General features: G+C 71.7%; 51 protein-coding genes (1 of these 51 only partly in view). 38 read left to right on the forward strand and 13 right to left on the reverse strand.

Going from position 1 to position 56,892, the window contains the following annotated elements; translation table 11 throughout:
* The 3 genes from ACGFYN_RS03960 to truA all read left to right on the forward strand — a co-directional run.
* On the forward strand, positions 1 to 504 hold a 504-nt coding region (locus ACGFYN_RS03960; RefSeq protein WP_393864157.1), incomplete at its 5' end, for a DNA-directed RNA polymerase subunit alpha C-terminal domain-containing protein.
* 84 nt (positions 505 to 588) lie between these two features.
* Complete coding sequence (gene rplQ, locus ACGFYN_RS03965) at positions 589 to 1,089, forward strand: 50S ribosomal protein L17 (protein ID WP_393864158.1); 501 nt, start codon at positions 589 to 591, stop codon at positions 1,087 to 1,089.
* Positions 1,090 to 1,177: 88 nt separating this feature from the next.
* Positions 1,178 to 2,032: a tRNA pseudouridine(38-40) synthase TruA gene (truA, locus tag ACGFYN_RS03970; protein WP_393864159.1), complete on the forward strand. Its 855-nt coding sequence runs from the start codon at positions 1,178 to 1,180 to the stop codon at positions 2,030 to 2,032.
* A gap of 25 nt (positions 2,033 to 2,057) precedes the next feature.
* Here truA and ACGFYN_RS03975 read toward each other — a convergent pair whose 3' ends face one another.
* Positions 2,058 to 2,939, reverse strand: coding sequence for a hypothetical protein (locus tag ACGFYN_RS03975; protein ID WP_393864160.1), 882 nt, complete (start codon positions 2,937 to 2,939; stop codon positions 2,058 to 2,060).
* Positions 2,940 to 3,278: 339 nt separating this feature from the next.
* Here ACGFYN_RS03975 and rplM point away from each other — a divergent pair, with 339 nt between their 5' ends.
* The 3 genes from rplM to glmM all read left to right on the forward strand — a co-directional run bounded on the left by rplM (position 3,279) and on the right by glmM (position 5,797).
* Positions 3,279 to 3,722, forward strand: a complete 444-nt coding sequence (rplM, locus tag ACGFYN_RS03980) for a 50S ribosomal protein L13 (RefSeq protein ID WP_393864161.1) — start codon at positions 3,279 to 3,281, stop codon at positions 3,720 to 3,722.
* A 42-nt stretch (positions 3,723 to 3,764) separates the two neighbouring features.
* Positions 3,765 to 4,286, forward strand: a complete 522-nt coding sequence (gene rpsI / locus ACGFYN_RS03985; protein ID WP_393864162.1) for a 30S ribosomal protein S9 — start codon at positions 3,765 to 3,767, stop codon at positions 4,284 to 4,286.
* 152 nt (positions 4,287 to 4,438) lie between these two features.
* Positions 4,439 to 5,797, forward strand: coding sequence for a phosphoglucosamine mutase (glmM, locus tag ACGFYN_RS03990; RefSeq protein WP_393864163.1), 1,359 nt, complete (start codon positions 4,439 to 4,441; stop codon positions 5,795 to 5,797).
* A gap of 41 nt (positions 5,798 to 5,838) precedes the next feature.
* Here glmM and ACGFYN_RS03995 read toward each other — a convergent pair whose 3' ends face one another.
* Both ACGFYN_RS03995 and coaA read right to left on the reverse strand, forming a co-directional pair.
* On the reverse strand, positions 5,839 to 6,768 hold the full coding sequence (locus ACGFYN_RS03995) for a DUF389 domain-containing protein (RefSeq protein WP_393864164.1): 930 nt from the start codon (positions 6,766 to 6,768) through the stop codon (positions 5,839 to 5,841).
* Positions 6,769 to 6,784: 16 nt separating this feature from the next.
* Positions 6,785 to 7,753: a type I pantothenate kinase gene (coaA, locus tag ACGFYN_RS04000; RefSeq protein ID WP_393864165.1), complete on the reverse strand. Its 969-nt coding sequence runs from the start codon at positions 7,751 to 7,753 to the stop codon at positions 6,785 to 6,787.
* Positions 7,754 to 7,916: 163 nt separating this feature from the next.
* On the opposite strand from coaA, the gene glmS reads away from it, so the two are divergent.
* Complete coding sequence (gene glmS, locus ACGFYN_RS04005) at positions 7,917 to 9,764, forward strand: glutamine--fructose-6-phosphate transaminase (isomerizing) (protein ID WP_393864166.1); 1,848 nt, start codon at positions 7,917 to 7,919, stop codon at positions 9,762 to 9,764.
* A 36-nt stretch (positions 9,765 to 9,800) separates the two neighbouring features.
* Entirely contained in the window at positions 9,801 to 10,172 is a 372-nt protein-coding gene (locus ACGFYN_RS04010) for a holo-ACP synthase (RefSeq protein WP_393864167.1), read from the forward strand.
* 28 nt (positions 10,173 to 10,200) lie between these two features.
* Here ACGFYN_RS04010 and ACGFYN_RS04015 read toward each other — a convergent pair whose 3' ends face one another.
* Positions 10,201 to 10,650 (reverse strand): hypothetical protein, encoded by a 450-nt coding sequence (locus tag ACGFYN_RS04015; protein ID WP_393864168.1) that lies wholly within the window; start codon positions 10,648 to 10,650, stop codon positions 10,201 to 10,203.
* A gap of 92 nt (positions 10,651 to 10,742) precedes the next feature.
* Here ACGFYN_RS04015 and ACGFYN_RS04020 point away from each other — a divergent pair, with 92 nt between their 5' ends.
* The 5 genes from ACGFYN_RS04020 to ACGFYN_RS04040 all read left to right on the forward strand — a co-directional run bounded on the left by ACGFYN_RS04020 (position 10,743) and on the right by ACGFYN_RS04040 (position 15,751).
* Positions 10,743 to 12,233, forward strand: coding sequence for an NAD(P)H-hydrate dehydratase (locus tag ACGFYN_RS04020; RefSeq protein WP_393864169.1), 1,491 nt, complete (start codon positions 10,743 to 10,745; stop codon positions 12,231 to 12,233).
* Positions 12,234 to 12,341: 108 nt separating this feature from the next.
* Complete coding sequence (gene alr, locus ACGFYN_RS04025; RefSeq protein WP_393864170.1) at positions 12,342 to 13,511, forward strand: alanine racemase; 1,170 nt, start codon at positions 12,342 to 12,344, stop codon at positions 13,509 to 13,511.
* 163 nt (positions 13,512 to 13,674) lie between these two features.
* Entirely contained in the window at positions 13,675 to 14,916 is a 1,242-nt protein-coding gene (locus ACGFYN_RS04030) for an alpha/beta fold hydrolase (protein ID WP_393864171.1), read from the forward strand.
* Positions 14,882 to 15,394, forward strand: coding sequence for a tRNA (adenosine(37)-N6)-threonylcarbamoyltransferase complex ATPase subunit type 1 TsaE (tsaE, locus tag ACGFYN_RS04035; RefSeq protein ID WP_393864172.1), 513 nt, complete (start codon positions 14,882 to 14,884; stop codon positions 15,392 to 15,394). Before ACGFYN_RS04030 ends, tsaE begins: the two co-directional genes overlap by 35 nt.
* A gap of 183 nt (positions 15,395 to 15,577) precedes the next feature.
* Complete coding sequence (locus tag ACGFYN_RS04040) at positions 15,578 to 15,751, forward strand: hypothetical protein (RefSeq protein WP_393864173.1); 174 nt, start codon at positions 15,578 to 15,580, stop codon at positions 15,749 to 15,751.
* Here the strand turns inward: ACGFYN_RS04040 and ACGFYN_RS04045 are convergent.
* Positions 15,748 to 16,302, reverse strand: coding sequence for a hypothetical protein (locus ACGFYN_RS04045; protein ID WP_393864174.1), 555 nt, complete (start codon positions 16,300 to 16,302; stop codon positions 15,748 to 15,750). The genes ACGFYN_RS04040 and ACGFYN_RS04045 overlap by 4 nt on opposite strands.
* Positions 16,303 to 16,415: 113 nt before the next feature.
* On the opposite strand from ACGFYN_RS04045, the gene tsaB reads away from it, so the two are divergent.
* From tsaB to ACGFYN_RS04065, 4 genes are read left to right on the forward strand one after another with little or no spacing between them, the layout of a single operon-like run.
* Complete coding sequence (gene tsaB / locus ACGFYN_RS04050) at positions 16,416 to 17,072, forward strand: tRNA (adenosine(37)-N6)-threonylcarbamoyltransferase complex dimerization subunit type 1 TsaB (protein ID WP_393864175.1); 657 nt, start codon at positions 16,416 to 16,418, stop codon at positions 17,070 to 17,072.
* Positions 17,069 to 17,578 carry a ribosomal protein S18-alanine N-acetyltransferase gene (gene rimI, locus ACGFYN_RS04055; protein ID WP_393864176.1) on the forward strand — a complete coding sequence of 170 codons (510 nt, stop codon included), beginning with the start codon at positions 17,069 to 17,071 and terminating at the stop codon, positions 17,576 to 17,578. Before tsaB ends, rimI begins: the two co-directional genes overlap by 4 nt.
* Complete coding sequence (gene tsaD / locus ACGFYN_RS04060; RefSeq protein WP_393864177.1) at positions 17,571 to 18,665, forward strand: tRNA (adenosine(37)-N6)-threonylcarbamoyltransferase complex transferase subunit TsaD; 1,095 nt, start codon at positions 17,571 to 17,573, stop codon at positions 18,663 to 18,665. The genes rimI and tsaD overlap by 8 nt, the downstream gene beginning before the upstream one ends.
* A complete protein-coding gene (locus ACGFYN_RS04065; protein WP_393864178.1) occupies positions 18,662 to 18,919 on the forward strand; it encodes a hypothetical protein in 258 nt (85 codons plus the stop codon). Before tsaD ends, ACGFYN_RS04065 begins: the two co-directional genes overlap by 4 nt.
* On the opposite strand, the gene ACGFYN_RS04070 is transcribed toward ACGFYN_RS04065, so the two are convergent.
* Both ACGFYN_RS04070 and ACGFYN_RS04075 read right to left on the reverse strand, forming a co-directional pair.
* A complete protein-coding gene (locus tag ACGFYN_RS04070; RefSeq protein WP_393864179.1) occupies positions 18,870 to 19,394 on the reverse strand; it encodes a hypothetical protein in 525 nt (174 codons plus the stop codon). The two genes, ACGFYN_RS04065 and ACGFYN_RS04070, sit on opposite strands and share 50 nt — an antisense overlap.
* Before the next feature lie 28 nt (positions 19,395 to 19,422).
* Positions 19,423 to 21,726 (reverse strand): glycoside hydrolase family 3 N-terminal domain-containing protein, encoded by a 2,304-nt coding sequence (locus ACGFYN_RS04075; RefSeq protein ID WP_393864180.1) that lies wholly within the window; start codon positions 21,724 to 21,726, stop codon positions 19,423 to 19,425.
* 131 nt (positions 21,727 to 21,857) lie between these two features.
* Here ACGFYN_RS04075 and ACGFYN_RS04080 point away from each other — a divergent pair, with 131 nt between their 5' ends.
* The 5 genes from ACGFYN_RS04080 to ACGFYN_RS04100 all read left to right on the forward strand — a co-directional run bounded on the left by ACGFYN_RS04080 (position 21,858) and on the right by ACGFYN_RS04100 (position 27,354).
* Positions 21,858 to 22,922 carry a LacI family DNA-binding transcriptional regulator gene (locus ACGFYN_RS04080; protein WP_393864181.1) on the forward strand — a complete coding sequence of 355 codons (1,065 nt, stop codon included), beginning with the start codon at positions 21,858 to 21,860 and terminating at the stop codon, positions 22,920 to 22,922.
* Between the two features lie 114 nt (positions 22,923 to 23,036).
* Entirely contained in the window at positions 23,037 to 24,380 is a 1,344-nt protein-coding gene (locus tag ACGFYN_RS04085; RefSeq protein ID WP_393864182.1) for an endo-1,4-beta-xylanase, read from the forward strand.
* 151 nt (positions 24,381 to 24,531) lie between these two features.
* Entirely contained in the window at positions 24,532 to 25,530 is a 999-nt protein-coding gene (locus ACGFYN_RS04090; protein WP_393864841.1) for an LCP family protein, read from the forward strand.
* A 127-nt stretch (positions 25,531 to 25,657) separates the two neighbouring features.
* On the forward strand, positions 25,658 to 26,014 hold the full coding sequence (locus tag ACGFYN_RS04095) for a YciI family protein (protein WP_393864183.1): 357 nt from the start codon (positions 25,658 to 25,660) through the stop codon (positions 26,012 to 26,014).
* Between the two features lie 71 nt (positions 26,015 to 26,085).
* Positions 26,086 to 27,354, forward strand: a complete 1,269-nt coding sequence (locus ACGFYN_RS04100) for an RNA polymerase sigma factor (RefSeq protein ID WP_393864184.1) — start codon at positions 26,086 to 26,088, stop codon at positions 27,352 to 27,354.
* Here ACGFYN_RS04100 and ACGFYN_RS04105 read toward each other — a convergent pair.
* Positions 27,351 to 28,517 (reverse strand): methyltransferase domain-containing protein, encoded by a 1,167-nt coding sequence (locus ACGFYN_RS04105; RefSeq protein WP_393864185.1) that lies wholly within the window; start codon positions 28,515 to 28,517, stop codon positions 27,351 to 27,353. The genes ACGFYN_RS04100 and ACGFYN_RS04105 overlap by 4 nt on opposite strands.
* Before the next feature lie 135 nt (positions 28,518 to 28,652).
* Here ACGFYN_RS04105 and ACGFYN_RS04110 point away from each other — a divergent pair, with 135 nt between their 5' ends.
* From ACGFYN_RS04110 to groL, 4 genes are all read left to right on the forward strand, one after another.
* Complete coding sequence (locus ACGFYN_RS04110) at positions 28,653 to 29,537, forward strand: polysaccharide deacetylase family protein (RefSeq protein ID WP_393864186.1); 885 nt, start codon at positions 28,653 to 28,655, stop codon at positions 29,535 to 29,537.
* Positions 29,534 to 30,349, forward strand: coding sequence for a polysaccharide deacetylase family protein (locus ACGFYN_RS04115; protein WP_393864187.1), 816 nt, complete (start codon positions 29,534 to 29,536; stop codon positions 30,347 to 30,349). Before ACGFYN_RS04110 ends, ACGFYN_RS04115 begins: the two co-directional genes overlap by 4 nt.
* Positions 30,350 to 30,613: 264 nt before the next feature.
* On the forward strand, positions 30,614 to 30,922 hold the full coding sequence (gene groES, locus ACGFYN_RS04120; RefSeq protein WP_266486653.1) for a co-chaperone GroES: 309 nt from the start codon (positions 30,614 to 30,616) through the stop codon (positions 30,920 to 30,922).
* Positions 30,923 to 31,039: 117 nt separating this feature from the next.
* Positions 31,040 to 32,662 carry a chaperonin GroEL gene (gene groL / locus ACGFYN_RS04125; protein ID WP_393864188.1) on the forward strand — a complete coding sequence of 541 codons (1,623 nt, stop codon included), beginning with the start codon at positions 31,040 to 31,042 and terminating at the stop codon, positions 32,660 to 32,662.
* An 83-nt stretch (positions 32,663 to 32,745) separates the two neighbouring features.
* Here the strand turns inward: groL and ACGFYN_RS04130 are convergent, their stop codons facing one another.
* Positions 32,746 to 33,519 carry an SDR family NAD(P)-dependent oxidoreductase gene (locus tag ACGFYN_RS04130; RefSeq protein WP_393864189.1) on the reverse strand — a complete coding sequence of 258 codons (774 nt, stop codon included), beginning with the start codon at positions 33,517 to 33,519 and terminating at the stop codon, positions 32,746 to 32,748.
* Between the two features lie 76 nt (positions 33,520 to 33,595).
* The gene (locus tag ACGFYN_RS04135; protein ID WP_393864190.1) at positions 33,596 to 34,264 is read right to left on the reverse strand and encodes an MOSC domain-containing protein; all 669 of its coding nucleotides are present in this window, start codon (positions 34,262 to 34,264) and stop codon (positions 33,596 to 33,598) included.
* A gap of 82 nt (positions 34,265 to 34,346) precedes the next feature.
* Here ACGFYN_RS04135 and ACGFYN_RS04140 point away from each other — a divergent pair, with 82 nt between their 5' ends.
* Positions 34,347 to 35,252: a LysR family transcriptional regulator gene (locus ACGFYN_RS04140; RefSeq protein ID WP_393864191.1), complete on the forward strand. Its 906-nt coding sequence runs from the start codon at positions 34,347 to 34,349 to the stop codon at positions 35,250 to 35,252.
* Between the two features lie 45 nt (positions 35,253 to 35,297).
* Here ACGFYN_RS04140 and ACGFYN_RS04145 read toward each other — a convergent pair whose 3' ends face one another.
* On the reverse strand, positions 35,298 to 35,621 hold the full coding sequence (locus ACGFYN_RS04145; protein ID WP_393864192.1) for a WhiB family transcriptional regulator: 324 nt from the start codon (positions 35,619 to 35,621) through the stop codon (positions 35,298 to 35,300).
* A gap of 382 nt (positions 35,622 to 36,003) precedes the next feature.
* Between ACGFYN_RS04145 and ACGFYN_RS04150 the strand changes: the two genes are divergently transcribed.
* The 4 genes from ACGFYN_RS04150 to ACGFYN_RS04165 all read left to right on the forward strand — a co-directional run bounded on the left by ACGFYN_RS04150 (position 36,004) and on the right by ACGFYN_RS04165 (position 40,367).
* The gene (locus ACGFYN_RS04150; protein ID WP_003948568.1) at positions 36,004 to 36,615 is read left to right on the forward strand and encodes a response regulator transcription factor; all 612 of its coding nucleotides are present in this window, start codon (positions 36,004 to 36,006) and stop codon (positions 36,613 to 36,615) included.
* Positions 36,616 to 36,880: 265 nt separating this feature from the next.
* Positions 36,881 to 37,468, forward strand: coding sequence for a sigma-70 family RNA polymerase sigma factor (locus ACGFYN_RS04155; RefSeq protein WP_093724548.1), 588 nt, complete (start codon positions 36,881 to 36,883; stop codon positions 37,466 to 37,468).
* A 154-nt stretch (positions 37,469 to 37,622) separates the two neighbouring features.
* Positions 37,623 to 39,125, forward strand: coding sequence for an IMP dehydrogenase (gene guaB / locus ACGFYN_RS04160; protein WP_393864193.1), 1,503 nt, complete (start codon positions 37,623 to 37,625; stop codon positions 39,123 to 39,125).
* A gap of 117 nt (positions 39,126 to 39,242) precedes the next feature.
* Entirely contained in the window at positions 39,243 to 40,367 is a 1,125-nt protein-coding gene (locus ACGFYN_RS04165; RefSeq protein WP_393864194.1) for a GuaB3 family IMP dehydrogenase-related protein, read from the forward strand.
* A gap of 97 nt (positions 40,368 to 40,464) precedes the next feature.
* Here ACGFYN_RS04165 and ACGFYN_RS04170 read toward each other — a convergent pair whose 3' ends face one another.
* Positions 40,465 to 41,673: a nucleotide sugar dehydrogenase gene (locus ACGFYN_RS04170; RefSeq protein ID WP_393864195.1), complete on the reverse strand. Its 1,209-nt coding sequence runs from the start codon at positions 41,671 to 41,673 to the stop codon at positions 40,465 to 40,467.
* A gap of 273 nt (positions 41,674 to 41,946) precedes the next feature.
* Here ACGFYN_RS04170 and ACGFYN_RS04175 point away from each other — a divergent pair, with 273 nt between their 5' ends.
* Positions 41,947 to 43,653, forward strand: coding sequence for a glycerol-3-phosphate dehydrogenase/oxidase (locus ACGFYN_RS04175; RefSeq protein ID WP_393864196.1), 1,707 nt, complete (start codon positions 41,947 to 41,949; stop codon positions 43,651 to 43,653).
* Between the two features lie 95 nt (positions 43,654 to 43,748).
* Here the strand turns inward: ACGFYN_RS04175 and ACGFYN_RS04180 are convergent, their stop codons facing one another.
* The gene (locus ACGFYN_RS04180; RefSeq protein ID WP_393864197.1) at positions 43,749 to 44,792 is read right to left on the reverse strand and encodes a serine hydrolase domain-containing protein; all 1,044 of its coding nucleotides are present in this window, start codon (positions 44,790 to 44,792) and stop codon (positions 43,749 to 43,751) included.
* Positions 44,793 to 44,963: 171 nt separating this feature from the next.
* On the opposite strand from ACGFYN_RS04180, the gene ACGFYN_RS04185 reads away from it, so the two are divergent.
* The 6 genes from ACGFYN_RS04185 to ACGFYN_RS04210 form a co-directional block, all read left to right on the forward strand.
* Positions 44,964 to 47,150, forward strand: a complete 2,187-nt coding sequence (locus tag ACGFYN_RS04185; RefSeq protein WP_393864842.1) for a serine/threonine-protein kinase — start codon at positions 44,964 to 44,966, stop codon at positions 47,148 to 47,150.
* Positions 47,151 to 47,314: 164 nt separating this feature from the next.
* Entirely contained in the window at positions 47,315 to 50,068 is a 2,754-nt protein-coding gene (locus ACGFYN_RS04190; protein WP_393864198.1) for a protein kinase, read from the forward strand.
* Positions 50,069 to 50,230: 162 nt separating this feature from the next.
* On the forward strand, positions 50,231 to 51,901 hold the full coding sequence (locus ACGFYN_RS04195; RefSeq protein ID WP_393864199.1) for a serine/threonine-protein kinase: 1,671 nt from the start codon (positions 50,231 to 50,233) through the stop codon (positions 51,899 to 51,901).
* Positions 51,902 to 52,158: 257 nt separating this feature from the next.
* Positions 52,159 to 53,817, forward strand: a complete 1,659-nt coding sequence (locus tag ACGFYN_RS04200) for a serine/threonine-protein kinase (protein WP_393864200.1) — start codon at positions 52,159 to 52,161, stop codon at positions 53,815 to 53,817.
* A 92-nt stretch (positions 53,818 to 53,909) separates the two neighbouring features.
* A complete protein-coding gene (locus tag ACGFYN_RS04205) occupies positions 53,910 to 55,514 on the forward strand; it encodes a serine/threonine-protein kinase (RefSeq protein WP_393864201.1) in 1,605 nt (534 codons plus the stop codon).
* A gap of 71 nt (positions 55,515 to 55,585) precedes the next feature.
* Positions 55,586 to 56,892, forward strand: the 5' portion of a protein-coding gene (locus ACGFYN_RS04210; RefSeq protein WP_393864202.1) for a serine/threonine-protein kinase. 595 nt of this gene lie beyond the right edge of the window; 1,307 of the gene's 1,902 nt are visible here — the first part of the coding sequence; its start codon is at positions 55,586 to 55,588; its stop codon lies off the right edge, out of view.

Below are 56,892 nucleotides of genomic sequence, written 5' to 3' on the forward strand. Positions count from 1 at the left end.
GTCACGTACAAGGTCGAGGCGACCCGTGTCGAGCAGCGCACCGACTTCGACAAGCTGATCGTCGACGTCGAGACCAAGCAGGCGATGCGTCCGCGTGACGCCATGGCGTCGGCCGGCAAGACGCTGGTCGAGCTGTTCGGTCTCGCCCGCGAGCTGAACATCGACGCCGAGGGCATCGACATGGGCCCGTCCCCCACGGACGCCGCCCTTGCCGCCGACCTGGCGCTGCCGATCGAGGAGCTGGAGCTCACCGTTCGGTCGTACAACTGCCTCAAGCGCGAGGGCATCCATTCCGTGGGTGAGCTCGTGGCTCGTTCTGAGGCCGACCTGCTCGACATCCGCAACTTCGGTGCGAAGTCGATCGACGAGGTCAAGGCGAAGCTGGTCGGCATGGGCCTGGCCCTGAAGGACAGCCCGCCCGGATTCGACCCCACGGCCGCCGCCGACGCCTACGGCGCCGACGACGACGCGGACGCGGGTTTCGTGGAGACCGAGCAGTACTGATCGGTCGTTGCCGATGAGCATCCGCTCATCGGGTTCCTGACCCCGGTACCTCACACGGCCGGGGCAGACACACAGGAGAAAGAAATGCCGAAGCCCACCAAGGGTGCCCGTCTGGGCGGCAGTGCCGCGCACGAGAAGCTGCTCCTCGCGAACCTCGCGAAGGCGCTCTTCGAGCACGGCCGCATCACCACCACCGAGGCGAAGGCCCGCCGCCTGCGCCCGTACGCCGAGCGTCTGGTCACCAAGGCGAAGAAGGGCGACCTTCACAACCGCCGCCAGGTGCTGCAGGTCATCACGGACAAGAGCATCGTCCACACGCTCTTCACCGAGATCGGCCCGCGCTACGAGAACCGTCCGGGTGGCTACACCCGCATCACCAAGATCGGTAACCGCCGTGGCGACAACGCGCCCATGGCTGTCATCGAGCTGGTCGAGGCGCTGACGGTCGCGCAGCAGGCCACCGGCGAGGCCGAGGCCGCCACCAAGCGTGCGGTCAAGGAAGACACCCTCAAGAAGGACGAGGCCGTCGAGGCCAAGTCCGACGAGGTCGCCGAGGACGCCGCCGAGGAGTCCAAGGACGCCTGAGCGTTCGGTGGTGCAGTGAACGGGTCCGCCCCTCGGGGCGGGCCCGTTCCACGTTTTGAAGAGGATGCAGCCCTGAGAGGATCTACGGGTGAGTGACGAAGCGCAGCCCGGTTACGTCCGTGTCCGACTCGACCTCTCCTACGACGGGAGCGAGTTCTCCGGGTGGGCCAAGCAGGCCGGGGGACGGCGGACCGTGCAGGGGGAGATCGAGGACGCGCTGCGGACCGTGACCCGGTCGCGGGAGGCCTGTGAACTGACGGTCGCCGGGCGGACCGACGCCGGGGTGCACGCACGGGGACAGGTCGCGCATGTGGACCTGCCGGAGGCGGTGTGGCGGGAGCATCACGAGAAGCTGCTCAAGCGGCTCGCCGGGCGGCTGCCCAGGGACGTACGGGTGTGGGCCCTGAGGGAGGCGCCGAGCGGCTTCAACGCCCGCTTCTCGGCGGTCTGGCGGCGGTACGCGTACCGGGTCACCGACAACCCCGGCGGAGTCGACCCGCTGCTGCGCGACCACGTCCTGTGGCACGACTGGCCGCTCGACGTCGACGCCATGAACAAGGCCGCCGAACGGCTGCTGGGGGAGCACGACTTCGCGGCCTACTGCAAGAAGCGGGAGGGCGCGACCACCATCCGCACGCTGCAGCGGCTGAGCCTGGTGCGCGGCGACGACGGGATCATCACCGCGACCGTGCGGGCCGACGCCTTCTGCCACAACATGGTGCGCTCGCTGATCGGGGCGCTGCTGTTCGTCGGTGACGGGCACCGCGGCCCGGACTGGCCGGGCAAGGTGCTCGCCGCCGGCGTACGGGATCCGGCCGTTCATGTCGTACGGCCGCACGGGCTGACGCTGGAGGAGGTCGGCTACCCGGCGGACGAGCTGCTCGCCGCGCGCAGCAAGGAGGCGCGCAACAAGCGGTCGCTGCCGGGTGCCGGGTGCTGCTGATCCCCCAGGGGGTGTCGGACAATTCCTAGCCGGCCGCCGCGGCCGACGCCTGGGCCTGGCCGCGCCTGCGGATCTGGCTGAAGGTGAACTCGGCCAGGTCGTCGCCGGCCTTGAACACCTTGGTGTCCGTCTTGGTGACGTCCTTGCCGTTGGTGAAGCCGGTGGTGGTGAAGTAGGCGTAGCGGCCGTAGGAGTTGGTCGTCGTGCGGCAGGTCGCGGAGTTGCAGAAGGGCTTGACGCCCTTGCCGGCGAGCGCCTGCACGAGGCTCTTGTTGTCCGCCTGGCCCTTGGCCTTGGTGGCCTGTGCCTCGGTGTCGAAGACGGCCACGCCGACGGTCACCGCGACGCCGTCCTTGGTGTAGGTCACGCGCAGCAGGCGGGTGCACTTGTTGGCGCCGAGGACCTTCGGGAGGCTGCCCTCGGCGGCCGAGGCGCAGTTCTTGGTGTCGGCCGTCGCGCCCTTCTTGTACACGGTCGAGCCCATGGTCAGCTGCGTGCCCGGGAAGAGGGTCTGCGCGCTGAGCGGGGCCGTGTCCTTGGCCTTGCTGGAGATGAACTCCTTCGGGTCCAGCGGGGGCGGGGCGCTCGTCGGCGCGAAGGACGGGGCCGTCGCGCTGCTGCTCGGGATGGCGCCGCCGGCCGGCACGTTGCTGGGGTTTCCGGACGCCTTGTCGTCGCCGTTCGCCGACACCACGGCCATGGCGACGGCGGTGCCTATCGCGACGGTGGCGATCACGCCGCCGCCGATGAACAGCAGCCGGCGCCGTTTGTTGCGTGTCTCCGACGCCTCCGCGAGCGCCGCCCAGTCCGGAGTCTGGCTGTCCCCGCCGTTGTTCCACGGCTGCTGGGAGTTTGGTTTCCAGGGGTCCCACTGGGACGGGGGTCCCCCCTGCTGCCCATAGCTCATGGGGCGCATCTTAGACGGGGGGCGAGAGGTGCCGGTGTGCCTCCGGCGGGCCGCCCGGGGACCTTTCCGGCACTGCCGTACATTGTGGCCGGACCGGCGGGTCGACGGGTCCGGCCGGGCTCGTTTTGACCCGTCAGGGGCAGCCCGAGTACTCTTGCGGTTTGTTATGCGTATTGGCTTGCTCATTCTCACGCGAGAGGCCCATACGTAGGTTCCCTGGAGCAGTTACCAGTGGGCGGCATACGGGCAGCGTTCCCGGCACTGTCGTCCCCAGCTGCACGATCGCTTCAGTGATGCCATGTGTCACCATCCATCCACTGAAGAAGAAAAGGCTGCGAAGTGCGTACGTACAGCCCTAAGCCTGGCGATGTGACTCGCCAGTGGCACGTCATTGACGCACAGGACATCGTCCTGGGCCGACTCGCCACCACCGCCGCGTCCCTTCTGCGGGGCAAGCACAAGCCGATCTACGCCCCCCACGTCGACACCGGTGACTTCGTCATCATCATCAACGCCGACAAGGTGCACCTGTCCGGCAACAAGCGGACCCAGAAGATGGCGTACCGCCACTCCGGCTACCCGGGTGGTCTGCGCTCCGTCCGTTACGACGAGCTCCTCGCCAAGAACCCCGAGAAGGCCATCGAGAAGGCCGTCAAGGGCATGCTCCCCAAGAACACCCTGGGCCGTCAGATGCTCACCAAGCTGAAGGTCTACTCGGGCGACCAGCACCCGCACGCTGCTCAGCAGCCGGTGCCGTTCGAGATCACCCAGGTCGCGCAGTAAGTCCGGCCACCCCCTAAGACTGAAGAGAAGCTGAGGAGCATCGTGGCCGAGACCACCGTCGAGACGCCCGTCGAGGGCGAAGAGATCGTCGACATCGAGAGCTACACCACCGAGTCCGACGTGCCCGTCGAGGGCGAGTACACGTCGGAGTCCATGGCGTCCCGCTTCGGCGACCCGCAGCCGGCCGCCGGCCTGGGCCGCCGCAAGAACGCCATCGCCCGCGTCCGGATCGTCCCGGGCTCCGGCAAGTGGAAGATCAACGGTCGCACCCTTGAGGACTACTTCCCCAACAAGGTGCACCAGCAGGAAGTCAACGAGCCCTTCAAGGTGCTCGAGCTCGAGGGCCGTTACGACGTCATCGCCCGCATCGCGGGTGGCGGCGTCTCGGGTCAGGCCGGTGCGCTCCGTCTCGGAGTCGCCCGTGCGCTGAACGAGGCCGACGTCGACAACAACCGCGGCCCGCTCAAGAAGGCCGGCTTCCTCAAGCGCGACGACCGTGCGGTCGAGCGCAAGAAGGCCGGTCTGAAGAAGGCCCGCAAGGCTCCGCAGTACAGCAAGCGCTAATCGCGTCCGCTGTCTTCACAACAATCGCCCCGGCCGCACGGATTGTGCTGCCGGGGCGGTTCGTTTACACAACCCCTACCGTCCCCGGACAGTCTCAGGGGATGTACTTGGGAGTGAGCCGCACTCTCTTCAGCAATTCGGAGGACACCACAGTGGGACGACTGTTCGGCACGGACGGCGTGCGTGGCGTCGCCAATGCGGACCTGACGGCGGAGCTGGCGCTCGGCCTCTCCGTGGCCGCGGCGCACGTACTCGCCGAGGCGGGCACCTTCGAGGGCCACCGGCCGAGGGCGGTCGTGGGACGGGATCCGCGCGCGTCCGGGGAGTTCCTGGAGGCCGCCGTGGTCGCGGGCCTCGCCAGCGCGGGCGTGGACGTCCTGCGCGTGGGCGTGCTGCCGACGCCCGCGGTGGCGTACCTCACCGGTGCGCTCGGCGCGGACCTCGGCGTGATGCTCTCCGCGAGCCACAACGCCATGCCCGACAACGGCATCAAGTTCTTCGCCCGCGGCGGCCACAAGCTCGCCGACGATCTCGAGGACCGGATCGAGTCCGTCTTCGAGTCGCACCGGCACGGTGAGCCCTGGCAGCGGCCCACGGGTTCGGGCGTGGGGCGGGTGCGGTCGTACGACGAGGGATTCGACCAGTACGTCGCCCACCTCATCGCCGTGCTGCCGAACCGTCTCGACGGGCTGAGGATCGTCCTCGACGAGGCGCACGGCGCGGCCGCGCGGGTCTCCCCGGAGGCGTTCTCGCGGGCCGGCGCCGAGGTGATCACCATCGGTGCCGAGCCGGACGGGCTCAACATCAACGACGGCTGCGGCTCGACCCATCTGGACAAGCTGAAGGCCGCCGTCGTCGAGCACGACGCGAACTTCGGCATCGCGCACGACGGTGACGCGGACCGGTGCCTCGCCGTGGACCACACCGGTGCGGAGATCGACGGCGACCAGATCCTGGCCGTCCTGGCGCTGGCGATGCGGGAGCATTCCACGCTGCGCTCGGACACGGTGGTCGCGACGGTGATGTCCAACCTGGGCTTCAAGCTGGCGCTGGAGCGCGAGGGGCTCCAGCTGATCCAGACGGCGGTCGGCGACCGGTACGTCCTGGAGGAGATGAAGGAGCACGGGTACGCGCTCGGCGGCGAGCAGTCCGGGCACGTGATCACCCTCGACCACGCGACCACCGGTGACGGCACGCTGACCGGGCTGCTGCTCGCGGCGCGGGTCGCCGAGACCGGTCGCACGCTCCGCGATCTCGCGGGCGTCATGGAGCGGTTGCCGCAGGTGCTGATCAATGTGCCGGACGTGGACAGGTCCCGGGTCGGGAACTCGGCCGACCTCGCCGCCGCCGTCGCCGACGCGGAACGGGAGTTGGGGGCGACCGGACGGGTGCTGCTGCGGCCTTCGGGGACGGAGCCGCTGGTGCGGGTCATGGTGGAAGCGGCTGACATCGATCAGGCGCGGTCTGTTGCGGGGCGGCTCGCCGACGCGGTGAAGTCCGCGCTGGGTTAGGTCTCCGCCGGGCCGGGTTCGGGGTTGGGGGCCCCGCGCCCCTAGGTGCTCTTGCGGTGGCGTTTCCAGAAGTACTTCTGGGCGGCGAGGGTCACGATTCCGGCGAGGACGATCCCGAGCAGGTTCAGCAGGAGCTGGTTCGTCGAGCCGATGGTCTGGGAGGGGTCACCGTAGGCGAGGGCCACGGCGGCGTTGGCGGCGGCCGGAACGGTAGTCACCGAGATGGCGACTCCCACCAGTGCGCCCGACTTGGCGGAGGTCAGCGAGAGCGTGCCCGCGATGCCGGCCAGGACGGCCACGATGAACGAGAAGGCGTCAGGCGCGTACACGAACGCGGTGTTCGGGCGCCTGCCTTCGAGGTCGGACTCGTGGAAGAGCCCGACGGCGTCCATGAACGCGCTGAAGCCGACCGTGACCAGCATCGCCACCGCGAAGCCCACCAGCAGTGCGATCAGCGAGCGCAGCGCGAGCCGTGGATGGCGCTGGACCACCGAAGTGCTGATGCCCGCCAGTGGGCCGAACTCCGGTCCCACCGCCATCGCGCCGACGATCAGGATCGCGTTGTCGAGCACGACACCGCAGGCCGCGATCATCGTGGCGAGCGTGATGAAGGCGACGTAGGTGACCGACAGCGTCGACTCCTCGTGGGTCGCCTCCGTCAGCCCCTCCCACAGCACGGCGTCGGCGCCCTCGCCGGGTGCCTCCTCCTCGGCCTTGTCGGCCCGGCGCGACAGGCTCAGGTCGATGTTCTCGACGGCGATCGAGCCCGTCTCGTCGAGGCCCAAAGCCCTGAGCGCGCCGAGGAGTTCGTCGCCCGCCTCGCGCGCGACGTCGCACAGCACCAGGTCGCCCGCAGGGTCGCGGGCGGCGCCGGGCAGCACGACCAGATGAGCGGTGCCGACCGTCCCCTGAAGCAGACGGACCACGTCGTCGGTAGTGCCGGACGGCGTGATCAGGCGCAGGTGCAGCATGGGGGCAGATTAGCGGTCACAGTTTGCGCAGGCTGAGCCGCTGGACCTTGTGGTCCGGGCCCTTGCGCACGACCAGGGTGGCCCGGCCGCGGGTGGGCGCGATGTTCTCCACCAGATTGGGCTTGTTGATGGTGCGCCACATCGTGCGGGCGTAGTCGAGTGCCTCGTCCTCGGAGACCTGCGTGTACTTGCGGAAGTACGAGGACGGGTTCTGGAAGGCCGTCTCGCGCAGCCTGCGGAAGCGGTTGAGGTACCAGCGCTCGATGTCCTCGGTGCGGGCGTCGACGTAGACGCTGAAGTCGAAGTAGTCGGCGAGACCGACGCGGGTGCGGCCGTCCTTGCCGGGGAGCGCGGGCTGAAGGACGTTCAGGCCCTCGACGATGAGGATGTCGGGGCGGCGCACGGAGAGCTTGCGGTCCGGGACGATGTCGTAGATCAGGTGCGAGTAGACGGGGGCCGTCACCTCGTCCTTGCCGGCCTTGATGTCGGCGACGAAGCGGGTGAGGGCGCGGCGGTCGTAGGACTCGGGGAAGCCCTTGCGCGACATCAGGCCGCGGGACTGGAGCTCCTTGGTGGGGAGCAGGAAGCCGTCCGTGGTCACCAGCTCCACGCGCGGGTGCTCGGGCCAGCGCGAGAGCAGGGCGCGCAGCAGGCGGGCCACCGTGGACTTGCCCACGGCCACCGAGCCGGCGACTCCTATGACGAAGGGCGTGCCGGACTGGGAGGCCTGCTCGCCGAGGAAGGTGTTCAGGGCGCCTCGCAGGCCGTCCGTGGCACCGATGTAGAGGTTGAGCAGCCGGGACAGCGGGAGGTAGATGTCCCGCACCTCGTCGAGGTCGATCACGTCGCCGAGGCCACGCAGCTTCTCGACCTCCTCGGCGGTGAGCGGCAGCGGCGTCTTCTCGCGCAGCGCGCTCCACTCGGCTCGGGTGAGGTCGACGTAGGGAGTCGCCTCCGGCCTGGGCCGGTGGGCGCTCCGGGGCATCGGGGAGACCGGAGAGATCACATTCCATTGTTAACGGAGTTTGAACGGCTCGGCGGGTGGGCTGTGTCACGTTGGCCGGACACTGTCGTACGACGGTGGGAATTTCCGATTTCGGGCACGCAGCGCCTCTTTTCGGCGGCCGGCGGACCGTAGGCTGCCGCGCATGTGCGGAATCGTGGGATACGTGGGGCCGCAGCCTGCGCTCGAGGTCGTCATGGCCGGGCTGAAGCGGCTGGAGTACCGGGGTTACGACTCGGCGGGCGTCTCGGTGCTCGCGGACGGCGGGCTGGCGGCCGCGAAGAGGGCCGGGAAGCTCGTCAACCTGGAGAAGGAGCTGCTGGAGCGGCCGCTGCCGACCGGGGGCACGGGGATCGGGCACACACGATGGGCCACGCACGGGGCGCCCACGGACGTGAACGCGCATCCCCATCTCGACAACGCGGGGCGCGTCGCCGTCGTGCACAACGGGATCATCGAGAACTTCGCGGCGCTGCGGGCCGAACTGGCCGAGCGCGGGCACGAGCTGACCTCCGAGACCGACACCGAGGTGGTGGCGCATCTGCTCGCGGAGGAGTTCTCCGCGACGGCCGATCTCGCGGAGGCGATGCGGCTGGTGTGCCGGCGGCTGGACGGGGCGTTCACGCTGGTCGCCGTGCACGCGGACGAGCCGGGCGTGGTGGTGGGGGCGCGGCGGAACTCGCCGCTGGTGGTGGGGGTCGGGGAGGGTGAGGCCTTCCTCGCCTCGGACGTCGCCGCGTTCATCGCCCACACGCGCTCGGCCCTCGAACTGGGGCAGGACCAGGTCGTCGAGCTGCGGCGGGACGGGGTGACGGTGACCGGCTTCGACGGGCGGCCGACGGACGCCCGGCCGTACCACGTCGACTGGGACGCCTCGGCCGCGGAGAAGGGCGGCTACGACTACTTCATGCTCAAGGAGATCGCCGAGCAGCCCAAGGCGGTCGCCGACACGCTGCTGGGGCGCATCGACGCGGGCGGCTCGCTGACGCTGGACGAGGTGCGGATCCCCGCCGGGGTGCTGCGGGAGGTCGACAAGGTCGTCGTGGTCGCGTGCGGCACGGCCTTCCACGCCGGGATGATCGCCAAGTACGCCATCGAGCACTGGACGCGGATTCCGTGCGAGGTGGAGCTGGCGAGCGAGTTCCGGTACCGGGACCCGATCCTGGGGCCGCGGTCGCTGGTGATCGCGATCTCGCAGTCCGGCGAGACCATGGACACGCTGATGGCCGTGCGGCACGCGCGCGAGCAGGGCTCCCATGTGCTGGCGATCTGCAACACCAACGGCTCGACGATCCCGCGCGAGTCGGACGCCGTGCTCTACACGCACGCCGGGCCGGAGGTCGCCGTCGCCTCGACCAAAGCCTTTTTGACGCAGCTGGTCGCCTGCTACCTCGTCGCGCTGTATCTCGGGCAGGTGCGCGGCACCAAGTGGGGTGACGAGATCGGCGCCGTCATCCGGGACCTGTCGCAGATCTCGGGTGCGGTCGAGCGGGTGCTGGAGACCATGGAGCCGGTGCGGGCGCTGGCGCGGTCCCTCGCCGGCAAGAACACGGTGCTCTTCCTCGGGCGGCACGTCGGGCATCCGGTCGCCCTGGAGGGCGCCCTGAAGCTCAAGGAACTGGCGTACATGCACGCCGAGGGCTTCGCGGCGGGGGAGTTGAAGCACGGGCCGATCGCGCTGATCGAGGCCGACATGCCGGTCGTGGTCGTGGTGCCCTCGCCGCGGGGGCGGTCCGTCCTCCACGACAAGATCGTCTCCAACATCCAGGAGATCCGGGCCCGCGGAGCGCGCACCATCGTCATCGCGGAGGAGGGTGACGAGGCGGTCGCGCCCTACGCCGACCATCTGATCCGGATCCCGGTCACCCCGACCCTTCTCCAGCCTCTCGTGGCCACGGTGCCCCTCCAGGTCTTCGCCTGCGAACTGGCGACGGCGCGGGGCAACGAGGTGGACCAGCCACGGAACCTGGCCAAGTCGGTGACGGTGGAGTGAGGTTGCCCGTGGTGATCACCTCGTAAGGTGCTCGCCATGAGCATCATCGGCGTCGGGATCGACGTGGCGGAGATCGAGCGGTTCGAGGCGTCGCTGAAGCGGACGCCCGGGATGGCGCAACGGCTGTTCGTCGAGGACGAGTTGCTGCTGTCCAGCGGCGAGCGCCGGGGTGTCGCCTCGCTCGCCGCGCGTTTCGCCGCGAAGGAGGCGCTGGCCAAGGCGCTCGGGGCGCCGGCCGGGCTGCACTGGACGGACGCCGAGGTGTACGTCGAGGACAGCGGGCAGCCGCGGCTGCGGGTGAAGGGCACGGTGGCGGCCCGGGCGGCGGAGCTCGGGGTGCGGACCTGGCATGTGTCGCTGAGTCACGACGCCGGGGTCGCCTCGGCCGTGGTGGTCGCCGAGGGGTGATCCCTCGGCCGGGGCGGCCGACGTGCGATCAGGGGCAGATCCAGCAGTACAGACGCCGGCCACGAACTTCCGCCCGGTCCGCGAGGTCCGCGAGGGCGCGCAGGAAACCGGCCAGGTCTGACGGGTCCGGCGGGCTGTGGAAGTCGCCGGACGCCACCCATCCCACGGCCACGTCGTCCAGCAGTCTCCTGTCGAAGGCGGCGAGCGCGTCCCGGAAGCCGTCGGTGAGCGACACGCTGACGGCTTCGCCCTCTCCCACCATGGCGATCAGCGCGCCGTGCCGCGGGTCGGCCTTCACCTCGTCCGCCGGCCGGCCGGTTATCAGCGTCTCGGCCGGCAGCAGGTCGACCATCGGGTCGATGCCCTTCACCACCAGCTCGTCGTACCCCGTCCCGAAGGGCTGCTCGTCCTCGCGCACGATCGCGCGGGCGGCGTCCTCGTCGTCGGCGGCGGCGTAGTAGCCGTACAAGACTCCCATGTGCCGATCATGGCAGCCGCCACTGACAATCGGCCCGGGTCCGGGCCGGGCGGGGGTGCGGCCCGGGCCGGGATCGGGAGAGACTCGACCGCATGCGTACTGCGTACAGCGTGGAGACGGTAAGGACGGCCGAGCGTGCGCTGATGGCGCGGCTTCCCGAGGGGGCGCTGATGCAGCGCGCCGCCGCCGGGCTCGCCGCCGCCTGCGCCGAGTTGCTCGGGCGGGTGTACGGCAGCCGGGTCGTGCTGCTCGTCGGCAGCGGCGACAACGGCGGCGACGCCCTGTACGCCGGAGCCCGCCTCGCCCGGCGCGGAGCGGGGGTCGCCGCCGTGCTGCTCGCACCCGAACGGGCCCATGCCGCGGGGCTCGCGGCACTGCTGCGGGCCGGCGGGCGGGTCGTCGGCGCGGGCACGGATGCGGGCGCGGGCCGGTCCGCAGGTGCCGCCGCCGCGGCCGGCGTCGGTGCCGTGGAGGAGGCGATCCTGCGCGCCGACCTGGTGGTCGACGGCATCGTGGGGATCGGCGGCAAGGGCGGACTGCGGCCCGACGCCGCGCAGTTGGCTGCCTGCGCCGCCGAGTCCCGTGCCGCCGTGGTCGCCGTCGACCTGCCGAGCGGGGTCGACGCCGACACCGGTGAGGTGCGCGGTGAGGCCGTACGGGCCGACCTGACCGTCACGTTCGGGACGCACAAGCCGGGGCTGCTGATCGATCCCGCGCGCGAGTACGCCGGTTCCGTGCGGCTCGTCGACATCGGGCTCGGGGGCGAACTGCCCGACGAGCCCGAGCTGGAGGCGCTGCAGCACGCGGACGTGTCCCGGCTGCTGCCGGTGCCCGCCGCGGAGAGCGACAAGTACCGGCGCGGGGTCGTGGGCATCGCCGCCGGGTCCGCCCGGTATCCCGGCGCCGCCGTGCTCGCCGTGTACGGGGCGCTGCGGGGCGGTGCGGGCGCCGTGCGGTACGTCGGGCCCGCCGGGGACGCGGTGATCTCCCGGTTCCCCGAGACGCTCGTGTCGGACCAGGGGCCCAAGCACGCGGGGCGGGTGCAGGCATGGGTCGTGGGGCCCGGCGCCGGGGACGATGCGTCCGCCGTGGGGGAGGTGCTCTCGTCCGACGTGCCGGTACTCATCGACGCGGACGGCCTGCGGCTCGCCGACGCCGACGCCGTACGGGCCCGTACGGCACCCACCCTGATGACCCCTCACGCCGGGGAGGCCGCCGCCCTGCTGGGCGTCTCCCGGGAGACCGTCGAGGAGGCGCGCCTGACCTGGGCGCGTGAACTCGCCGCGCGGTACGGGGCGACCGTGCTCCTCAAGGGCTCGACCACCCTCGTCGCCGACGCGCGGGGCGGCGCCGTACGGGTGAATGCCACGGGCACGCCCTGGCTGGCGACGGCCGGCAGCGGCGACGTGCTGTCGGGTCTGGCCGGATCGCTGCTGGCGTCCGGGCTCCGCGCACGGGACGCGGGAAGCGCGGCGGCGTATCTGCACGGCCTGGCGGGGCGTTACGCGGCCGACGGCGCACCGGCGGGCGCCCACGACGTGGCGGAGGCGATTCCCGCGGCCTGGCGGGACGTACGGGACTGACGGGGCAGCCGAGCACCGGGTCCGCACGGTGCGTCGCCCCAGCTCACAGCAGTTTCACGGGACCGGTGCCGCAGTGCTGTCCGACCCCTCTGCGACACTGGGGCTGCCATGACTGAGACAGCTGCTGCCCCGACCACGCCCCTGCGCGCCCGCGCAGAGATCGATCTGGCCGCGTTGCGGGCCAACGTGCGGGCCCTGCGCGCCCAGGCGCCGGGCGCCGCTCTCATGGCCGTGGTCAAGTCGGACGCGTACGGCCACGGGGCCGTGCCGTGCGCGCGGGCGGCCGTCGAGGCGGGGGCCGCCTGGCTCGGCACCGCCACGCCCGAGGAGGCCCTCGCGCTGCGGGCCGCCGGGCTGCCCGGACGCATCATGTGCTGGCTGTGGACGCCGGGCGGGCCCTGGCAGGAGGCCGTCGAGGCCGACATCGACGTGTCGGTGAGCGGCATGTGGGCCCTCGACGAGGTCACGGACGCCGCCCGTCGCGCCGGCGCACCCGCGCGCGTGCAGCTCAAGGCCGACACCGGCCTGGGGCGCAACGGCTGCCAGCCGGGCGCGGACTGGGCCGAGTTGGTCGCGGCGGCCCTGCGGGCCGAGGCCGAGGGGCTGATCCGCGTCACCGGGCTCTGGTCGCACTTCGCCTGCGCCGACGAACCCGGCCACCCCTCCATCGCGCACCAGCTCACCACCTTCCGGGAGATGCTGGCGCACGCCGAGGGCCAGGGGGTGCGCCCCGAGGTCCGGCACATCGCCAACTCGCCCGCCACGCTCACCCTTCCCGAGGCCCACTTCGACCTCGTACGGACCGGGATCGCGCTCTACGGCATCTCACCGAGCCCCGAGGTCGGCACCCCTGCGGACTTCGGGCTGCGGCCGGTGATGACGCTGTCGGCGTCCGTCGCGCTCGTGAAGCACGTCCCGGGGGGTCACGGCGTCAGTTACGGGCATCACTACATCACCCCCGGCGAGACCACCCTCGGACTCGTGCCCGTCGGATACGCCGACGGCATCCCTCGGCACGCCTCCGGCTCGGGCCCGGTGCTGGTCGGGGGGAAGTGGCGGACCGTCGCGGGGCGGGTCGCGATGGACCAGTTCGTGGTCGACCTCGGCGGGGACGAGCCCGCGGTCGGCACCGAAGCGGTCCTCTTCGGGCCGGGCGACCGCGGCGAGCCCACCGCCGAGGACTGGGCCCAGGCGGCGGGCACCATCGCCTACGAAATCGTCACACGGATCGGAACGCGCGTTCCGCGCGTCTACGTGAACGAGGAACAAAGCGGGTAACCGGCACAGGGGCCCCGCGGTCCGGCGCAAGCGCAGCACCCGCACGTCCCGCAACACCCGCCGGTCGACCGGCAGCGGTAACGATCGACAGCGGCATCGCACGAACACCATCTGCAACATCCGACCCAACCGGCAACAGCAGTCAGGCGAGAAGGAGCGGTACGTGAGCGAGAGCAGTGCCGAGGCCGTCACGGCCCTCGCCTCCGCCACGGGGGCGGCGGGCAACTGGCGCAGGGCCACCGGCATCGCCGGCGCCGCGATAGGCGTGGTGGCCGCGGGTGCCGCGGCCGGTGTCGCCGTCGAGCGGCTCACCGTCGGCCGCGGCATGCGCAGGAAGGCCCGGCTGGCCCTCGACTCGACGGGACCGTACGGATCGCTGCGCGGCACCCCCGGCAAGGCCACGGCCGACGACGGCACCGAGCTGTACTACGAGGTCGACGATGTCGACCCCGCCGCCGTGCCCGCACTGGGTCCGCGCCGCCGGCGGCTGTTCGGGCGGAAGACGCCCGCGCCCGTCACGGTCGTCTTCAGCCACGGCTACTGCCTCAACCAGGACTCCTGGCACTTCCAGCGCGCGGCCCTGCGGGGCGTCGTACGGACCGTGCACTGGGACCAGCGCAGCCACGGCCGCTCCGGGCGGGGCGTGCAGCAGGTGCAGGACGGTGTGGCGGTCAGCATCGACCAGCTGGGCCGTGATCTGAAGGCCGTCATCGACGCCGCCGTGCCCGAGGGGCCGATCGTGCTCGTCGGGCACTCCATGGGCGGGATGACGGTGATGGCGCTGGCCGACCAGTACCCCGAGCTCGTCCGCGACCGGGTCGTCGCCGTCGCGCTCGTGGGTACGTCGTCCGGGCGACTCGGCGAGGTCAACTTCGGGCTGCCCGTCGCCGGCGTCAACGCGGTGCGCCGCGTCCTGCCCGGGGTGCTGAAGGCGCTGGGGACGCAGGCCGCGCTGGTGGAGAAGGGGCGCCGGGCGACCGCCGACCTGTTCGCCGGGGTCATCAAGCGGTACTCGTTCGCCTCGCGGGACGTCGACCCTGCGGTCGCGCGGTTCGCCGAGCGGATGATCGAGGGCACGCCGATCGACGTGGTCGCCGAGTTCTACCCGGCGTTCACCGACCACGACAAGACCGAGGCGCTGGGGCACTTCGCGGACCTGCCGGTGCTGGTGCTGGCCGGGATCGGCGATCTGGTCACGCCCAGCGAGCACAGCGAGGCCATCGCCGACCTGCTGCCGGACGCCGAACTGGTGCTGGTGCCCGACGCCGGGCATCTGGTCATGCTGGAACACCCGGAAGTGGTCACCGACCGGCTGGCCGACCTTCTCACCCGTGCGGGTGCAGTGCCGGCAGGGGCTACCGTGGGTGGCTATGGAAGCACCAGCAGCACCGCACAACCCGGTTGAGACCGAGCTGACCGTCACCGCCCCCGAGCAGATGCGGGACCTGGGCCGCCGCTTGGCCAAACTGCTGCGCGCCGGCGACCTCGTGATGCTCAACGGCGAGCTCGGTGCGGGCAAGACGACGCTCACCCGCGGGCTCGGCGAGGGGCTCGGCGTCCGGGGCGCGGTGACCTCGCCGACCTTCGTGATCGCCCGGGTGCATCCGTCGCTGGGTGACGGACCGCCGCTCGTGCACGCCGACGCGTACCGCCTGTCGGGCGGGCTCGACGAGATGGAGGACCTCGACCTCGACGTCTCCCTGACCGACTCGGTGATCGTCGTGGAGTGGGGCGAGGGCAAGGTCGAGGAGCTGACCGAGGACCGGCTGAACGTCGTCATCCACCGGGCCGTGGGGGACACCACGGACGAGGTCCGGCACGTGACGGTGACCGGGCTCGGCGCGCGCTGGTCGGCGACCGACCTGAGCGTCCTGTCCGCCTGAGCCACCGGCCGCCCGAACGGTCCTGTCCGCCGGAAAGCTGCTGACAGCCGCACATTTCCGTGAACGTTCCGACAAGACGTCGGCAAGCTGTTGCATTAATTGTCCTGTGCGTGGTCACATGGTACCCAGTTCGTAGTTAGGTCTACCTAACTACGCCCGCCCCCGGGTCTTCAGGAGGCGTCCATGCCGGCCACCGAGAGCAGCGAGCAGCAGCAGAAGCCCTACGCCGTCGCAGCCGGCGTCTCCATGCGCGATCTGCTGGCGTCGTGCGCCGCGGCGAGCACGATCTCGACCCCACCGCGGCTGCCGGACCCGGAACCGGCCGAGTCACCGGCCCGGCATCGGGAAGCCGCTTAGGGGATCACGGCGACCTGCGCGCCGATCGTCGCGAACTCCCACATCGCGGCGCCGTCCTCGCGGGCCTCGCGGACACCGCCCGTGCGCACGCCGGGGTCGGTCTCCTCCGAGGTTCTGCCGACCGCCGCGCTGAATCCGATGGCCACCCCGTCGACGTCGGCGAAGCGCACGACGTGCTCGATGGGGACGCCGTCGGTGCCGACGACCGAGTTCGAGCGGGAGGTGACCCGGTAGACGCCGGGTGCCGGGTCGACGCTGCCGGGGGTGACCGCGAAGCTGCGCGTGACCTCGTTGCGCCCGCCCACCAGCCAGACGCGGTTGCCGCCCGTCGAGTACACGACGCGTTCGCCCACGCCGGAACCGGCCGGCGGGACGTCGGGGCTCACCCTGCCGTGGGGCGCCTTGGCGACGATCGCCGACGGCGAGGTGCTCGCGGCCGGCTTGGCGAGGGCGGCCGGGACGGTCGCCTGGGCCTGGTAGCCGAGGAGGCCGACCGCCGCGAGGGCGGCTGCGGTGAGCCCGAACACGAATCCGGAGCTGCTGCTTGGCACCGTCGCCCACCTGACCCATCACGTCGTACCTCGTACTTGCGGCGACCGTAGCAGCCTTCACCCGCCCGACCGGGGCGGCGATACCGGAGGCGCAGGAGCCGTAGGCTGTTTGCGTGCTCTTGCTCGCTCTGGATACCGCAACCCCCGCCGTGACCGTCGCCCTGCACGACGGCTCGGACGTCATCGCCTCCTCCAGTCAGGTGGACGCACGCCGGCACGGCGAGCTGCTGCTGCCGGCCGTCGACCGGGTGCTCGCCGAGGCAGGCCTCAGGCTCGACGCCGTCACCGGCATCGTCGTGGGCATCGGTCCCGGCCCCTACACCGGGCTGCGCGTCGGACTGATGACCGCGGACACCTTCGGGCTCGCGCTCGGTGTCCCCGTGCACGGCGTGTGCACGCTCGACGGCCTGGCGTACGCGGCCGACATCGGCGAAGGCCCGTTCGTCGTGGCGACCGACGCCCGGCGCAAGGAGGTCTACTGGGCGCGCTACGCCGACTCCCGTAAGCGCCTGACCGACCCGGCCGTCGACCGGCCCGCGGACATCGCCGACCAGGTCGCCGGAGTGCCCGCCGTCGGCGCGGGCGCGCTGCTGTACCCCGACACCTTCCCCGAGGCGCGCGAGCCGGAGCACGTCTCGGCCGCGTCGCTGGCGAGCCTGGCCGCCGAGCGGCTGGAGCGGGGCGAGGAACTGCCCGCGCCCCGGCCGCTGTACCTGCGCCGGCCGGATGCCCAGGTCCCCAAGAACTACAAGGTGGTCACCCCCAAGTGACCGAACCCGTGACCTCTCGACTGCGCGAGATGCGCTGGTGGGACATCGACCGCGTGCTCGAGCTGGAGAAGGACCTCTTCCCCGAGGACGCCTGGTCCCGGGGCATGTTCTGGTCCGAACTGGCCCACGCGCGCGGGTCGGAGGCGACCCGCCGCTACCTCGTCGCCGAGGACGGCGAAGGCCGGATGGTCGGGTACGCGGGCCTCGCCTCCTCCGGCGACCTCGCCGACATCCAGACCATCGCGGTCGCCCGCGACCAGTGGGGCACGGGGCTCGGCGGGCTGCTGCTGACCGAGCTGCTGAGGGCCGCCACCGCCTTCGAGTGCGCCGAAGTGATGCTGGAGTGCCGGATCGACAACATCCGGGCCCAGAAGCTGTACGAGCGCTTCGGCTTCGAGGCCATCGGGTTCCGGCGCGGCTACTACCAGCCCGGCAACGTGGACGCCCTGGTCATGCGACTGACCGACCCTGCAACCTCCGTACAAGGAACCGAGATCAATGGCTGACCAACGCGACGAGCCGCTCGTACTCGGCATCGAGACCTCCTGCGACGAGACCGGCGTCGGCATCGTCCGCGGCACCACCCTGCTGGCCGACGCCGTCGCCTCCAGCGTCGACGAGCACGCCCGCTTCGGCGGGGTCGTCCCGGAGGTCGCCTCCCGCGCCCACCTCGAGGCGATGGTGCCGACGATCAAGCGCGCGCTGAAGGACGCGGGAGTGAGCGCCCGCGACCTGGACGGCATCGCCGTCACCGCGGGTCCGGGGCTGGCCGGCGCCCTTCTGGTCGGAGTCTCGGCGGCGAAGGCGTACGCCTACGCCCTCGGCAAGCCCCTCTACGGCGTCAACCACCTGGCGTCACACATCTGTGTGGACCAGCTGGAGCACGGGGCGCTGCCCGAGCCCACGATGGCGCTGCTGGTCTCCGGCGGGCACAGCTCCCTGCTGCTGTCGACGGACATCACCTCGGACGTACGGCCCCTGGGCTCGACCATCGACGACGCGGCCGGCGAGGCCTTCGACAAGATCGCGCGCGTGCTGGACCTCGGCTTCCCCGGCGGCCCGGTCATCGACCGGTACGCGCGCGAGGGCGACCCGGCGTCGATCGCGTTCCCGCGCGGTCTGACCGGCCCGCGCGATGCGGCGTACGACTTCTCCTTCTCGGGTCTGAAGACGTCCGTGGCCCGCTGGATCGAGGCCAGGCGGGCGGCGGGGGAGGAGGTGCCGGTGCGTGACGTGGCGGCGTCCTTCCAGGAGGCGGTCGTCGACGTGCTGACCCGCAAGGCCGTAAGGGCCTGCAAGGACGAGGGCGTCGACCACCTGATGATCGGCGGCGGCGTGGCCGCCAACTCCCGGCTGCGGGTACTCGCGCAGGAGCGCTGCGAGGCCGCCGGGATCCGGCTGCGGGTGCCGCGCCCCAAGCTGTGCACCGACAACGGCGCGATGGTGGCGGCGCTCGGCGCGGAGATGGTGGCCCGCAACCGGGCGGCGTCGAGCTGGGACCTGTCGGCGGACTCCTCGCTGCCGGTGACCAGTCCGCATGTGCCCGGGCACGACCACGTGCACGAGGTCAGCAAGGAGAACCTCTACTCGTGACGGTCGCGTTGATGTGGGAGGCGCGGGCGGCCGAGGGCCGGGGCGAGGAGCTGCTGGCCTGGGCGCGCGGGCAGGAGCTGCCGGGCGCGCCGCTGCGCCGGGAGACCTTCCGCGCCCCGCAGGACCGCGTCCTCGTCATCACCTGGTGGGACGCGTCCTACGACGCCGAGCTGCCCGAACTTCCCGAACCGGACGGCGACTTGGTCACCCGGACGGTGCATCGGTGGCGGTTCGAGTCGACGGGGGCGCAGTGACGGGGGAGTAGGAGAGCCGGTTCGGATCGGCCGGGTCGTGGCCCAGCCACAGAAGCCGGCCGTTCCTGCGCTCCCAGCGGGCGCCCACCGCGGCCTTGACGATCCAGTCCAGGGACATCGCCAGCGCAACCAGCAGCACCGACGGCAGCCCCAGCAGGCCGATGGCCACGCTCGGCAGCAGGAACAGCGAGAACCGGAGCGCCTTGCGGAGCGTGTGGTCGGGCCGGTCCGGACCGTCGCTCGGCAGCGGTTCGGCGGCCTCGAACTCCCTTATGTCTCCCAGCCACTTGACCCGGGAGGACCGCAAGCGCGCCGAGAGCGCGAGGAACGCGAGCGCGGCGAGGGTCACCCACAGCACCGTCCACGCCCGCACCGACGCGCCGCCCTCGACGGAGACCCCCACCGCGACACCGGCCGCGGCGGAGGTCAACAGGGCGACGGCAGCCATCAGTTCGTGGTACACGTACCGGATCATCGCAACCCCCGTCGCTCCGGTGCGGGGCTCACCCCACCGCCGACACCTCCGTCTCGCAGCGCAGCCGCCGGTCGGTGCCGAGGACCCTCACCGGTCCCGTGAGGTGCAGTCGTGCCGTGTGCCGTACGTCCGCGCTGGATGCCGCCAACCGTAGTTCCAGGGCGCCGGGTTCGACCACCCGCGCGCCGGAACGGTCCGTGAAGGCGGACAGGTCGGCGTGGAAGCGGAAGGTGACCTCGGCCGCTTCGCCGGGGTCCAGCTCCAGCCGCCGGTAGCCGATCAGGCGGACGTCCGGGCGGGTCACCGAGGCCACCGGGTCGTGCAGATACAGCTGCACCACCTCGGCGCCCGCGCGCACACCCGTGTTGCGGACGGTGACCGCGACGTCGTAGGAGCCGTCCGTGCCGATCTCGGCCTGCGCCGGCTGCGACTCCCAGGCGAAGCTCGTGTACGAGTGGCCGTGGCCGAAGGCGTACAGCGGGGTCGGGTCGAGGTTGCTGACCTCGCCCGCGAGGCCCAGCGGGGGCTGGAGGTACGTCCACGGCTGGCCTCCCGGGTCCCGCGGGACGCTCACCGGCAGACGGCCGGAGGGATTCACCCGGCCGGACAGCACGCCCGCGACCGCGGGGCCGCCCTCCTCCCCGGGGAAGAACGCCTGCACCACGGCGGCCAGCCGGCCCTGCCAGCGGCCCAGCGCGTACGGGCGGCCGGTCAGCAGGACCAGGACCACGGGCACGCCGGTGGCGACCAGGGCGTCGAGCAGTTCGGCCTGCACGCCGGGGAGCCGCAGATCACTCACGTCGCAGCCCTCGCCCGAGGTGCCCCGCCCGAACAGGCCCGCCCGGTCGCCCAGGACGGCCACGCAGACGTCCGCCTCGGCGGTCCGCGCGATCGCCTCCTCGAAGCCCGACGTGTCCGGGTCCGAGGTGTCGCAGCCCTCCGCGAACGTGACCTTGGCGTCCGGGAGTTCGGCGCGCAGCGCCTCCAGGACGGTCGGGATCTCCACACCCATCTCCACGTCGGGGTGGTGCGGCAGCACATGGGACGGGAAGGAGTAGCAGCCGAGCATCGCCAGCGCGTCGGCCGCCCGCGGGCCGACCACCGCGATACGGGTGTCGGGCGAGAGGGGCAGGGCCCCGCCCGGGTTGTCCAGGAGCACCACCGACTCCTCGGCCAGCCGGCGGGCCAGTGCCCGGTTCGCGGCCGAGTCGAGGGCGATGGCGGAGGTGGGCTCGGGGTCCCAGTCCGCGTCCAGCAGGCCCAGTTCGCACTTCTGGATCAGGACCCGGCGGGCCGCGCGGTCGACCAGCGACTCGGGCACCGCGCCCGCCCGCACCGCCTCCAGCAGCGGTTTGCCGTAGCAGTTGAGGGTCGGCAGCTCGACGTCGATGCCGGCCGCCAGCGCCGCGTGCGCGGCCTCGGCGGGGGAGCTCGCCACCCGGTGCAGGCTCTGCAGGAAGCCGATGCCGAAGTAGTCGGAGACGACCGTGCCGGTGAACCCCCACTGCTCCCGCAGGAGTTCGGTCAGCAGGCCGGGGTCCGCCGAGGCCGGGATGCCGTCCGTGTCGTTGTACGCGGCCATGACCGAGCGGGGGCCGCCCTCGCGCAGCGCCATCTCGAAGGGCGGCAGCGTCACGTCCGCGAGCTCCCGGACGCCGGCCCGGACGGGGGCGAGGTTGCGGGCGCCCGCCGAGGAGGCGTACCCGGCGAAGTGCTTGAGCGTGGCGACGACCCCGGCGGACTCCAGGCCCCGCACGTAGGCCGCGCCGATCGTGCCGACCAGGTACGGGTCCTCGCCGATGGTCTCCTCGACCCGCCCCCAGCGCGGATCGCGTACGACGTCCAGGACCGGGGCGAGGCCCTGGTGGACGCCCGCGGAGCGGAGGTCGGCGCCGATGCGGCGGGCCATGTCCTTGACGAGGGCCGGGTCGAAGGAGGCGCCCCAGGCGAGCGGCACCGGATACGCGGTGGCGCCCCAGGCCGTGAAGCCGGCCAGGCACTCCTCGTGGGCGACGGCCGGGATGCCGAACCGGCCGGCCGCGACGATACGGCGCTGGGCGCGGGCCAGGGCCTGCGCGCCCAGCGCCGGATCCACGGGCGCGGTGCCGTAGGAGCGGGTGAGCTGGCCAAGGCCGTGCGTGATCAGCTCGTCCCAGTCGTAGTCGGAGGTCATCTCCGACTGGAGCGGGGCGACTCCGTCGCCGTCCGTGGCGGCGCCCACCCAGACGCCGTAGAGCTGGGCGGTCTTCTCCTCCAGGGTCATCCGGGAGAGGAGGTCGTCGACGCGGGCGGCGGCGGGCAGGGCGGGGTCACGCCAGGGCGCGATGGTCATGAAACTCCTGCTCTTGGTCGAGTTGGGGCGAGCCCTCTCACGAATGTTTCGATACTAACCTCGAATGTTCCGGGAACCTAGGGCGGGCAGAAGGGTTCGTCAAGAGGTCGCGCAGGGATACGATCGCCGCCATGACACCTCCGGACCCCGCTGAAACGCGGACGACAACCCCGGCGACAGGGCGCTCCGCGCAGAGCGCGACGCTCGCCGAGATCGCCCGCGAGGCCGGCGTGTCCGCGCCGACTGTTTCGAAGGTCCTCAACGGCCGTGCGGACGTGGCCCCGGGCACCCGCAGCCGCGTCGAGGACCTGCTGCGCGCGCACGGCTACCGGCGCCGCCGTGCCGAGGCGAGCCGCTCGCCCCTGATCGACCTGGTCTTCCACGAGCTGGAGAGCGCGTGGGCGATGGAGGTCATCCGGGGCGTGGAGAACGTCGCCCGGGACGCCGGCCTGAGCGTCGTGCTGAGCGAGAGCGCCGGGCGGCTGACCCCGGGGCGGACCTGGGCCGACCAGGTCGCCGCCCGCCGCCCGCACGGCGTGATCCTCGTGCTGAGCGGGCTCGACGACTCCCAGCGCGCGCTGCTGACGAGCCGCTCCATCCCGTTCGTGGTGATGGACCCGGCCGGCGACCCCGGCGTCGACGTCCCCTCGATCGGTGCGACCAACTGGCAGGGCGGGCTCGCCGCCACCCGGCATCTCGTCGACCTCGGCCACACCCGCATCGGTGCCATCACCGGGCCGTCCCGCATGATGTGCAGCCGCGCCCGCGTCGACGGCTACCGGGCCGCCCTGGAGACCGCGGGCCTCCCGGTCGATCCGGCGCTGATCGTGACCGGCGACTTCCACCACGAGGCCGGCTACCGGCAGGGACTGGAGCTGCTGCGCCGCCCGGACCGGCCCACCGCGGTCTTCGCCCTCAACGACCTTCAGGCGCTGGGTCTTTACGAGGCCGCACGCGAGCTGGGGCTGCGCATCCCGGAGGACCTGAGCGTGGTCGGCTTCGACGACCTGCCGGTCGCCCGCTGGGTGGGGCCGCCGCTGACGACCGTGCGGCAGCCGCTGACGGAGATGGCCGAGGCGGCCGCCAAGCTGGTGCTCGACCTGGGGCGGCGGGACCAGCCGCCGGTGGCCACGCGGGTGGAGCTGGCGACGAGTCTGGTGGTGCGCAGCAGCACGGGGGCACCTCCGGCGCTCTAGGGGTGCGGTGCCGTCCTGAGGGCCGTGGGGCTGTGTTGACGGCTGTGGCGGGACGCCCCACACTGCTCCGAAGCCAATCGGTTGTTCAACCGAAACTTTCGGAGGCATCCCGCAATGAGATCTCTGAGAACGGGCTTATCCCTGGCGGCACTCGTCACCGGCGCCGCGCTGCTGTTCGCGGCGCCCGTGGCACACGCCGCCGACACCCCCCTCCGCGACCTGGCCGACGCCCAGGGCAAGGTCGTCGGCACGGCGGTCACCGGCTCCAAGCTCACCGGGACGTACGGCGACATCGCCGGGGCGCAGTTCAACTCGCTCACCCCCGGCAACGCGATGAAGTGGGGCACGGTCGAGCCGGCCCAGGGCAGCTTCAACTGGAGCGAGGCCGACCAGATCGTCGCCTTCGCCCAGGCCCACCACCAGCAGGTGCGCGGCCACACCCTGGTCTGGCACAGCCAGAACCCGAGCTGGCTGACCAACGGCTCCTGGACGACCGCACAGCTCGGCAGCCTGCTGCGGAACCACATCAGCACCGAGGTCGGCCGCTACAAGGGCGAGATCGCCGCCTGGGACGTGGTCAACGAGCCGTTCGACGAGGACGGCACCTACCGCTCGACGCTCTGGTACGACGGCCTCGGCGCCGGCTACATCGCCGACGCGCTGACCTGGGCGCACGCCGCCGACCCCGACGCCAAGCTGTACATCAACGACTACAACGTCGAGGGCGTCAACGCGAAGTCGACCGCCCTGTACAACCTGGTCAAGGACCTCAGGAGCCGGGGCGTCCCGATCGACGGGGTCGGCCTCCAGGCGCACCTGATCCTCGGCCAGGTGCCGTCGTCGCTGCAGCAGAACATCCAGCGCTTCGCCGACCTCGGCGTGGATGTGGCGATCACCGAGCTGGACGTGCGCATGGCGCTCCCCTCGGACGCCACGAAGCTCGCCCAGCAGGCCGCCGACTACCGGTCGGTGGTCAACGCCTGTGTGGCGGTGGCCCGTTGCGCCGGTGTCACCGTCTGGGGCTTCACCGACTCCGACTCCTGGGTGCCGAGCACCTTCCCGGGCTACGGGGCGGCGACGCCGTACGACGAGAACTACGCGCCGAAACCGGCGTACTCCGCGATCGCCGCGGCCCTCGGCGGTACGACGACCCCGCCGCCCACAGGTGCCTGCACGGCGGCGTACAGCGTGCCGAGCCAGTGGAACACCGGGTTCACGGGCCAGGTGAGGATCTCCTGCTCCGGGGCGTCGCTCTCGTCCTGGAAGGCGAAGTGGACGTTCGGCGCGGGTCAGCGGATCACCCAGGCCTGGAACGCGACGTGCACGCAGAGCGGTTCGGCGGTCAGCTGCGCCAACGCGTCCTACAACGACGCGGTCCCGGACGGCGGTTCGGTGACGTTCGGCTTCAACGGGTCGTGGAGCGGCAGCAATCCGGTGCCGGCCGTGACGCTGGGCTGATCCGGGGATGAGAAACGTGAGATTCTCCGAAGAAATACGCCTCGCGTTCCCGTCCCTAACAATCCCCTAATAATTCGGACTTACGTTCCTGCCCGTGACGGGACACGACGAGAACGGCGATGCGGGCAGACCCAGGGGCCGGCGGTCGACGGTGCTGAAGGTCGCCGGCCTCACCATGGCGGGCCTGCTGGTGCTGGGCGCGGGTGCGGCGGGCTGGGCGTACTGGCACCTCAACGGCAACATCAAGAGCGTGGACATCGACAACGCACTCGGCGACGACCGCCCGGCGAGGCCGGTGACCACCCCGTCCGCCGATGCCTCCGCCGCGGCCTCCCCGCTCCCGACCGGCTCCCTGAACATCCTGGTCCTGGGCTCGGACTCGCGCAGCGGCAAGGAGAACAAGGCGCTCGGCGGGGGCGACAGCTCCGGCGCCCGTTCCGACACGGCGATGGTGGTGCACATCGACGCGGGCCGCCGGAAGGCCACCGTCGTCAGCATCCCGCGCGACACCCTGGTCACGCGCCCGTCCTGCCCGCTGACATCGGGCGGGTCGACGGCGGTGGCGTACGGCGCGATGTTCAACAGCGCGTACTCGGTGGGCGGGGCGGTGTGCGCGGTCAAGACGGTCGAGTCGATCACGGACGTACGCATGGACCACTACGTCGAGATCGACTTCTCGGGGTTCGCGCGGCTGGTGGACGCGCTGGGCGGCGTCACCGTGACGCTCGACCAGGACATCGACGACGACGACAGCCATCTGCACATCAAGGCGGGCACCCGCAGACTCGACGGCGCACAGGCCCTGGCGCTCGCCCGCACCCGGCACGGCATAGGCGACGGCAGCGACCTGGGCCGCATAGGCCTCCAGCAGAAGCTGGTCAAGGCCCTGCTGGAACAGATCTCCTCGACCAGCCTGTTCACCGATCCCGCGAAGCTCTACACGGTCGCCGAGGCGGTGACCAGCAGCCTGACCACCGACACCGGCCTCGACTCGCTGAGCGAACTCGTCGACCTCGGCCGGAGCCTGAAGGGCCTGTCCGCCGCCGACGTGCGGACGGTGATGATGCCGGTGGTGCCGGCGCCCTCGGACCACAACCGCGTGGTGGCGAAGGAACCGGCGGCGAGCGACCTGTGGGACTCGCTGCGCTGAGCGCCGGTACGGCCTCCCTGGAAAAATCTTCGAAGAAATCCGGTGCGCGTGTCGATCCGGCCGGGTCCCGATCGACGCACGGGTGAGAGGCCGGGAAGGACCGGCCGCACCGATCGAGGAGGCTGTCATGCCGCGATACATGTCGCTCGTCAAGATCGACGAGTCCACCGCGCCCGCCGAGGGCCCGAGCCCCGAGCTCATGCAGCGCATGGGCGAGCTGATCGAGGAGGTCACCAAGGCCGGGGTCATGCTCGACACCGCCGGGCTGACGCCGTCCGCGCAGGGCACCCAGGTGCACTGGGAGGGCGGGCGGATCTCCGTCACCGACGGGCCCTTCACCGAGGCCAAGGAGGTCGTCGGCGGCTACGCGATCATGCAGTGCAAGGACATGGCCGAGGCGCTGGAGTGGACCAAGAAGTTCCTGAAGGTGCACGAGGAGCACTGGACCGTGACGTGCGAGGTCCGGGAGATCGCGGAGGGCTAGGCCCTGTCGTCACATTCCCGCCTGCCGCCTTTCCTTGGCCGTGGGCCGGGAGCGGTGTCGAATGGAGGGCTGTGAGCACACAGCCCTCCGCCGGCGCCGACCCGCGCCACGCCATCGAGACCGTCTTCCGCATCGAGTCGCCCCGCATCATCGCCGGCGTCACGCGCATCGTCCGCGACATCGGCATCGCCGAGGAGCTCGCGCAGGACGCCCTGGTCGCCGCCCTGGAGCAGTGGCCGCGGGACGGTGTGCCGGACAACCCGGGCGCCTGGCTCATGTCCGCCGCGCGGCACCGCGCCGTCGACCTGATCCGGCGCCGGGAGAACTACGCCCGCAAGCTGGCGGAGATCGGCCGCAGCCTGGAGACGGCAGCCCCGGCCGAGGAGCCCGCCGACCCCGAGGACATCGACGACGACCTGCTCCGCCTGGTCTTCACCGCCTGCCACCCGGTCCTGTCGGCCGAGGCCCGCATCGCCCTCACCCTGCGCCTGCTCGGCGGTCTGACGACGGCCGAGATCGCCCGCGCGTTCCTGGTCCCCGAGCCGACCGTCGCCCAGCGCGTCGTCCGCGCGAAGAAGACCCTCGCCACCAGGAACGTCGCCTTCGAGGTGCCCTACGGCCCCGAGCGCGAGGCCCGGCTCGGCTCCGTGCTGGACGTCATCTACCTGATCTTCAACGAGGGTTACGCCGCCACGGCCGGCGACGACTGGCTGCGCCCCGCCCTGTGCGAGGACGCGCTGCGGCTGGCCCGCGTGCTGTCGGGGCTGATGCCCAAGGAGCCCGAAGTGCACGCGCTGGTCTCTCTCCTGGAGTTCCAGGCGTCCCGCACCGCGGCCCGCATCGGCCCGGACGGCGAGCCCGTGCTCCTGAAGGACCAGAACCGGCGCCGCTGGAACCGCATGCTCGTCGCCCGCGGCATCACCGCCCTCCACCACGCCGACGCCACGGCCACCGGCGCCCCCGGCCCGTACGCCCTCCAGGCCGCCATCGCCGCCTGCCACGCGCACGCCTACACCTACGAGGAGACCGACTGGGCGAGCATCGCGACGCTCTACGGCCTGCTCGCCGTCCGCGCGCCCTCCCCGGTCGTCGAACTCAACCGCGCCGTCGCCGTGTCGATGGCGCAGGGACCCGCCGAGGGCCTCGCGATCGCCGACGCCCTCGCCGCCGAACCCGCCCTGCGCGACTACCACTTGCTGCCCAGCGTGCGCGGCGATCTGCTGGCCCGCCTCGGCCGCACGGCCGAGGCGCGCGAGGAGTTCGCACGGGCCGCGGACCTCGCGCGCAACGCACGCGAACGAGAGCTGCTGCGCGGCAGGCTCCGTTCCCTCGACGCCTAGACGGGAGCGCCGATCAGCATGGTCGGCGCGCCGGCGACCCGGGTCAGGAACACGGTGGCCGCCTTCGAACCCCGCGCCTTCGGCAGGGCCTTGCGCCGCAGCTCCTCCGGCTCGACCGCCGACCCGCGCTTCTTCACGGTGAGGACGCCGACCTCACGCTCCCGCAGCAGCGCCTTCAACTTCTTCACGTTGAAGGGGAGTTGGTCGGTGATCCGGTAGGCGGAGGCGAACGAGGTCTCGTGCCGTTCGTCCGAGGTGACGTACGCGATGGTCGGGTCGATCAGCCCGCCGTTCAGCTCCTCGGCGGCCTCGGCGACCAGATGGGCGCGGATGACGGCACCGTCGGGCTCGTACAAGTACCGGCCGACGGGGCGTACTTGGGGGTCCGGCAGTCCCCTGCCGAGCAGCGTGCGCGGTCCCGGCAGCAGCGTGGCGCGCACGGCGCCCGGCCGGGTCCCGAACCACAGCACCGCCTCCTTCACGTCCCCGCCGTCCGAGATCCACTCGGCCTCGGCGTCCCCGGGCACGGCCTCGTGGGGGATGCCGGGCGCCACCTTCAGTGCCGCGTGCGGAGCCTCGCGGGCGGCCTCGACGGCCCACGACAGGGGCGGCGAGTAGGCCTCGGGGTCGAAGATCCGCCCCCGTCCGCCTCGTCGGGCCGGGTCCACGAACACGGCGTCGTAGCCGTCCGTACTCACCTGGGTGACGTCGTCCTCCCGCACCTCGATCAGCTCGCCGAGCCCCAGCGCCTCGGCGTTCGCCCGGGCCACGGCCGCCGTCATCGGGTCGCGGTCCACGGCGAGGACGCGTACACCCGCCCGGGCGAGCGCGATCGCGTCGCCGCCGATCCCGCAGCACAGGTCGGCGACGGACGTCACCCCCAGCGCCCGCAGCCGCTCCGCGCGATACGTGGCGACACTCGCGCGCGTCGACTGCTCCACCCCGTTCGGCGTGAAGAACATCCGCTCCGCGTCCCCGGCGCCGAACTTGGCCGCCGCCCGCTGCCGCAGCCGCGCCTGCCCGATCGCCGCCGACACCAGTTCGGCGGGGTGCGCGCGGCGCAGCCGGGTGGCGACGGCGAGTTCGTCGGCGGGGGCCGTGCCGCGCACCTCGTCGAGGAGGGCGCGGCCTTCGGGGGTGAGAAGAGGTGCGAGGTCGTTCACCGGGTCATTGTGGGCCAGTCGGTGGACGGTCTGCCGCGAGCAGCGGTGTCGGGCCCGTTTCGACGCTCCGGCCTGCGAGGATCCGGCGCCATGCGAGCAGTAGGACAAAATGAAAAGAATCGGACTCACAGCGGCATGTGGGTCCGTGGCGGGATCGCCGCCCTCGCCGCCGCGGCCGTCGCCTCGGGCTGCGCCTCGCCCGGCGGCCGCGAGGTACGTCCGGCCGCCGGGCCGCAGCCGCTCCAGGCGCCCCCCGCGCGCGCTCTCGACTCGTACGCCACGGCCCTGCGCGCGGCGCACGCCGCCCGCGTCGCCGCGGCGAGGCACTGGAGCCTGGCGAGGGTCCCGCTCACGGCTCCGCCGCCGCCCGCCCGAAAGCCGAGGATCACCGCCCGCAAGGGCTTCGAGGTGCAGGACCAGGAGGAACTGGACCTCCCGCCCGTCTTCACGACGATCCCCACGAACCAGAGGGTCGTCTTCCTGACGATCGACGACGGTTCCGAGAAGGACCCGGCGTTCCTGCGGATGATGAGCGATCTGAAGGTCCCGTACACCGCCTTCCTCACCAACAAGGAGATCAAGGACGACTACGGGTACTTCCGGACGATGCAGCGTGAGGGCCACACCGTCAACAACCACACCCTCACCCACCCGTATCTGCCCGGGCTGTCCTACGAGGAGCAGAAGCACGAGATCTGCGGCATGCAGGCCGTCATGAAGAAGCAGTTCGGCCGGGCGCCGACCGTCTTTCGCCCGCCGTTCGGCAACTACGACCGCGACACCCTCGTCGCCGCCAAGTCCTGCGGAATCAAGTACGCGCCGATCTGGGACGAGGAGGTCTACGTCGACCACTGGGAGTACCGCGAGGACGACCAGGACCTGCACCCGGGCGACATCGTGCTCACCCACTTCCGCGGCCGCGACGAGTGGAAGGGCACGATGGTCGACGACATGCGCCGCTTCCTGAACATGGTCACGGCCAAGGGCTACGCCGTGGCCCGCCTGGAGGACTACCTGTGAGGCCGAGGGTCCTGGCGGCCGGCGGGCTGGCCCTCGCCCTGCTCACCGGCTGCGCCCAGTCCGTCGACCCCATCGAGCGGCTGAGCGAGAAGGCGGCCCAGCGGGTACGGCCGCACGAGCCGGCCGGCCCGGCCGAACGGGCGTACCACCGCTGGGGCCTCGCGGCCCCGCTGGCGCCCGCCCCGAGGCCGTCCCGCGCCTCACCGGCCCGGGCCGCGGGCCGGGGCCTGCCCCCGGTCGTGCACCGCGTCCGGACCCGCGGCAAGGTCGTCTTCCTGACCTACGACGACGGGGCCGAGAAGGACCCGCGGTTCGTCGACATGGTCCGCGAACTGCGCCTGCCCGTCAGCGTGTTCCTCACCGACAGCGTCGTCGGGCCGGACTACGGCCACTTCGCCCGGCTCCGGTCGGCCGGCGCGGGCATCCAGAACCACACGCTCGACCACCCCGCCCTGCGCGGCCTGTCCTACGCCCGCCAGCGCGCCGAGATCTGCGGCCAGCAGGACAGGCTCCGCGCCCGCCTCGGCACCCGCCCCCGCCTCTTCCGTCCGCCCTACGGCATCTACGACACCACCACCCGCCGGGCGGCCGCCGACTGCGGCATCTCGGCCCTCGTGCTGTGGCGGGCGTCCATGACCGGCACCGGCGACCTGACGTACACCAAGGGCCCCGGCCACCTGCGCCCCGGCGACATTGTGGCCGTCGACCCGGACGAAGGAACGGGCCTGACCCTGCGCGAGCGAACGCTGCGGCTGCTGCGCCGGGTACAGGAGCGGGGGCTGACGGTGGGCCGCCTGGAGGACTACGTCTGACTTCCAGAGCGCCGGGTGCGCATTTTCAGCGCGTCCGGCGCTTGAGACGAGGCCTTCCAGGCCGCCAATCCCGTCCGACGCGCCGTAGGGATTGGCACTCCGCTTGACCGAGTGCTAACCCCGGTCATAGTCTCGGCCCTGGCACTCCCCCCTGGAGAGTGCCAACAACGCGACGGGCAGGTCCGGCACCCGCGACGACGGATCGACCTGGTCGCCACCTCAGACAGTTAACCCCGTGAGATCTCCGAAGGGGGAGGTCGGATCGTGACGACCGCCAGCTCCAAGGTTGCCATCAAGCCGCTTGAGGACCGCATCGTGGTCCAGCCGCTCGACGCCGAGCAGACCACGGCCTCCGGCCTGGTCATCCCGGACACCGCGAAGGAGAAGCCCCAGGAGGGCGTCGTCCTCGCTGTGGGCCCGGGCCGTTTCGAGAACGGCGAGCGTCTTCCGCTCGACGTCAAGACCGGCGACGTCGTGCTGTACAGCAAGTACGGCGGCACCGAGGTGAAGTACAACGGCGAGGAGTACCTCGTCCTCTCGGCTCGCGACGTGCTCGCGATCGTCGAGAAGTAATTCATCTCGCACACATTGTTCTGAGCTGCGCCCCTGGCCCCCGCGACCTTTAACAAGCCGGGCGCCCGGGGCGCAGCGCATTTTCCACCCCTGAAATCCGAGAGGGCTCCCGCTGTCATGGCGAAGATCCTGAAGTTCGACGAGGACGCCCGTCGCGCCCTCGAGCGCGGCGTCAACAAGCTGGCCGACACGGTCAAGGTGACGATCGGCCCCAAGGGCCGCAACGTCGTCATCGACAAGAAGTTCGGCGCGCCCACCATCACCAACGACGGCGTCACCATCGCCCGTGAGGTCGAGGTCGAGGACCCGTACGAGAACCTCGGCGCGCAGCTGGTGAAGGAGGTGGCGACCAAGACCAACGACATCGCGGGCGACGGCACCACCACCGCCACCGTGCTCGCCCAGGCGCTCGTGCGCGAGGGCCTGCGCAACGTCGCCGCGGGTGCTTCCCCGGCGCTGCTGAAGAAGGGCATCGACGCGGCCGTGGCCGCGGTCTCCGAGGAGCTCCTCGCGACCGCCCGCCCGATCGACGAGAAGTCCGACATCGCCGCCGTGGCCGGACTGTCCGCCCAGGACAGCCAGGTCGGCGAGCTCATCGCCGAGGCGATGGACAAGGTCGGCAAGGACGGTGTCATCACCGTCGAGGAGTCCAACACCTTCGGTCTGGAGCTGGACTTCACCGAGGGCATGGCCTTCGACAAGGGTTACCTGTCGCCGTACTTCGTGACGGACCAGGAGCGCATGGAAGCCGTCCTGGAGGACCCCTACATCCTCATCAACCAGGGCAAGATCGGCTCCATCGCCGACCTGCTGCCGCTGCTGGAGAAGGTCATCCAGGCCGGCTCCTCCAAGCCGCTGCTGATCATCGCCGAGGATGTCGAGGGCGAGGCCCTGTCGACCCTGGTGGTCAACAAGATCCGCGGCACCTTCAACGCCGTCGCGGTGAAGGCCCCCGGCTTCGGCGACCGCCGCAAGGCGATGCTGCAGGACCTGGCGACCCTCACCGGCGCCACCGTCATCTCCGAAGAGGTCGGCCTCAAGCTCGACCAGGTCGGCCTGGACGTGCTCGGCTCCGCCCGCCGCGTGACGGTCACCAAGGATGACACGACCGTCGTCGACGGCGCCGGCGACTCCTCGGACGTCGCGGGCCGCGTCAACCAGATCAAGGCCGAGATCGAGAACACCGACTCCGACTGGGACCGCGAGAAGCTCCAGGAGCGCCTCGCGAAGCTGGCCGGCGGCGTGTGCGTGATCAAGGTCGGCGCCGCCACCGAGGTGGAGCTGAAGGAGAAGAAGCACCGTCTGGAGGACGCCATCTCCGCGACCCGCGCCGCGGTCGAGGAGGGCATCGTCTCCGGTGGTGGCTCCGCGCTCGTCCACGCCGCCAAGGTGCTCGAGGGCTCCCTCGGCAAGAGCGGCGACGAGGCCACCGGTGTCGCCGTCGTCCGCCGCGCGGTCGTCGAGCCGCTGCGCTGGATCGCCGAGAACGCCGGCCTGGAGGGCTACGTCATCACCTCCAAGGTCGCCGAGCTCGAGAAGGGCCAGGGCTTCAACGCCGCCACCGGCGAGTACGGCGACCTGGTCAAGGCCGGCGTCATCGACCCGGTCAAGGTCACCCGCTCCGCCCTGGAGAACGCCGCCTCCATCGCCTCCCTGCTGCTCACGACCGAGACCCTGGTCGTCGAGAAGAAGGAAGAGGAAGAGCCGGCCGCCGCCGCGGGCCACGGCCACGCCCACTGAGGCACGCACCTCTGCGGAAAGCCCCCGTTCCCGGCCCGGGAACGGGGGCTTTCCCGTGGGCCGGAGTCGCCGCCCCGAACCCGCTACTGAGGCCCGTACTTCCGGCCCGTCCTGGACGTGATCCCACCCAGCAACCCCCGAGGCGCCACCTTCACCAACCCCATCAACGTCTTGTAGCGCGGATCCGGGATCGACAGCGACTTTCCCCGCGCCAGATCCCCGAGCGCCGCCGCGACCAGCTTGTCCGCGTCGAGCCACATCCAGTTCGGGATGTTGTCCGTGCCCATGCCCGCCCGCTCGTGGAACTCCGTCCGCACGAACCCGGGGCACAACACCATCAGCCGCACGCCGCTGCCGGCCAGATCGCGCGCGACGCCCTGCGTGAACTGCACGACCCACGACTTGGAGGCGCCGTAGGTGCCCCGCGGCACGAAGGCGGCCACGGACGCGACGTTGACGACGCCGCCGCGGCCGCGCTCCCGCATCGCCTCGGTCGCCGCCGCCGTGAGCCGGAGCACCGCCTCGCAGTGGACCTTGAGCATGGTCAGCTCATCGGCCATCGACACGTCGAGAAAGCGGCCCTTGTTGCCGAAGCCGGCGTTGTTGATCAGCAGGTCGACGGGGTTTCTGCGATCGGACACGCGGGTGGCGACGGCCTCGATGCCGTCGTCCGTGGCGAGGTCCGCCGTGAGGACCTCCGCCTCGATGCCGTGCCGGTCGTGCAGTTCGGTCGCCTGCTCCTGGAGCCGCTTGGTGTCGCGCGCGACGAGAACCAGGTTGTGCCCGTCGGCCGCCAGCCGACGTGCGAACGCGGCACCGATGCCCGCGGTCGATCCCGTAATCAGAGCCGTTGTCATGGACCAAGGGTAGTGACCAGGACCGACAGCCTCCGCCGCGCGGGAGGGCCTACGGCGCAGTGATTCTGACGCTACGTCAGCCGCCGTTCTGCGCCACGTACTTGCGGGCCTGCGCCATCGCCTCCGAGTGCAGCGCCGGTCCGGCCGCGAGCAGGCGCGGCAGCAGCTCACGCTCCGTGGTGACCGCGCGGAACTGCATCGCGGCCGTCACCCCGTGCTCCGGCCGGTGCACGATCTCGACCGGATCGCCGGCCCGGATCTCACCCGCTTCGACGACCCTCAGATAGGCACCGGTCACGCCCTTCCGGGTGAACCTCCTCACCCAGCCCCGCTCGCCCATATGGCCCTGGAACGTACGGCAGGGGATACGCCCCGAGGTCACCTCCAGGACCACCTGCGGGCCGATCCGCCAGCGCTCGCCGATCAGCGCGTGGGACACGTCCAGGCCGTCGGTCGTGAGGTTCTCGCCGAAGCAGCCGTCGGCCAGCGGCCGGCCCAGTTCGCGCTCCCAGTCGTCGAGGTCCTCGCGCGCGTAGGCGTACACCGCCTGTTCGTCCCCGCCGTGGTGGCGGGTGTCGCACACCGCGTCCCCGCCGAGCCCGCTCGCCCCGATCCCCTTGAAGCCGGGCGCCGCCACCCGCACCGGTCCCTCCACCGGCCGCTTGTCGATGCCGGTCAGACCCTGCGGCTGGTCCGTGTACGGCACGGGCAGGGCGCGGCCGACGTTCACAGACAGAAGCTTCATGCCCGAGACGTTAGGCGACGGGGCACCAAAGCGTCGACGCATTATCGGGCGCCGTATCAAAGGGTCTCTTATCCTTGACCCTGTGATCGAAGCCCGTCATCTGCGTGTCCTGCGTGCCGTCGCCGCCACCGGCTCCTTCTCGGCGGCGGGGCGTGAACTCGGCTGCACCCAGCCCGCCGTGAGCCAGCAGATGAAGGCCCTGGAGTCGTCCGTGGGCACCCCGCTGCTGGTGCGCAGCGGGCGCGAGATGCGGCTGACCCAGGCCGGCGAGGCCCTCGTCAGGCACGCCAACGGCATCCTCGCCGGGCTCACCGCCGCCGAGGAGGAGGTCGCGGCCATCGCCGGGCTGCGCGCGGGGCGCGTCCGACTCGTCTCCTTCCCCAGCGGCAGTTCCACGCTCGTCCCCACCGCCCTCGCCGCCCTGCGCGCCGCGCACCCCGGCACCCGCGTCTCGCTCGAGGAGGCGGAACCCCCCGCCTCCGTCGAGCTGCTGCGCGAGGGCGACTGCGACGTGGCACTGGCCTTCCGCTACGAGGGCGCGTCGGGCGTGGAGGAATGGGACGACCTCGTCGTACGGCCGTTGCTGAGCGACCGCCTCGTCGGGCTCGTGCCGGAGCGGCACCGGCTCGCGGGGGCGGGTTCGGTGGCCATCGGCGACCTCGCGCGCGAGCCGTGGATCGCCGGATGCCCGCGCTGCCGTGGGCAGTTGGTGGAGGTGTGCGAGGGCGCCGGCTTCACTCCGCGTATCGACTTCGCCACCGACGACTATCCGGCGGTGGTCGGCCTGGTCGGCGCGGGCCTCGGCGTCGCCGTACTGCCGCAGCTCGCCATCGAGTCCGTACGGCCGCGGCACGCGCGCGTGCTGGAACTCCGGCCGGCGGTGCGCCGGGAGATCGTGGCGCTGACCCTGCCCGACCTGGCCCAGGTGCCGGCGGTCGCGGCCACCCTGGAGCACCTCGCACGCGCGGCCGCCCGCCAGCAAAAATGATGGGCACGCGGCGCGTGCCCATCACGGAGTGGGAGAAACGTTCCTTCAAGTGTTCGATGCGCCGTCCCCACCAGCCGCTACAACCAGCCGGTTTCGCGCGCGTCCCATGAGTTCTTCGCGCTCGTCCTCGGTCAGGCCGCCCCACACGCCGTACGGCTCTCTCACCTGCAGCGCGTGCGCCGCGCACTGCGCGCGCACGGGGCACCTCATACAGACCTCCTTGGCCGAGTTCTCGCGAGCGCTCCGGGCCGCACCGCGCTCACCCTCCGGGTGAAAAAAGAGGGAGCTGTCCACTCCACGGCAGGCAGCCAGAAGCTGCCAGTCCCAAAGGTCCGCGTTCGGTCCGGGAAGGCGGGAGAAATCTGCCATTACGTGACCCCTTGTAGCCGTTCTGAGCGGATACGGTGCCAACGACCGTACATCTACGATCTAAGGAGATGAAAATATGACTCATTGCGAATCTAGCCTCAGACACCACTAGGTGGGAAGAAAAGGGGTCTAAATGGGGCATGGGTTGTGATGAAACATTGAGGGTCCGCGCCGCATGTCTGCACCGTGTCCGCGCCCTCACGTAGAGTGCCGAAGACGGCACGCGGCCCCGTAACTCTTTCGAGTGACCGTCGTTGAGAGGGCGGAGGCGGTTGAAGCAACAAGTGCTCGGGCAGGCGTCCGAGACGGTCGACCGCACAGGTGACGATTTCGTACCAGCCTGGAGGCTCAAGGTGACGCGCATCAGCTGCGGAGGGCGGCCATGACATCCGTCCTCGTCTGCGACGACTCCCCGCTTGCCCGAGAGGCGCTCCGCCGCGCGGTCGCAACCGTGCCCGGTGTCGAGCGCGTGACGACCGCGGCCAACGGCGAGGAAGTCCTCCGCCGCTGGGGCGCGGACCGCTCGGACCTGATTCTGATGGATGTGCGCATGCCCGGCCTGGGCGGCGTCGAGACCGTGCGGCGGCTGCTGTCCGCCGACCCCGGTGCGCGCATCATCATGCTGACCGTCGCGGAGGACCTGGACGGCGTGGCCCTCGCGGTCGCCGCTGGTGCCCGCGGCTATCTGCACAAGGACGCCTCGCGTGCGGAGTTGCGCGCGACCGTCACCCAGGCGCTGGCCGACCCGACCTGGCGGCTGGCCCCGCGCCGGCTGCGCTCGGCCGAGATGGGCGCCGCGCCCACGCTCACCGCGCGTGAGATCCAGGTGCTCGAGGGCATGAGCCACGGCCGGTCCAACGCCGAGATCGGACGCGAGCTGTTCCTCTCCGAGGACACCGTGAAGACGCACGCCCGGCGGCTGTTCAAGAAGCTCGGCGCCTCGGACCGGGCACACGCGGTGGCGCTCGGTTTCCGCTGGGGCCTGGTCCGTTAGGGCCTTGTGTGTGTCATGGCGGGGGTCCGGAAAATCCCCGCCTACCGCACGGTGGGCGGGGCCGGCAAAACGACTCGCCGGGTGCCCGCTGCTCGTTTCGGCGCGGATGCCGCATCCTTGAGGTGTGGAGTCTCTCGGGGACGAGTCGGTCGAGCGGAAGGGGAGGGCGCAAGGGATGAGTTCCGGCGCACCTGCTCATAACGCTTCGGTGCACAACATCGAGCGCGGTGGCACGGACCGTGCAGCCGCAAGGCACCATGGACCGATGCGCGACGACGAGGCGGCCAATGCCGCAGGGGCGATCGGTGCACTCGTCCATCGCGCCGTCGACGGGGACGAACAGGCGACACACGACCTGCTCGCCCATGTCCACCCCCTTGCGCTGCGCTACTGCCGCACGCGTCTGTCCCGTCTGCCGGGCGACGCCCGGCACTTCGTGGAGGACCTCGCGCAGGAGGTCTGCGTCGCCGTCCTGCTCGCGCTGCCGCGCTACAGGGACACCGGCCGCCCCTTCGAGGCGTTCGTCTTCGCCATCGCCGCGCACAAGGTCGCCGACCTTCAGCGGGCGGCGATGCGGCACCCCGGTTCGACGGCGGTGCCGTCGGACGAGATGCCGGAGCGGCCCGACGACTCACTCGGTCCCGAGGAGCGCGCGCTGCTCAGCAGCGACGCCGAATGGGCCAAGAAACTGCTGGCCAACCTCCCCGAGAACCAGCGCGAACTGCTTCTGTTGCGCATCGCGGTGGGCCTCACGGCCGAGGAGACGGGTCAGATGTTGGGAATGTCACCCGGGGCGGTGCGGGTCGCGCAGCACCGTGCGCTGAGCCGGCTCAGGGCGCTCGCGGAGCAGTGACGCCCCCGTGTTGAGCGCCTTGTTCGAACAGGCGGCTCAACGATTCCGTACGAACACACGAAGCCCGAGGTCATGCGGAACCGTGGAATTTGAGAGGCACGCTTCCCGTTAGCATGGACATCCGCACCGATCAAGGCCATTTGGGGAAGGTGTCATGACTGCGAACGTCGACGGAGTGCCCGGTAAATTCGCGACACTAGGGCTGACCTACGACGACGTGCTGCTGCTGCCGGGCGCATCCGAGGTGCTGCCCAACGCGGTCGACACCTCGTCCCGCATCTCCCGCAACGTCCGGGTCAACATCCCGCTGCTCTCCGCGGCGATGGACAAGGTGACCGAGTCCCGCATGGCGATCGCGATGGCCCGCCTGGGCGGCGTCGGCGTGCTGCACCGCAATCTGTCGGTCGAGGACCAGGTCAACCAGGTCGACCTGGTCAAGCGGTCCGAGTCCGGCATGGTCACCGACCCCATCACGGTGCACCCGGAGGCCACGCTGGCGGAGGCGGACGCCCTGTGCGCCAAGTTCCGGATCAGCGGCGTGCCCGTCACCGACCCGGCCGGCAAGCTGCTCGGCATCGTCACCAACCGCGACATGGCCTTCGAGACCGACCGCACCCGTCAGGTGCGCGACGTCATGACGCCGATGCCGCTGGTCACCGGCAAGGTCGGCATCTCCGGCGTCGACGCCATGCAGCTGCTGCGCAAGCACAAGATCGAGAAGCTGCCGCTGGTCGACGCCGAGGGCATCCTCAAGGGCCTGATCACGGTCAAGGACTTCGTCAAGGCCGAGAAGTACCCGAACGCCGCCAAGGACGCGGAGGGCCGGCTGCTCGTCGGTGCCGCCGTGGGCGCCAGCCCCGAGGCCCTGGAGCGGGCCCAGGCGCTGGCCGGGGCGGGCGTGGACTTCCTGGTCGTCGACACCTCGCACGGCCACAACAGCAACGCCCTCAGCTGGATGGCGAAGATCAAGTCGAGCGTCCCGGTCGACGTGATCGGCGGCAACGTCGCCACGCGTGACGGCGCGCAGGCGCTGATCGACGCCGGTGTCGACGGCATCAAGGTGGGCGTGGGCCCCGGTTCGATCTGCACCACGCGCGTGGTCGCCGGCATCGGTGTCCCGCAGGTCACCGCCATCTACGAGGCCTCCCTCGCCGCCCGCCCCGCGGGCATCCCGCTGATCGGCGACGGCGGCCTGCAGTACTCCGGCGACATCGGCAAGGCGCTCGCCGCCGGTGCCGACACCGTCATGCTGGGCAGCCTGCTCGCGGGCTGCGAGGAGTCGCCCGGCGAGCTGCTCTTCATCAACGGCAAGCAGTTCAAGTCCTACCGCGGCATGGGCTCGCTCGGCGCGATGCAGTCCCGCGGCCAGGCGAAGTCGTTCTCGAAGGACCGCTACTTCCAGGCCGAGGTCGCCTCCGACGACAAGCTCGTGCCCGAGGGCGTCGAGGGCCAGGTGCCCTACCGCGGCCCGCTGGCCAACGTCCTGCACCAGCTCGTCGGCGGTCTGCGCCAGACCATGGGCTACGTGGGCGCGGCCACCATCGAGGAGATGGAGTCCAAGGGCCGCTTCGTCCGGATCACCTCGGCGGGCCTCAAGGAGAGCCACCCGCACGACATCCAGATGACGGTCGAGGCGCCGAACTACAGCAGGCAGTGACGCGCACGCGCGCGTAGCGGACGCACGAGGGCGGTCCCGGTACATCCGGGGCCGCCCTTGTCGTACCCGTCGGCGATACTGGAAGACGCTGCAACGCATCAGGGAAAGGCCACAGACGTGACTGAGATCGAGATCGGGCGCGGCAAGCGCGGCCGCCGGGCGTACGCCTTCGACGACATCGCCGTCGTCCCCAGCCGCCGTACGCGGGACCCGAAGGAGGTCTCGATCGCCTGGCAGATCGACGCCTACCGCTTCGAGCTGCCGTTCCTGGCCGCTCCCATGGACTCGGTCGTCTCGCCGGCCACCGCGATCCGCATCGGTGAGCTCGGCGGCCTCGGCGTGCTCAACCTCGAGGGCCTGTGGACGCGGTACGAGGATCCGCAGCCGCTGCTCGACGAGATCGCCGGGCTGCCCGCCGAGGCCGCGACCCGCCGTCTCCAGGAGATCTACACGGCTCCCATCAAGGAGGAGCTGATCGGCCAGCGCATCAAGGAGGTGCGCGACTCCGGCGTGGTCACGGCGGCCGCGCTCTCCCCGCAGCGCACGGCGCAGTTCTCCAAGGCGGTCGTGGACGCCGGCGTGGACATCTTCGTCATCCGCGGCACGACGGTCTCGGCGGAGCACGTCTCCGGCTCGCACGAGCCGCTGAACCTCAAGCAGTTCATCTACGAGCTCGACGTCCCGGTGATCGTCGGCGGCTGCGCCACCTACACCGCGGCCCTGCACCTGATGCGCACCGGCGCGGCGGGCGTGCTCGTCGGCTTCGGCGGCGGCGCGGCGCACACCACGCGCAACGTCCTGGGCATCCAGGTCCCGATGGCCACGGCGGTCGCGGACGTGGCCGCGGCCCGCCGCGACTACATGGACGAGTCCGGCGGCCGGTACGTGCACGTGATCGCCGACGGCGGTGTCGGCTGGTCCGGCGACCTTCCGAAGGCGATCGCCTGCGGCGCCGACTCGGTGATGATGGGTTCTCCGCTGGCCCGCGCGACGGACGCGCCGGGTCGCGGCCACCACTGGGGCATGGAGGCGGTCAACGAGGAACTGCCGCGCGGCAAGAAGGTCGACCTGGGCACCGTCGGCACGATCGAGGAGGTCCTGACGGGCCCCTCGCACACCCCCGACGGCTCCATGAACTTCTTCGGCGCCCTGCGCCGCGCGATGGCCACGACCGGCTACAGCGAGCTCAAGGAGTTCCAGCGGGTCGAGGTCACGGTGGCGGACTCGCAGCACAAGCGGTAGGGCTCCCGGCGTTTGGAGGGCCGGTCACCTCGCGGGGTGACCGGCCTTTTGCCTGCCCAAGGGAGGGCTGGGCGGGGAGCGTTTCGCGGGTGCCTCTCTACAGCCGATGCGCCACCCCGGTGGGCGCGGCGCCGCGTGTGTCCAGCAGGAGCTGTGCCTTCACCGACAGGCCCTGCAGGTCGTACGTCCGGTGCTGCTGGAGCAGGATCGTCAGGTCGGCGTCGGCCGCGGCCTCGTAGAGGGAGTCGGCGCGGGGGACCGGGCGGTCGAGGACGTTCCAGGACGGGACGTGCGGGTCGTGATAGCTGATGGAGGCGCCGAGCTCCATGAGGCGGACGGCGATCTCCCGGGCGGGCGTGCCCTGTTGGTCGGCGAGGTCGGGCTTGTAGGTGACGCCGAGGAGGAGCACGCGGGCGCCGCGCGCCGACTTGCCGTGCTCGTTGAGGAGCGTGGCCGCGCGTCGGACGACGTAACGGGGCATCTGGCTGTTGACCTGCTGGGCGAGTTCGACCATGCGCAGGGTGCGTCCGGCGTGGCCGGTGAGGTCCTGGGGGACGGCGTGGCCGCCGACGCCGGGGCCGGGGCGGAACGCCTCGAAGCCGAACGGCTTGGTCTCCGCGCAGCGGATGACGTCCCACAGGTCGACGCCCAGGCCGTGGCAGAGGACGGCCATCTCGTTGACGAGCGCGATGTTGACGTGCCGGAAGTTGGTCTCCAGGAGCTGCACCGTCTCGGCCTCGCGCAGTCCACGCGCGCGTACCACCTTGTCGGTGAGGCGGCCGTAGAACGCGGCGGCCGACTCGGTGCACGCGGGCGTGAGGCCGCCGATCACCTTGGGGATGTTGGCCGGGGTGAAGTCGCGGTTGCCCGGGTCCACCCGGCTGGGGGAGTAGGCGAGGTGGAAGTCGCGGCCCGCGCGCAGCCCGGAGCCCTCTTCCAGGACCGGGCGCAGGAACTCCTCGGTCGTTCCGGGCGGTACGGGCGACTCCAGGATCACCGTGGTGTGCGGGCGCATGTGCGCGGCCAGTGTGCGCGCGGCCGCTTCCACCAGGCCGAGGTCGAGACCGCCGTCAGCGCCGCGCGGCGTAGGCGCGCAGATGACCGCGGTGCGGACCCGGCCGAGCTCGGCGGGGGTGGTGGCGTGTTTGAAGCCTCCCGAGAACATGCGGCGCAGTTCGGCGGGGCTGAGGGAACCGGGTTCGGGACCGGTCCGGTAGCCGAGTGTGGGGATGCCGGCGGCGACGGCCGCCTGGGCCAGGGGCAGGCCGAACGGGCCGAGTCCGATGACGGCGAGATCTGCGGGCATGGAGTGGGCCGTCCTTCCCAGTAGCCGAAGCGGGACAGGTGCGCAAGCCCTGTGGACAGGACAGGTGAAGCGCAATGTCACACTAGGAGTAAATATGACCGTCTTGCGGTATTGGCCGACCGCGTTTTCCGCAGGTCCCGGGAATGTTGTCCACAGGCTGGGGGTGAGTGGTGGCTGAACTCGGGCAAGACGGTCAGAATTTTGGGCAGGGGGGAATGGAAACGGGCTTCGCCCGACGGGTGCAGCCGGCGCTATCGATAGCGGGAGGCAGCAGTGAGGACAGCGACACTGGGGCCGGCGCAGCGCGCCGAGTCATTGGCGGGAATGGCCGAGCGTGAGCTGGACGTGCTGGTCGTGGGCGGCGGCGTGGTCGGGTCGGGAACCGCCCTCGACGCCGTGACACGCGGCCTGTCCACCGGGCTGGTCGAGGCACGTGACTGGGCTTCGGGCACCTCCAGCAGGTCCAGCAAGCTGATCCACGGCGGGCTGCGCTATCTGGAGATGCTCGACTTCGCGCTCGTACGGGAGGCGCTGAAGGAGCGCGGCCTGCTGCTGGAGCGGCTGGCCCCGCACCTGGTGAAGCCGGTGCCGTTCCTCTACCCGCTGCAGCACCAGGGCTGGGAGCGGCTGTACGCGGGCTCGGGCGTCGCGCTCTACGACGCCATGTCGATGGCCCGCGGACACGGCCGCGGTCTGCCCCTGCACCGTCACCTGACCCGCCGTCACGCCCTGCGCGTGGCTCCGGCCTTGAAGAAGGACGCGCTGGTCGGGGCCCTGCAGTACTACGACGCCCAGATGGACGACGCGCGTTACGTGGCCACACTGGTGCGCACGGCGGCGTCCTACGGCGCGAAGGTCGCCAACCGCGCGCGCGTGACGGGGTTCATCCGCGAGGGCGAACGGGTCGTGGGCGCGCGCGTGCAGGACGTCGAGGCGGGCGGGGAGTACGAGATCCACGCCAAGCAGGTCGTCAACGCGACGGGCGTGTGGACCGACGACACCCAGGCCATGGTGGGCGAGCGCGGGCAGTTCCACGTCCGGGCGTCCAAGGGCATCCACCTGGTCGTGCCGAAGGACCGCATCAGCTCCTCGTCCGGGCTGATCCTGCGCACGGAGAAGTCCGTGCTGTTCGTCATCCCCTGGGGCCGGCACTGGATCGTCGGCACGACGGACACCGGCTGGGACCTCGACAAGGCGCATCCCGCCGCGTCCAGCGCGGACATCGACTACCTCCTTGAACATGTGAACTCGGTCCTCGCGGTGCCGCTGACGCGGGACGACGTACAGGGGGTGTACGCGGGGCTGCGCCCGCTGCTGGCCGGCGAGTCGGACGCCACCAGCAAGCTGTCGCGCGAGCACACCGTGGCGCATCCGGCGCCGGGCCTGGTCGTGGTGGCGGGCGGCAAGTACACGACGTACCGGGTGATGGCCAAGGACGCGGTGGACGAGGCGGTGCACGGCCTCGACATGCGGGTCGCCGAGTGCGTGACGGAGGACGTGCCGCTGCTGGGCGCCGAGGGCTACCGGGCGCTGTGGAACGCCCGGGCGCGGATCGCGGCGCGGACCGGACTGCACGTGGTGCGCGTGGAGCATCTGCTGAATCGGTACGGCGCGATGGCGGAGGAGGTCCTCGACCTGATCGCGACCGACTCGTCCCTCGGTGACCCCCTGCAGGCCGCCGACGACTATCTGCGTGCCGAGGTCGTGTACGCCGCCTCGCACGAGGGCGCCCGGCACCTGGACGACGTGCTGACCCGGCGCACCCGCATCTCCATCGAGACCTTCGACCGGGGGACGCGCAGCGCGCGGGAGGCGGCCGAACTCATGGCGCCGGTGCTCGGCTGGGACAAGGACCAGATCGAGCGCGAGGTCGAGCACTACGAGAAGCGGGTGGAGGCCGAGCGGGAGTCGCAGCGCCAGCCCGACGACCTCACGGCGGACGCGGCGCGGCTGGGGGCGCCGGACATCGTGCCGCTGTAAGTCCCAGGCCCGATCGAGGGCCTGACCTCGTATCACCCGAGGTGTCACCCGAACGAGTGTCAGGAACCGGGATCTTCGTTCGGAACCCGGTCGTTCTACGGAATGCGTGGGCAGAACTCGGCATCGAGCAGCCGTGGTTCGAGACCGGGATCTGCGATCCCCGCCGTGTTCACACGGAAGGTGAGGACACGACGGCCGTCGGCGGTGGCTGCGGTGCGCACGTAGCTGCCGAGGATGCGCCCGTTGTGTCCCCACACCGTGGTGCCGCACGGCAGCTTCACGGGAAACAGGCCCATGCCGTACGAGCCGTGTGCGGTACGGGTGTCGAGCATCTCGCGCAGCCAGCGCGAGGGCAGCAGTTCGCCGTCGAGCAGGGCCGCGTAGAAGCGGTCCAGGTCGGCCAGCGTGGTCACCAGCTCGCCCGCGGCCCCGGCCACCCGCGGGTCGAGTTCGGTGATGTCGGTTCCGCCGGCGGTGTAGGCGCGGCCGTGCGGGAAGGGCAGAGAGGTGCGCGAGCCGGGGAAGGAGGTGCCCGTCAGACCCAGTGGGGCGATGATGCGCCGCTCGGCCTCGGTGGCGTAGGAACGGCCGGTGACCTGCTGGACGACCATGCCGAGCAGGACGTAGTTCGTGTTCGAGTACGAGAAGCGGCCACGGTGGGCCGGGGGGTGGGTGAGAGCGATGCGTACGGCCTGAAGCGCAGTGACGGGGGTGAGGCCCTTGGTGTCCCGGGTGAAGTCGTACAGCCCGCTGGTGTGGGTGAGCAGGGCCCGCAGCGTCAGTGTCCGGCCGTCGTTGCCCGCTTCTCGCACCAGACCGGGCAGGTGCTGCTCGACGGTGTCGGACAGGGAGAGCCGGTGCTGCGCGGCGAGTTGCAGGACGACCGTGGCGACGAAGGTCTTGGTGATGCTGCCGGCGCGGAAGTGGTCGGCGCGGGCGATGCCACGACCCGCCCGGGCGTAGCGGGTGCCGGACTGCTCCTGGGCCAGCAGGGCCGCGGCGGGCGCTCCACCCTGCGTGACCAGCAGCGGAAGGATCGCGTCCGGGCCAGGGGCCCGGGGAGCCGGGAGGCCGCTGGGGACGAGGGCGAGCAGGGTCAGGGACACAGGTATGGCCAGTAGTGTCCGAAGCGGCGCCATCGCGGCTCCTCCCTTGTCGCGGCCCATCATCCAGGCTGGCGGAATGCGCGGTTCAGGGGGGTCTTCAGGGCGCAAATCCCCCGTACGGCACCACGGGCACCCTGGGCACTGGGCACTTGTCGGGTGAGGGACAATGGAGGCTCTGTCAGGGCGGGTTGCATGAGGGGACGCATGTCGGAGGCGGAGCGGGCGGGGTCATCTCGACAGGACACTCGTCAGGACAACCGTGATCGTCTACTCGCCGGGCGCTACCGGCTGGGGAGGGTGCTCGGCCGCGGCGGCATGGGCACGGTGTGGCGGGCCGAGGACGAGACCCTGGGTCGGACGGTCGCCGTCAAGGAGCTTCGGTTCCCGACGAACATCGACGACGACGAGAAGCGCCGGCTGATCACGCGGACGCTGCGCGAGGCGAAGGCGATCGCGCGGATCCGCAACAACAGTGCGGTGACGGTCTTCGACGTGGTCGACGAGGACGACCGGCCGTGGATCGTGATGGAGCTCGTCGAGGGCAAGTCGCTCGCCGAGGTCATCCGGGAGGACGGTCTGCTCGAGCCGAAGCGGGCGGCCGAGGTCGGGCTGGCGGTTCTCGACGTGCTGCGTTCGGCGCACCGCGAGGGCATCCTGCACCGTGACGTGAAGCCGTCCAACGTCCTGCTGGAGTCCGAGACCGACCGGGTCGTGCTCACCGACTTCGGTATCGCCCAGGTCGAGGGCGACCCGTCCATCACCTCGACCGGCATGCTCGTCGGAGCGCCCTCCTACATCTCCCCCGAGCGGGCCCGTGGGCACAAGCCGGGCCCCGCGGCCGACCTGTGGTCGCTCGGCGGACTGCTGTACGCGGCGGTCGAGGGCCTGCCGCCGTACGACAAGGGCTCGGCCATAGCGACTCTGACCGCGGTGATGACGGAGCCGCTGGAGGAGCCGAAGAACGCGGGGCCGCTGAAGGACGTCATCTACGGTCTGCTGACCAAGGACCCGGCCCAGCGGCTCGACGACGCGGGTGCGCGGGCCATGCTCAACGCGGTGATCCACGCACCCGAGCGGAAGGACGAGCCGGAGCCGCCCGCGGACGCGACCAAGGTCGTGCCGTTGCCGATGCAGCCCGACGGGCCCGAGGGCAGGCGGAGTTCGGGCGGTTCCGGTGGCAAGCGGGGCGAGGAGGCGGCGGAGAAGCTGCGCGGGGCGCTGCGTTCCGTGCGCAAGGCCGCCACGGCGGCGGGGGCGGCGGCCGGTTCGGCGGCCGCGGCGCGCGGCAAGTCCGGTGGTGCAGGAGCCGGTTCGGGTTCCGGCGGCGCGTCCGCGGGGGCGGCCGGGTCCACCACTCCCAACGCTCCGACGGCTCCGTTGCCGCCGGTGCCTCCCGCGTCCGCGCCGGCCTCGTCGCCGTCTTCGTCCCCGTCCTCGGCACCGTCGGCTCCGGGACGGACATCGGGTTCCGCGGCCTCTTCCGGGACCCCGGGTACGTCGGCCGCGTCGCGCGGCGCGGACTCCGCGGGCGGGGAGCGTGCGGCGCAAGGTGCGAACACGCCGTCGGGCGGCCGCAGTTCGGGGTGGCCGGTCATGCCGCCGCCTGATCTGCCGCCGCGTCCCGTGCCCAGGGCGCCACTCAGTGACGTGGTGCCGAAGCGGACGCTGGTGATCATCGCGGCCGTGGTCGTGCTGGCCGTGCTCGGGACCGTGCTGGCGCTCACGCTCGGCGGAGGCGACGGCAAGGACACCAACGGCGCGAAGAGCGGCGGCGGGAAGGCCGCGGCGAGTGCGTCCGCCAGTGCCGGCACCAAGGAGGACGTGAGCGGCGGGACCCGTAAGGACAAGGGCGACGACGCCGGGCAGTCCGGCGCGGCCTCGCCGTCGGCCGGCACACCGGGCGACGACCCGACCGCGACCGGCGGCAGCGCGGCTGACGGCTCGTCCGGCGGCGGCGCCGGGGTGGAGTCGACGCACAAGGGGAGCCAGGGCTACTCGATCGGGCTGCCCAAGGGGTGGAGGTACCAGTCCACCGGCGCCGCGGGGGACCGGTACACCGGGCCCGACGGGCAGAAGCTGCTCATCGCATGGACGTCCACGCCCAAGGGCGACCCGGTCGCCGACTGGAAGAACCAGGAGCGCTACATGGTGCGCTCGGGGTACCAGAAGATCCGAATAGAGAAGGTGGACTACCGCGGCTGGAACACGGCCGACTGGGAATTCACCTATATGGACGGCGGGACCAAGTACCGGACCATAGACCGGGGATTCGTCGTCAATGGCCATCTCGGATATGCGCTGATGTACACGGCGAAAGCGGCCAATTGGGGCAGTGAACTCCGTAAGGACACGTGGAAGACGCTCGCGAAGACGTTCGAACCGAAGTCGTGATGTGACCCGCCCCGGGTTTGAGCCCTGAGATCTGGCATCCCCTCTTTGCGGGTTGCCTCCGGCACGTATCGTGAGTGCTTGCGGACCGTACGCATCCGAGTATCGGTTCGGAACGGTGCACAAGGCGAACGGAATTGACCGACCGGGCTGCCGGGGGAGGCAACGTGGACGACTATGCGGGTCGGGTGCTCGCCGACCGCTACCGCCTGCCGCTGCCGCCCGCCGACGAGTACGAACTCACCGACACCCGCGCCTTCGACACCTACAGCGGACAGGAAGTCCTGGTCAGGCAGATTCCGTTGCCGGAGGTCGTCGAGGCCGAGGTGATCGACGCCGACGGACTGCCCGACGGCTTCACGGCCCGTGGCCCGCGCGAGCGAGGTGCCCGGTCCGTGGGGCGAGCCGGGACGCGGCGGCCCGCCGATCCGGCCGTACGGCGTGCGGTGGAGGCCGCTCAGGCGGCGGCGCGGATCCCCGACCATCCACGGCTCGACCAGGTCTTCGACGTGTTCGCCGAGGGCGGTTCGCTGTGGATCGTCAGCGAGTTGGTGGAGGCGCGCCCGCTGGCGGCGCTGCTCGCCGAGAAGCCGCTGTCGCCGTATCGCGCGGCCGAGGTGGCCTCCGACGTCCTCATGGCGCTGCGCGTACTGCACGCCCACGGCTGGGTGCACCGGAACATCACGGCCAGGACGGTGCTCGTCTGCGACGACGGCCGGGTGATGCTGACCGGGCTCGCGGTCGGTGCGGCGGAGGAGGCACTGTGCGGGTACGACCCGGTGCCGGCTGCGGAGAGTGACGAGAACGGCGGTTTCGGAGCCGTGCCCGGCCCGTCATCGGGTTCGGCCGGGTCCGCTCCGCCCGGCGGCCGGGAGTTGCCGGGCGGTCAGGTTCCCCCGAGCGTCCAGGGTGGTCCCGGTGGCGATCCCGAGGCCGCGCGGCGGGCGGCGATCGCGGCACGGGCTGCCGGGGGACTGGCACCCGCGGGCGCGGAGACGGCGCCGGCAGCGGGGGCGGCCGGTGCCTTCGCGCCCAAGGCCCTCGAAAGCGGCGGGGACGTCCGGGCCGCGCGGGCGGGTGCGATCGCCGCGTACCGGGCCGGCGCGCGGGCCGCGGCCCGGGTGCAGCAGGCGCAGCAGAGTCAGCGGGCGGCACTGCCGGGAGCCCGTTCCGCGCCCGAGGGCGGCCCCGCGTCCCAGTCCAACGGCTCGGCGCAGACGCACACTTCGGGCGACCGGGTACTCCCGCCGCCGGGACAGATAGCCGACCCCTACGGCGTTGGCGGCGCCCCTTGGCACGGTGCCGCACCGCGCCCCGGTGCCAATGGAGCGGCCGGCCGCACGAGCGGCCAGGGCGGACGTACGGCACTTCCGCCCGCCGGCGCGGAGCTTGACGGGACGGAGCTCGGCGGCCCGCCGTCGGACGACGGCGCCGCCCAGGCAGGTGACGCCACCCAGGCTGGCGGCGCCTACGGTGCCACGGCGCCGGGAGCTGCCGCGCCCGGCCTGGACACCGCGCCCCCGGCGGGAGTTCCGACGCCGGCCGGCCCCGGTTCGTACGCCCTGCCCGGGGCGGCCCCGGCCCCGCTGCCGTCCGGCACGGCGCCCCCGAGCCGGTGGGACGACCTTGTGGCCGGCACCCCCGCGTCCCGTGGTCCCGCCACCCCGCTCGCCGCGGAGCGGGCGCGGCAGGCGCGGATGGCCGTCGTCGGGCCGGTGACCGAGCGCTGGGCGCCCGAGCAGGCCGGACCGGTGCACGAGAACTGGCAGTTGGCGGCGCCCATCGGACCCGCGACCGACCTGTGGGCGCTGGGCGCGCTGCTCTTCAGGGCCGTACAGGGACATGCGCCGTATCCCGAGGAGTCGACGGCCGAGCTGGTGCAGATGGTCTGTGCCGAGCCGCCCGCCTTCGCCGAGGAGTGCGGGCCGCTGAGGCCGGTCGTCGAGTCGCTGCTGCGTCAGGACCCCACCGAGCGGCTGGACTTCGAGGAGCTGCGCGGCTGGCTGCGGTCGCTCGTGCGGTCCGCGCCCGAGCCCGACGCCGGCGCCCACGTCATAGCGGCGCCGCCGACCGACACCAGCCGGCTGCCCGTCGTACGGCGGCGGGGCGAGCTGGTGCGCAGGCGGCGCGCCGGGCTCCCCGCGACCAGCCCGCACGGCCGGCACAAGCGGGCCAAGCAGGACGCGAAGTCGCCGCGCAGACTGGGCCGTACGCTGCTTCTGCTGGTCCTCCTCCTGCTGGCCGCGGCGATCGCGTACGCCGTGCTCTTCATGCCGAAGGCCGGGGAGAACGGCGCGGCGGGCGACCGCACCGGCAGTGCGGGCGAGGCCGGCCCGGCTCCCACGCAGTCGGAGCAGGGCGCGAGCAGCCAGCCGCGGCCCGACCAGACCTCGCCCAAGCCCGAGAACAGCCCCAGCGCCTCCAAATCGGCGGGCGCGACGGAGAGTCAGACCACGGGTCCCGGCCTGCCGGGCGGCTTCACCCTCCGCAAGGACCCCGAGGGCTTCCGGATCGCCGTGGCCAAGGGCTGGTCGCGGGCCCCGAAGAACGCGTGGAACCAAGTCGTGTACTCGCACGGCGACTTCCAGCTCATCGTGGTCAAGGGGCGTGACGGCGCGGTCACCTACGGCAAGGACCCGATGGCCTACCAGCGGGACACGGAGCACGAGTTGCAGCCGTACCGCAGCTCCAGCTGGGCCACCGCGACCGGGCTGCGCACCGTCACCGTGGGCACGCGGGCCTCGGCCGAGGGGCAGTTCACCTGGACCGACGGAAGCGGACGCGACCTGTACGTGCGCAACGTCGCGATGCTCATCGACGGGCGGTACCACATCGTGCAGGTGCGCGGGCCCGAGTCGCAGCGCGACGAGGTGACGAAGCTGTACGAGCAGGCCTCGACCACGTATCAGGTGACTGACTGAACTCATCTGTGAAGGCTCCGTGATGGGCCCGGATGGTTGCGCCATACGCACGGAAGCGACAACCGTCACAGTGCGGTCTCCTTGGCACCCCCCTGGTTCCGTGTTGGCGGCCCTGTCCTTAGTCTGACCCTGTCAAGAGCATTGCGGGGCAACGTGAATCAGATGCAGGGCCAGCTTGTCGCTGGCCGCTACCGGCTCGCCGACTCGATCGGCAGCGGTGGCATGGGCCGTGTGTGGCGCGCGCACGACGAGGTGCTGCACCGGGCCGTCGCGATCAAGGAGTTGACCGCCGCGCTCTACGTCTCCGAGAGCGACCAGGACCGGCTGCTCGCGCGTACGCGCGCGGAGGCGCGGGCGGCTGCCAGGATCAATCACTCCGCGGTCGTCACCGTGCACGACGTGCTCGAACACGACGGCCGGCCGTGGATCGTCATGGAGCTCGTCGAGGGCTACTCGCTCGCGGACGCCGTGAAGGAGCGCGGGCGCATCGAGGCGGCGGAGACCGCGCGGATCGGGCTGTGGGTGCTGCGGGCGCTGGGCGCCGCGCACTCCGTCGGTGTGCTGCACCGGGATGTGAAGCCCGGCAACGTTCTCATCGGGCACGACGGGCGCGTCCTCCTCACCGACTTCGGTATCGCGCAGATCGAGGGCGATACGACGATCACGCGCACGGGAGAGGTCGTCGGCTCCGTCGACTACATCGCCCCCGAGCGCGTCCGCGGCCATGACCCGGGTCCCGCCTCCGACCTGTGGGCGCTCGGTGCGACGCTCTACACGGCGGTGGAGGGCAGGTCGCCGTTCCGGCGCACCTCGCCGCTGTCCACGATGCAGGCGGTCGTCGAGGACGACGCCGCCGAGCCGCAGTTCGCCGGTGCGCTCGCCCCCGTCCTGGCCGCCCTGCTGCACAAGGACCCCGCGGCACGTCCGAGCGCGGCCGAGGCCGAGCAGCTGCTCGCCGAGGCGGCGGAGGGCAGGCGCCCGAACGGGGCACAGGCCTTCCTGCCCACCCAGCACACCGGCTCCCGCTTCGAGACGGCGACCGGTACGGGCCCGCACACCGGCGCCGTGACCGGGCCGCGGACCGGTTCCGCCACGCCGTACTCGCCGGTGACCGGGCCGACGGCCGTGGGCCCGGCCGGAATGGGCCCGGCACACCTGACGGGCACCGCCCCCGCGCCGAGGCGCCGCCCGCTGCGCACCTTCGTCCTCGCGATCGCCCTCGCCGCGATCGTCGCCGGCGGCACGGCCGTGGCGCTGCAGAAGTGGGACGAGTCGCGGGGCACGGACAGCGGCGGCAACTCCGCCTCACACAGCCCGGCGCCGACGAGCACGCCGACGAAGGGTTTCGACGGCACCGTTCCCGCCAACTGGGAGCGGCGCAAGGACCCCGTGGGCTTCAGCATCTCCCTGCCCAAGGGGTGGAAGCGGTCCGTCTCCATCGACCAGGACGGCCTCATGCAGGTCGACTACTCGCCCGACAACGGCAAGCATCTCGTGCGGGTCGCCGTCGACACCGCGCCGGACTTCACCACCTCGTACGAACACATGAGCGACCTGGAGCAGCGGATCTCAGCGCGGCTTCAGGACTACAAGCGGCTGAGCCTCAAGGAGGAGCTTTTCCGCGACCTGCCGGGCTCCCGTTGGGAGTACACGTGGAACGCCCTGGCCAAGGATGCGCCGCACTACTTCCCGGGCCCCTACCGTGCGATCGACGTCGGATACGTGAACCGTGCCGGCACCGAGTACGCCATCTACGCGTCCGCGCCGATCGGTGACTGGGCCACCACCAAAAAGCAGTTCGACGTGATCCTGCGGGGCTTCCAGGAGGGTTGACCCGAGTCGGGTTGCCGTGCGGGGGGCTCAGGCGTAGTCAGTGCATGAACGGACTGTCGTGCTCCCTTCGACAACGGCCACGAGCACGCGGCAGCGCCACTCGCCGCGCCGGCATCGGTCACGGTGGTCGTGGCGCTTAAACCGGTTGTGGCCGGAAATGATCGCCGAGAGTCCACCTTCGGTACTCCCGAGGCGGCCGGATACTTGGCCGGTCGGTGCTCCGGAGGGCGTCCGTCCGGTGGGGCATGATGGGGCGCATGGGGACCGAGGGGGAGAACGTCCGTGTCATCGCGGGCCGTTACCGGCTCGAGGCGAGACTCGGGCGCGGCGGCATGGGCGTGGTGTGGCGGGCGACCGACGAGCTGCTGGGCCGGCGGGTCGCGGTCAAGGAGATCCCGCTCGACCTCGACGAGACGCTCTCCGCCGAGGAGGCCCGGCGACAGCGTGAGCGCACGCTGCGCGAGGCACGCGCGGTGGCCCAGCTGCGTCATCCCCACATCATCGTGGTGCACGACGTCGTGGTGCACGACGAACGCCCCTACCTCGTCATGGAGTTGATCGACGGCGGCACGCTGGCCGACCGGGTCTCCGCGCACGGACCGGTCGACGCCGCCGAGGCGGCCCGGATCGGCATCGGCCTGCTGAGCGCGCTGCGCACGGCGCACGCTGCCGGTGTCCTGCACCGCGACATCAAACCGGCCAACGTCCTGCTGGAGGCCGGCTCCCGGCGCGTCGTCCTCACCGACTTCGGTATCGCGCAGGTCGCGGGCGCCACCACGCTCACCGAGACGGGCTCCTTCGTCGGCTCGCCCGAGTACACCGCGCCGGAACGGATGTCCGGGGCCCGCACCGGCCCGGAGTCCGACCTCTGGTCGGTCGGCGCGCTGCTGTGCACCGTGCTGAGCGGTGAATCGCCGTTCCGGCGCGACTCGTTGGGCGGCATCCTGCACGCGGTCGTGTTCGACGAGATACGGCCGCCACCGCAGGCCGCGCCGCTCCTGCCCGTCGTACGGGGCCTGCTGGAGCGCGATCCGGACCGGCGGCTGGACGCGGACCAGGCCGAGCGGATGCTGCGCGCCTACCGATCCACGGGCCGCATCCCGGCGCCCGACCACCCGCCGACCCAGCGGGACGTACCACGCCCGCAGCCCGCGCCGCCCCCGTCACCGGCACCGGCACCGGCGCCTTCGGCGCCCACGGTGGAGCAGCCGCGCCACTCCACCCGGGGCATGCTCGTGGCCGCGCTGCTCGTCGCCGCGATGGCCGGGGCGGGGGTGTCGGCGGCGGCGCTGCTGATGAACCGCGGCGGCGAAGGGGGCGGCACACCGGCGAGTTCAGGCCCGGGTACGTCGGTGAGCGCGTCGCCCTCTGCCGGCTCCCGATCCCCTTCGGCCGGCGGCTCCGGCGGGACACCGTCCCCCAGCGCCTCGAGCGCGGCACCCTCGTCCGGCTCCACCGGGAGCCGGCGCCCCTCCGCCCCGTCCGGCTACCGCGTCGCCGACGACCCGGCCGGGTTCTCCCTCGCCGTACCGGACGGCTTCACGCGCGAGCCGCAGGGGGAGCGCGTCTTCTACCTGTCCCCAGGAGAGACGTTCCGCCTCGGCATCAAGGCCGCCGACCCGGATCCCGGAGGTCCGCTCGCGGTGATGCGGCGCTCCGCCGGCAAGGGCCCGGACACGAACCCCGGCTACCACGACGGCCGGGTCACCTCGACCACGCGGCACGGACACCCCGCCGCCCTGTGGGAGTTCACCTGGAACGGCTTCAGCACGGCGGAGGGCGCCCGGCACACCTACGACCTGTGCTGGGAGGAGGGCGGGCGGATGTACGACGTGTGGGTGTCGGCGCCCGTCGGCAAGGTGCGGGAGGCCAAGGAGTACTTCGACGTCGCCGTCGACACGTTCGTACGTACATAAAAGGGAGATAAGTGGCAGTACGCGTCACGGGTCTGTGACCGGAGGGCATTCCCTGTGGATACGGGAGCGCCTGACGCGATATGGATGGATCCATGAGCAACAACGGGGGCGCGGGCCGGGAGTCCGACGAGACGACGAGTTTTGTTCTGCAACCGCCGCAGGAGCCGAACCCGTACGCAGTGCCCACCCAGGTGACGGCTCCGCCGGACCCGGGCACCGGCCGTCTCATCGCGGGCCGCTACCGACTGCTCGGCAAGCTCGGGCACGGCGGTATGGGCACGGTGTGGCGCGCCAAGGACGAGACGGTCGACCGTGAGGTCGCCGTCAAGGAGCCCCGCGTTCCGGAACACCTTCCCGATCGCGAACGTGCCAACGTCTTCGAGCGGATGCGCCGCGAGGCCCGTGCCGCGGCCCGCCTGGACCACCCCGCGGTGGTCGACGTCCACGACGTGGCGGTCGTGGACGGCCAGCCGTGGATCGTCATGGAGCTGGTGCGGGGCCGCTCGCTCGGCAGCGCCCTCCAGGAGGGCACGCTCGATGCGCGCGAGGCCGCCAGGATCGGCCTGGAAGTGCTCGGCGCGCTGGAGGCCGCGCACGCGGCGGGCATCCTGCACCGCGACGTCAAGCCCGACAACGTCCTCCTCGGCCGCTACGACCGCGTCGTCCTCACCGACTTCGGCATCGCGCAGATCGAGGGCGAGACCAATCTGACGGACACCGGCGGCTTCGTCGGCTCGCCCGAGTACATCGCCCCGGAGCGCGTGCTGGGCCAGCGCCCCGGCCCGGCCTCCGACCTCTGGTCCCTGGGCGTGGTGCTCTACGCGGCCACCGAGGGCGTCTCCCCCTTCCGCCGCAGCAACACGCCGGCCACGCTCCAGTCGGTCCTCAACGCCACGCCGGCGCCGCCCGCTTCGGCGTCCGGCCCGCTGGCCGAGCTGGTCACCGGCCTGCTCCACAAGGACCCGGCGAGACGTCCGGGCGCCGCCCAGGTCAGGGCCCTGTTGTCGCAGGCCGCGAACCCGCCGGAGCCCGTGCCGACCGCGCCCATGCAGCAGGTGCGGATCGTCCAACGGGGGATCCGGCTCGGGCGCAAGACTCTGCTCGGCATCGGCGTGGGGGTCGTGGCGGCGGCGGTGGCGGCGTATCTGGTGCTCGCGGACCCGTTCGCGGGACCGCTCCCCGACGGCTGGAAGAAACAGGCGAGCCCCAACCTGGGGGTGACCATCGGGGTACCCGCCACCTATGAGGTGGCCCGTCCCGGCAAGGACGACTCCGACAAGAACTGGGTCACCTACACCGACCGGAGCGGCGCCGTCTGGATCGGCGTGAACCTGGCGAGGAAGAGCGACGACGACGCGGGCGACATCAAGAACTCCGCCGCCGCCCAGATGTACGCCGACAACGAGCACTTCAAGAGCGACGGTGAGTACGAGCTCGACATGCCCTCCGGGGCGAGGACGAGGACGAACGACAACATCACGCACGACGGCAGACCCGCGGCCGAGAACACCATCGTCTACACCACCGACGACAGCCAGAACCCGCGCCCGCGCGAACTGCGGGTCTGGTACTACCGGACCAAGTCCGGCGACATGTACAAGGTGACCGTCAGCTACCCCGGCAAGGGCGACTTCACGGCCCGCGGGCGCGAGGTGGCGAAGACCGCGCTGGCCAACATCGACATCACCAAGCCGTAGCCCCAAGGGAGTCGGGCGAGCCGGCCGGAGCCGCGTCGACAAGTCGCCGTTCCGCACGGTACTCATGAGGCATGAGCGAAGGCGGCGAACGTACGCGCGGGGGCCGGCTGGTCGGCGGGCGCTACCGGCTGACCGAGCGGATCGGCTCCGGCGGGATGGGCACGGTCTGGCAGGCGTACGACGAACTCGTGCAGCGCGAGGTCGCCGTCAAGCAGCCGCGGCTGCCGGGCGATCCGGACGACGAGCACCACCGGCGGGCCGCCCACCGCCTCTACCGCGAGGCCCGCGCCGCCGCCCGCGTCGACCATCCCGCCGCCGTCTCCATCCACGACGTGGTGGAGGAGGACGGACTGCCGTGGATCGTCATGGAGTTGGTCCGCAGCGAGTCCCTGCACGAGGTGCTCCGGCGCGGGCCGGTCAAGGCCGCCGAGGCCGCCCGTATCGGTCTGGCCGTCCTCGGCGCCCTGCGCGCCGCGCACTCCGTCGGCATCGTCCACCGGGACGTGAAGCCCGCCAACGTGCTGCTCGGCGCGCACGGCCGCGTCGTCCTCACCGACTTCGGCATCGCCCACGTCCAGGGCGAGGAATCCCTCACCATGAGCGGGGAGTTCGTCGGCTCGCTGGAGTTCGTCGCGCCCGAGCGGATGTCCGGCCGGAGCGCGGGGCCCGCCTCCGACCTGTGGTCCCTGGGCGTCCTGCTGTACGCGGCGGTGGAAGGCGCCTCCCCGTTCCGGCGTACGACGGTGGAGTCCACGCTCGCCGCGGTCATCGCCGCGGATGCGTCCGCGCCGAAACAGGCGGGACCGCTGGGCCCGTTGATAGCCCGCCTGCTGCTGAAGGATCCCGAACGGCGCCCCACCGCGGAGCAGACGGCCGGTGTGCTGGAGGCGGTGGCCGAGGGCCGGCCGGTGCCCGTGATCGAGACCGATGTGACGGCAGCTCAAGATGCCTCTGCGTTACGGGAGTTCGCGGACGACTCGGCGACTGTACGGCTGCAGGGGGCGGCGGCGCCGAGCGACGGCGGAGGCGAGGGCCCAGGCGGGAGCGGGAGCGCGGGCGCGGACGGTCGCGGGGACGCGGGCGAGAGCGGTGCGATCGCAGGCAAGAACGCGGACACGAGCAAGGGCACGGGCGAGGAAGATCGCCCGGGCAGGAGCGGCGCGGGCGAGCGCGCGGCTGAAGACGCGTTCGAGCGCGAGGACGCGGACTCCGTGGCTCCGGCTGCCGAGCGTGCCACGGCCACCGCCCCCACCGCCACCCCAGCCCCGGCACCCGAGCCGCCCCCCGCTCCCGCCACCACGACCACCCCCACCCCCACCACCACGCCCGCTCCAAGGCGCTTCCTCCGCCGCCCCGTCCTACTCGCGGCCCTCGCCGC

It is taken from the genome of Streptomyces sp. NPDC048419, assembly GCF_043200415.1.
Lineage (GTDB): Bacteria > Actinomycetota > Actinomycetes > Streptomycetales > Streptomycetaceae > Streptomyces.

Excerpts from the sequence above, each read along its gene's own strand:
- ACGFYN_RS04200 (WP_393864200.1), top strand. The coding sequence starts at position 52,159 with ATGGGGACCGAGGGGGAGAACGTCCGTGTCATCGCGGGCCGTTACCGG.
- ACGFYN_RS04130 (WP_393864189.1), bottom strand. The coding sequence starts at position 33,519 with ATGACAACGGCTCTGATTACGGGATCGACCGCGGGCATCGGTGCCGCG.
- ACGFYN_RS04085 (WP_393864182.1), top strand. The coding sequence starts at position 23,037 with ATGAGATCTCTGAGAACGGGCTTATCCCTGGCGGCACTCGTCACCGGC.
- ACGFYN_RS03975 (WP_393864160.1), bottom strand. The coding sequence starts at position 2,939 with ATGAGCTATGGGCAGCAGGGGGGACCCCCGTCCCAGTGGGACCCCTGG.
- groL (WP_393864188.1), top strand. The coding sequence starts at position 31,040 with ATGGCGAAGATCCTGAAGTTCGACGAGGACGCCCGTCGCGCCCTCGAG.
- ACGFYN_RS04170 (WP_393864195.1), bottom strand. The coding sequence starts at position 41,673 with ATGCCCGCAGATCTCGCCGTCATCGGACTCGGCCCGTTCGGCCTGCCC.
- ACGFYN_RS04075 (WP_393864180.1), bottom strand. The coding sequence starts at position 21,726 with ATGACCATCGCGCCCTGGCGTGACCCCGCCCTGCCCGCCGCCGCCCGC.
- ACGFYN_RS04135 (WP_393864190.1), bottom strand. The coding sequence starts at position 34,264 with ATGAAGCTTCTGTCTGTGAACGTCGGCCGCGCCCTGCCCGTGCCGTAC.
- ACGFYN_RS04155 (WP_093724548.1), top strand. The coding sequence starts at position 36,881 with ATGCGCGACGACGAGGCGGCCAATGCCGCAGGGGCGATCGGTGCACTC.
- ACGFYN_RS04010 (WP_393864167.1), top strand. The coding sequence starts at position 9,801 with ATGAGCATCATCGGCGTCGGGATCGACGTGGCGGAGATCGAGCGGTTC.
- glmS (WP_393864166.1), top strand. The coding sequence starts at position 7,917 with ATGTGCGGAATCGTGGGATACGTGGGGCCGCAGCCTGCGCTCGAGGTC.
- rplQ (WP_393864158.1), top strand. The coding sequence starts at position 589 with ATGCCGAAGCCCACCAAGGGTGCCCGTCTGGGCGGCAGTGCCGCGCAC.
- alr (WP_393864170.1), top strand. The coding sequence starts at position 12,342 with ATGACTGAGACAGCTGCTGCCCCGACCACGCCCCTGCGCGCCCGCGCA.
- ACGFYN_RS04195 (WP_393864199.1), top strand. The coding sequence starts at position 50,231 with ATGCAGGGCCAGCTTGTCGCTGGCCGCTACCGGCTCGCCGACTCGATC.
- ACGFYN_RS03995 (WP_393864164.1), bottom strand. The coding sequence starts at position 6,768 with ATGCTGCACCTGCGCCTGATCACGCCGTCCGGCACTACCGACGACGTG.
- guaB (WP_393864193.1), top strand. The coding sequence starts at position 37,623 with ATGACTGCGAACGTCGACGGAGTGCCCGGTAAATTCGCGACACTAGGG.
- ACGFYN_RS04015 (WP_393864168.1), bottom strand. The coding sequence starts at position 10,650 with ATGGGAGTCTTGTACGGCTACTACGCCGCCGCCGACGACGAGGACGCC.
- ACGFYN_RS04150 (WP_003948568.1), top strand. The coding sequence starts at position 36,004 with ATGACATCCGTCCTCGTCTGCGACGACTCCCCGCTTGCCCGAGAGGCG.
- ACGFYN_RS04095 (WP_393864183.1), top strand. The coding sequence starts at position 25,658 with ATGCCGCGATACATGTCGCTCGTCAAGATCGACGAGTCCACCGCGCCC.
- tsaD (WP_393864177.1), top strand. The coding sequence starts at position 17,571 with ATGGCTGACCAACGCGACGAGCCGCTCGTACTCGGCATCGAGACCTCC.
- tsaE (WP_393864172.1), top strand. The coding sequence starts at position 14,882 with ATGGAAGCACCAGCAGCACCGCACAACCCGGTTGAGACCGAGCTGACC.
- ACGFYN_RS04020 (WP_393864169.1), top strand. The coding sequence starts at position 10,743 with ATGCGTACTGCGTACAGCGTGGAGACGGTAAGGACGGCCGAGCGTGCG.
- ACGFYN_RS04205 (WP_393864201.1), top strand. The coding sequence starts at position 53,910 with ATGAGCAACAACGGGGGCGCGGGCCGGGAGTCCGACGAGACGACGAGT.
- ACGFYN_RS04185 (WP_393864842.1), top strand. The coding sequence starts at position 44,964 with ATGTCGGAGGCGGAGCGGGCGGGGTCATCTCGACAGGACACTCGTCAG.
- ACGFYN_RS04040 (WP_393864173.1), top strand. The coding sequence starts at position 15,578 with ATGCCGGCCACCGAGAGCAGCGAGCAGCAGCAGAAGCCCTACGCCGTC.
- ACGFYN_RS04180 (WP_393864197.1), bottom strand. The coding sequence starts at position 44,792 with ATGGCGCCGCTTCGGACACTACTGGCCATACCTGTGTCCCTGACCCTG.
- ACGFYN_RS04080 (WP_393864181.1), top strand. The coding sequence starts at position 21,858 with ATGACACCTCCGGACCCCGCTGAAACGCGGACGACAACCCCGGCGACA.
- coaA (WP_393864165.1), bottom strand. The coding sequence starts at position 7,753 with ATGCCCCGGAGCGCCCACCGGCCCAGGCCGGAGGCGACTCCCTACGTC.
- ACGFYN_RS04070 (WP_393864179.1), bottom strand. The coding sequence starts at position 19,394 with ATGATCCGGTACGTGTACCACGAACTGATGGCTGCCGTCGCCCTGTTG.
- ACGFYN_RS04145 (WP_393864192.1), bottom strand. The coding sequence starts at position 35,621 with ATGGCAGATTTCTCCCGCCTTCCCGGACCGAACGCGGACCTTTGGGAC.
- ACGFYN_RS04110 (WP_393864186.1), top strand. The coding sequence starts at position 28,653 with ATGTGGGTCCGTGGCGGGATCGCCGCCCTCGCCGCCGCGGCCGTCGCC.